This is a genomic window from Streptomyces sp. NPDC006879, from assembly GCF_042869595.1.
In the GTDB taxonomy this organism is placed as follows: Bacteria; Actinomycetota; Actinomycetes; order Streptomycetales; family Streptomycetaceae; genus Streptomyces.
Genome location: NZ_JBIAGC010000019.1, coordinates 1 through 56,789 on the forward strand (window position 1 = coordinate 1; position 56,789 = coordinate 56,789).

48 protein-coding genes (1 of these 48 running past the window's edge) are annotated in these 56,789 nt (G+C 71.7%); 19 read left to right on the top strand and 29 right to left on the bottom strand.

The features are described from left to right. Positions 1-328: 328 nt before the first annotated feature. The 9 genes from ACFYMC_RS16530 to ACFYMC_RS16570 form a co-directional block, all read right to left on the bottom strand. The gene (locus tag ACFYMC_RS16530; RefSeq protein WP_388524976.1) at positions 329-1,540 is read right to left on the bottom strand and encodes an NAD(P)/FAD-dependent oxidoreductase; all 1,212 of its coding nucleotides are present in this window, start codon (positions 1,538-1,540) and stop codon (positions 329-331) included. Positions 1,541-1,542: 2 nt separating this feature from the next. Further along, entirely contained in the window at positions 1,543-2,937 is a 1,395-nt protein-coding gene (locus ACFYMC_RS16535; RefSeq protein ID WP_388524979.1) for an FAD-dependent oxidoreductase, read from the bottom strand. Further along, positions 2,934-5,108, bottom strand: a complete 2,175-nt coding sequence (locus tag ACFYMC_RS16540; protein WP_388525216.1) for a molybdopterin oxidoreductase family protein — start codon at positions 5,106-5,108, stop codon at positions 2,934-2,936. The genes ACFYMC_RS16535 and ACFYMC_RS16540 overlap by 4 nt, the downstream gene beginning before the upstream one ends. A gap of 22 nt (positions 5,109-5,130) precedes the next feature. Beyond that, positions 5,131-6,522, bottom strand: coding sequence for an MFS transporter (locus tag ACFYMC_RS16545; protein ID WP_388524981.1), 1,392 nt, complete (start codon positions 6,520-6,522; stop codon positions 5,131-5,133). Between the two features lie 123 nt (positions 6,523-6,645). Continuing rightward, on the bottom strand, positions 6,646-8,121 hold the full coding sequence (locus tag ACFYMC_RS16550) for a lyase family protein (RefSeq protein ID WP_388524984.1): 1,476 nt from the start codon (positions 8,119-8,121) through the stop codon (positions 6,646-6,648). Next, positions 8,121-10,100 carry an FAD/NAD(P)-binding protein gene (locus ACFYMC_RS16555; RefSeq protein WP_388524986.1) on the bottom strand — a complete coding sequence of 660 codons (1,980 nt, stop codon included), beginning with the start codon at positions 10,098-10,100 and terminating at the stop codon, positions 8,121-8,123. Before ACFYMC_RS16555 ends, ACFYMC_RS16550 begins: the two co-directional genes overlap by 1 nt. 284 nt (positions 10,101-10,384) lie before the next feature. Continuing rightward, entirely contained in the window at positions 10,385-11,971 is a 1,587-nt protein-coding gene (locus ACFYMC_RS16560) for a class I adenylate-forming enzyme family protein (RefSeq protein WP_388524989.1), read from the bottom strand. A 202-nt stretch (positions 11,972-12,173) separates the two neighbouring features. Then, a complete protein-coding gene (locus ACFYMC_RS16565) occupies positions 12,174-12,731 on the bottom strand; it encodes an SRPBCC family protein (protein WP_388524992.1) in 558 nt (185 codons plus the stop codon). A gap of 130 nt (positions 12,732-12,861) precedes the next feature. Beyond that, positions 12,862-13,839 carry an NADPH:quinone reductase gene (locus ACFYMC_RS16570; RefSeq protein ID WP_388524995.1) on the bottom strand — a complete coding sequence of 326 codons (978 nt, stop codon included), beginning with the start codon at positions 13,837-13,839 and terminating at the stop codon, positions 12,862-12,864. 209 nt (positions 13,840-14,048) lie between these two features. Here ACFYMC_RS16570 and ACFYMC_RS16575 point away from each other — a divergent pair, with 209 nt between their 5' ends. From ACFYMC_RS16575 to ACFYMC_RS16590, 4 genes are all read left to right on the top strand, one after another. Further along, complete coding sequence (locus tag ACFYMC_RS16575) at positions 14,049-14,534, top strand: GNAT family N-acetyltransferase (protein WP_388524998.1); 486 nt, start codon at positions 14,049-14,051, stop codon at positions 14,532-14,534. A gap of 45 nt (positions 14,535-14,579) precedes the next feature. Further along, a complete protein-coding gene (locus ACFYMC_RS16580; RefSeq protein WP_388525000.1) occupies positions 14,580-14,942 on the top strand; it encodes a hypothetical protein in 363 nt (120 codons plus the stop codon). A gap of 5 nt (positions 14,943-14,947) precedes the next feature. Further along, the gene (locus tag ACFYMC_RS16585; protein ID WP_388525003.1) at positions 14,948-16,222 is read left to right on the top strand and encodes an NAD(P)/FAD-dependent oxidoreductase; all 1,275 of its coding nucleotides are present in this window, start codon (positions 14,948-14,950) and stop codon (positions 16,220-16,222) included. Positions 16,223-16,359: 137 nt separating this feature from the next. Continuing rightward, on the top strand, positions 16,360-17,889 hold the full coding sequence (locus ACFYMC_RS16590; RefSeq protein ID WP_388525005.1) for an FAD-binding oxidoreductase: 1,530 nt from the start codon (positions 16,360-16,362) through the stop codon (positions 17,887-17,889). 62 nt (positions 17,890-17,951) lie between these two features. Here ACFYMC_RS16590 and ACFYMC_RS16595 read toward each other — a convergent pair whose 3' ends face one another. Further along, on the bottom strand, positions 17,952-18,779 hold the full coding sequence (locus tag ACFYMC_RS16595) for a L,D-transpeptidase family protein (RefSeq protein ID WP_388525008.1): 828 nt from the start codon (positions 18,777-18,779) through the stop codon (positions 17,952-17,954). 102 nt (positions 18,780-18,881) lie between these two features. Between ACFYMC_RS16595 and ACFYMC_RS16600 the strand changes: the two genes are divergently transcribed. After that, entirely contained in the window at positions 18,882-19,361 is a 480-nt protein-coding gene (locus ACFYMC_RS16600; RefSeq protein ID WP_388525011.1) for an NUDIX hydrolase, read from the top strand. 18 nt (positions 19,362-19,379) lie between these two features. Here the strand turns inward: ACFYMC_RS16600 and ACFYMC_RS16605 are convergent, their stop codons facing one another. Further along, entirely contained in the window at positions 19,380-20,609 is a 1,230-nt protein-coding gene (locus ACFYMC_RS16605) for an amidohydrolase family protein (RefSeq protein WP_388525014.1), read from the bottom strand. Positions 20,610-20,913: 304 nt separating this feature from the next. On the opposite strand from ACFYMC_RS16605, the gene ACFYMC_RS16610 reads away from it, so the two are divergent. The 3 genes from ACFYMC_RS16610 to ACFYMC_RS16620 all read left to right on the top strand — a co-directional run bounded on the left by ACFYMC_RS16610 (position 20,914) and on the right by ACFYMC_RS16620 (position 25,415). Next, entirely contained in the window at positions 20,914-23,913 is a 3,000-nt protein-coding gene (locus ACFYMC_RS16610) for a BTAD domain-containing putative transcriptional regulator (RefSeq protein ID WP_388525017.1), read from the top strand. 249 nt (positions 23,914-24,162) lie between these two features. Beyond that, positions 24,163-24,387: a hypothetical protein gene (locus ACFYMC_RS16615; protein WP_388525020.1), complete on the top strand. Its 225-nt coding sequence runs from the start codon at positions 24,163-24,165 to the stop codon at positions 24,385-24,387. 260 nt (positions 24,388-24,647) lie between these two features. After that, on the top strand, positions 24,648-25,415 hold the full coding sequence (locus ACFYMC_RS16620; RefSeq protein WP_388525023.1) for a class I SAM-dependent methyltransferase: 768 nt from the start codon (positions 24,648-24,650) through the stop codon (positions 25,413-25,415). Here the strand turns inward: ACFYMC_RS16620 and ACFYMC_RS16625 are convergent. Next, entirely contained in the window at positions 25,384-27,009 is a 1,626-nt protein-coding gene (locus ACFYMC_RS16625) for a FadD3 family acyl-CoA ligase (protein ID WP_388525026.1), read from the bottom strand. The two genes, ACFYMC_RS16620 and ACFYMC_RS16625, sit on opposite strands and share 32 nt — an antisense overlap. 90 nt (positions 27,010-27,099) lie before the next feature. On the opposite strand from ACFYMC_RS16625, the gene ACFYMC_RS16630 reads away from it, so the two are divergent. The 3 genes from ACFYMC_RS16630 to ACFYMC_RS16640 are packed head-to-tail and all read left to right on the top strand — an operon-like array spanning position 27,100 to position 29,493. Then, positions 27,100-28,254 (top strand): lipid-transfer protein, encoded by a 1,155-nt coding sequence (locus ACFYMC_RS16630; RefSeq protein WP_388525029.1) that lies wholly within the window; start codon positions 27,100-27,102, stop codon positions 28,252-28,254. A 22-nt stretch (positions 28,255-28,276) separates the two neighbouring features. Next, a complete protein-coding gene (locus ACFYMC_RS16635; RefSeq protein ID WP_388525218.1) occupies positions 28,277-28,711 on the top strand; it encodes a Zn-ribbon domain-containing OB-fold protein in 435 nt (144 codons plus the stop codon). A gap of 5 nt (positions 28,712-28,716) precedes the next feature. Beyond that, on the top strand, positions 28,717-29,493 hold the full coding sequence (locus tag ACFYMC_RS16640; RefSeq protein WP_388525221.1) for an enoyl-CoA hydratase/isomerase family protein: 777 nt from the start codon (positions 28,717-28,719) through the stop codon (positions 29,491-29,493). Between the two features lie 62 nt (positions 29,494-29,555). Here ACFYMC_RS16640 and ACFYMC_RS16645 read toward each other — a convergent pair whose 3' ends face one another. The 4 genes from ACFYMC_RS16645 to ACFYMC_RS16660 all read right to left on the bottom strand — a co-directional run bounded on the left by ACFYMC_RS16645 (position 29,556) and on the right by ACFYMC_RS16660 (position 34,091). After that, the gene (locus ACFYMC_RS16645; protein ID WP_388525032.1) at positions 29,556-29,702 is read right to left on the bottom strand and encodes a hypothetical protein; all 147 of its coding nucleotides are present in this window, start codon (positions 29,700-29,702) and stop codon (positions 29,556-29,558) included. A 292-nt stretch (positions 29,703-29,994) separates the two neighbouring features. Next, positions 29,995-30,726, bottom strand: coding sequence for a pyridoxal 5'-phosphate synthase (locus ACFYMC_RS16650; RefSeq protein ID WP_388525035.1), 732 nt, complete (start codon positions 30,724-30,726; stop codon positions 29,995-29,997). Between the two features lie 46 nt (positions 30,727-30,772). Continuing rightward, positions 30,773-33,187 (bottom strand): serine/threonine-protein kinase, encoded by a 2,415-nt coding sequence (locus tag ACFYMC_RS16655; protein WP_388525038.1) that lies wholly within the window; start codon positions 33,185-33,187, stop codon positions 30,773-30,775. A gap of 124 nt (positions 33,188-33,311) precedes the next feature. Further along, on the bottom strand, positions 33,312-34,091 hold the full coding sequence (locus ACFYMC_RS16660) for a VOC family protein (protein ID WP_388525041.1): 780 nt from the start codon (positions 34,089-34,091) through the stop codon (positions 33,312-33,314). 332 nt (positions 34,092-34,423) lie between these two features. Between ACFYMC_RS16660 and ACFYMC_RS16665 the strand changes: the two genes are divergently transcribed. Next, on the top strand, positions 34,424-35,071 hold the full coding sequence (locus ACFYMC_RS16665) for a TetR family transcriptional regulator (RefSeq protein ID WP_388525044.1): 648 nt from the start codon (positions 34,424-34,426) through the stop codon (positions 35,069-35,071). Positions 35,072-35,267: 196 nt separating this feature from the next. On the opposite strand, the gene ACFYMC_RS16670 is transcribed toward ACFYMC_RS16665, so the two are convergent. Beyond that, on the bottom strand, positions 35,268-35,753 hold the full coding sequence (locus tag ACFYMC_RS16670; RefSeq protein WP_388525047.1) for a nitroreductase family deazaflavin-dependent oxidoreductase: 486 nt from the start codon (positions 35,751-35,753) through the stop codon (positions 35,268-35,270). Next, positions 35,750-36,976: an acyl-CoA dehydrogenase family protein gene (locus ACFYMC_RS16675; protein ID WP_388525050.1), complete on the bottom strand. Its 1,227-nt coding sequence runs from the start codon at positions 36,974-36,976 to the stop codon at positions 35,750-35,752. Before ACFYMC_RS16675 ends, ACFYMC_RS16670 begins: the two co-directional genes overlap by 4 nt. Before the next feature lie 110 nt (positions 36,977-37,086). Here ACFYMC_RS16675 and ACFYMC_RS16680 point away from each other — a divergent pair, with 110 nt between their 5' ends. Beyond that, positions 37,087-38,259 (top strand): acetyl-CoA acetyltransferase, encoded by a 1,173-nt coding sequence (locus ACFYMC_RS16680; protein WP_388525053.1) that lies wholly within the window; start codon positions 37,087-37,089, stop codon positions 38,257-38,259. 27 nt (positions 38,260-38,286) lie between these two features. On the opposite strand, the gene ACFYMC_RS16685 is transcribed toward ACFYMC_RS16680, so the two are convergent. Together ACFYMC_RS16685 and ACFYMC_RS16690 are read right to left on the bottom strand one after the other, a co-directional pair. Further along, on the bottom strand, positions 38,287-38,730 hold the full coding sequence (locus ACFYMC_RS16685; RefSeq protein WP_388525056.1) for a Zn-ribbon domain-containing OB-fold protein: 444 nt from the start codon (positions 38,728-38,730) through the stop codon (positions 38,287-38,289). Then, a complete protein-coding gene (locus ACFYMC_RS16690; RefSeq protein ID WP_388525058.1) occupies positions 38,727-39,179 on the bottom strand; it encodes a DoxX family protein in 453 nt (150 codons plus the stop codon). Before ACFYMC_RS16690 ends, ACFYMC_RS16685 begins: the two co-directional genes overlap by 4 nt. A gap of 182 nt (positions 39,180-39,361) precedes the next feature. On the opposite strand from ACFYMC_RS16690, the gene ACFYMC_RS16695 reads away from it, so the two are divergent. The 3 genes from ACFYMC_RS16695 to ACFYMC_RS16705 all read left to right on the top strand — a co-directional run bounded on the left by ACFYMC_RS16695 (position 39,362) and on the right by ACFYMC_RS16705 (position 44,124). Continuing rightward, positions 39,362-40,621 carry a flavin-containing monooxygenase gene (locus tag ACFYMC_RS16695; RefSeq protein WP_388525061.1) on the top strand — a complete coding sequence of 420 codons (1,260 nt, stop codon included), beginning with the start codon at positions 39,362-39,364 and terminating at the stop codon, positions 40,619-40,621. A gap of 354 nt (positions 40,622-40,975) precedes the next feature. Then, entirely contained in the window at positions 40,976-43,210 is a 2,235-nt protein-coding gene (locus tag ACFYMC_RS16700) for an acetate--CoA ligase family protein (RefSeq protein WP_388525064.1), read from the top strand. 80 nt (positions 43,211-43,290) lie between these two features. Next, positions 43,291-44,124, top strand: coding sequence for an enoyl-CoA hydratase/isomerase family protein (locus ACFYMC_RS16705; RefSeq protein WP_388525224.1), 834 nt, complete (start codon positions 43,291-43,293; stop codon positions 44,122-44,124). A gap of 16 nt (positions 44,125-44,140) precedes the next feature. Here the strand turns inward: ACFYMC_RS16705 and ACFYMC_RS16710 are convergent, their stop codons facing one another. After that, positions 44,141-44,752, bottom strand: coding sequence for a phosphoribosylanthranilate isomerase (locus ACFYMC_RS16710; protein WP_388525066.1), 612 nt, complete (start codon positions 44,750-44,752; stop codon positions 44,141-44,143). A gap of 220 nt (positions 44,753-44,972) precedes the next feature. Between ACFYMC_RS16710 and ACFYMC_RS16715 the strand changes: the two genes are divergently transcribed. After that, entirely contained in the window at positions 44,973-45,593 is a 621-nt protein-coding gene (locus tag ACFYMC_RS16715) for a flavin reductase family protein (protein ID WP_388525227.1), read from the top strand. Positions 45,594-45,693: 100 nt separating this feature from the next. Here ACFYMC_RS16715 and ACFYMC_RS16720 read toward each other — a convergent pair whose 3' ends face one another. Genes ACFYMC_RS16720 through ACFYMC_RS16730 form a run of 3 tightly spaced genes read right to left on the bottom strand, consistent with a single transcriptional unit; the run spans position 45,694 to position 48,931 of the window. Beyond that, positions 45,694-46,761, bottom strand: coding sequence for a zinc-binding dehydrogenase (locus tag ACFYMC_RS16720; RefSeq protein ID WP_388525068.1), 1,068 nt, complete (start codon positions 46,759-46,761; stop codon positions 45,694-45,696). Then, positions 46,758-47,987 carry an acyl-CoA dehydrogenase family protein gene (locus ACFYMC_RS16725; RefSeq protein ID WP_388525071.1) on the bottom strand — a complete coding sequence of 410 codons (1,230 nt, stop codon included), beginning with the start codon at positions 47,985-47,987 and terminating at the stop codon, positions 46,758-46,760. The genes ACFYMC_RS16720 and ACFYMC_RS16725 overlap by 4 nt, the downstream gene beginning before the upstream one ends. 5 nt (positions 47,988-47,992) lie before the next feature. Continuing rightward, positions 47,993-48,931: an SDR family NAD(P)-dependent oxidoreductase gene (locus ACFYMC_RS16730; protein ID WP_388525074.1), complete on the bottom strand. Its 939-nt coding sequence runs from the start codon at positions 48,929-48,931 to the stop codon at positions 47,993-47,995. Between the two features lie 82 nt (positions 48,932-49,013). Between ACFYMC_RS16730 and ACFYMC_RS16735 the strand changes: the two genes are divergently transcribed. Next, positions 49,014-49,940, top strand: a complete 927-nt coding sequence (locus tag ACFYMC_RS16735; RefSeq protein WP_388525230.1) for a cyclase family protein — start codon at positions 49,014-49,016, stop codon at positions 49,938-49,940. Between the two features lie 388 nt (positions 49,941-50,328). Here the strand turns inward: ACFYMC_RS16735 and ACFYMC_RS16740 are convergent, their stop codons facing one another. From ACFYMC_RS16740 to ACFYMC_RS16755, 4 genes are all read right to left on the bottom strand, one after another. After that, the gene (locus ACFYMC_RS16740) at positions 50,329-50,772 is read right to left on the bottom strand and encodes an ATP-binding protein (RefSeq protein WP_388525076.1); all 444 of its coding nucleotides are present in this window, start codon (positions 50,770-50,772) and stop codon (positions 50,329-50,331) included. Positions 50,773-51,051: 279 nt separating this feature from the next. Continuing rightward, the gene (locus ACFYMC_RS16745) at positions 51,052-51,975 is read right to left on the bottom strand and encodes an acyl-CoA dehydrogenase family protein (protein ID WP_388525233.1); all 924 of its coding nucleotides are present in this window, start codon (positions 51,973-51,975) and stop codon (positions 51,052-51,054) included. A 5-nt stretch (positions 51,976-51,980) separates the two neighbouring features. Next, a complete protein-coding gene (locus ACFYMC_RS16750) occupies positions 51,981-53,147 on the bottom strand; it encodes an acyl-CoA dehydrogenase family protein (protein ID WP_388525079.1) in 1,167 nt (388 codons plus the stop codon). Then, entirely contained in the window at positions 53,147-54,385 is a 1,239-nt protein-coding gene (locus ACFYMC_RS16755; RefSeq protein ID WP_388525082.1) for an amidohydrolase family protein, read from the bottom strand. Before ACFYMC_RS16755 ends, ACFYMC_RS16750 begins: the two co-directional genes overlap by 1 nt. A 134-nt stretch (positions 54,386-54,519) precedes the next feature. Here ACFYMC_RS16755 and ACFYMC_RS16760 point away from each other — a divergent pair, with 134 nt between their 5' ends. After that, positions 54,520-56,049: a class I adenylate-forming enzyme family protein gene (locus ACFYMC_RS16760; protein WP_388525085.1), complete on the top strand. Its 1,530-nt coding sequence runs from the start codon at positions 54,520-54,522 to the stop codon at positions 56,047-56,049. 224 nt (positions 56,050-56,273) lie between these two features. On the opposite strand, the gene ACFYMC_RS16765 is transcribed toward ACFYMC_RS16760, so the two are convergent. Beyond that, positions 56,274-56,789 carry the 3' portion of an EF-hand domain-containing protein gene (locus ACFYMC_RS16765; protein ID WP_388525088.1) on the bottom strand. 3 nt of this gene lie beyond the right edge of the window, so the window shows 516 of its 519 coding nt (coding positions 4-519); its start codon lies beyond the right edge, outside the window; it ends in the stop codon at positions 56,274-56,276.

Below are 56,789 nucleotides of genomic sequence, written 5' to 3' on the forward strand. Positions count from 1 at the left end.
CCCTCAGCGTCCCGGAAATCCGCCGGATGATCGGGCACGTTGTCGTCACGCCCCGCTGCCACAGCAACGAGCACCGTCTGCACTGGTCACACTTCCGACGCCGCAGCCAGGCCCGAGCCCGCCGATGCCACTACCAACGCCGAGGCCACGACCCCCACATGCGGTTGCAGTACTAGCCCAGGCGTCGAGTTGAACGGCGACTGTCGACCATCCGCTGAACGGTCCTTGACCGTATGACGAGGCAGGCGGGCCCGACCGCACCCGGACGGCCGGGCCCGCCTGCCGGAGGCAAACGTGTCTCCCCGGCCCCGGTGGGGCGGCGTCGGCGCTACGGGGCCAGCAGCCTCTCGGGTGGGGACGTCAGGGGGTGGCCGAGCAGCGCACGTAGGCCCGGGTAGCCGCGGGCGTCCCCGGCGAGGACGCCGCCGCGCAGGGTGCGGCCGTCGGCGTCGAGCACCAGCTTGGCGTAGGTGCCGGCCCGCGGGTCCACACGGACGAAGCTGAGGACGCCTTCGCCGGAGCCGTGCACATCACCGAAGCCCGCCACCTCCACACCGAGCAACTTCAGCCTGGCCGAGGTGTCCGCGCCCGGGAAGGGCTCGGCGGGAGCCCCGAGCAGTTGGCGAGCCACGATCTCGGCCATCCGGTAGCCGGGGGCGGCCATCCCGTGGCAGCGACCCTCGACGGCGGCGCACTCGCCGACGGCCCAGACCCGCGCATCCGCGGTACGACAGTGCGAGTCCACCAGGAATCCACCCCGCTCGCCACGGGCCAGCCCGGCCGGCTCGGCCAACTCGTCCCGAGGGCGGACCCCCGCCGAGAAAATCACCATACGGGCCTCGACGAAGCTGCCGTCGGACAGTCTCACCCCGCGCACCCGACCCTCGGCGTCCGGCAGCACCGCGGCAAGGCTCCTCCCGCAGTACGCCTCGACCCCGAGCCCGGCCACCAACCCCGCCAGTACCCGCCCGGCCCCTGCATCGATCTGCAGGGGCATCAGGTGTGGGGCGAGCTCGACCACCCGCGCCCGCATGCCGAGCGTCCTTAGGGCCTGCGCCGCTTCCAGTCCCAGCAGTCCACCGCCGATGACCACGCCGGGCGCGCCCGCCCTCGCCGCCTCCCGGATCGCGTCGAGGTCCTCGACCGTGCGGTACGTGAAGCAGCCGGGTAGTTCCCGGCCCGGCACCGGCGGCACGAACGGGCGGGATCCGGTGGCCAGTACGAGCGCGTCGTAGCTCAGCCGCGTGCCGTCGACGAGGGTGACCGCGCGGGCCGCCCGGTCGAGGTGGACGGCTGGGGTGGACAGGCGCACCTCGGGCCCCGGTCGGTCCTGTGACGTTGCGGTGCGGGACGGCAGGGTGAGCTCCGCGACGCTGGTACCGGCCACATACGAGGAGAGCGCCACCCGGTCGTAGGCGGGGCGTGGCTCCTCCGCGGCGACCACCACCCGCCAGTGCCCGGAGGTGTCACCCGCGCGGATCTCCTCGACCAGCCGGTGCCCGACCATCCCGTACCCGACGACGACCAGGGTCTTGCGCATGGTCAGGTCTTCCCTTCGGAGCGGTCCTCGGTCCATTCGGCACAGAGCCGGGCCACCACCGCCGAACAGCTGCCGCAGCCGGTGGTGACCCGGGTGGCGGCTGCCAGGGCGGGCAGGTCGCGGGCACCGGACTGCCAGGCCCCGGCCAGCGCTGCCTTGGTGACGTGGTTGCACTGGCACAGGACGGCGTCCAGCGGCAGTGCGCCGCGCCCCGCGTACTGGCTCGGTCGTCCCAGGAGCAGGGCCAACCGGTCGCTGGGCAGCGGACGGTCCTCGACATAGGCGCGGGTCAGGTCGGCCGCGGCCTTCGGCAGTCCGATCAGGACACCCCCGTGCAGACGCCCCTCCCGCAGTCGCAGGTGGGCGTGGCGGGCCGGACCGGTGAGGGTGAGGACCTCCACGTCCTCGGCCTCCCCGTGCTCGCCGCTCTCCTCCGGCACGGGCTCGCCGAGGACCGTCAGGTCGAGACCGGGGACGCGTGGCCGCAGGACCCGCCGGGCGGGGCGGGACAGCGCGCGGCGGCCGGTGAGTACGGCGGCCAGGTCCTCGGCCCGGTCCCGTGCGGGGTCCGCGGTGCAACCGCCCACCGCGTAGACGTGCGGGTCGCAGGTGCGTAGGCGGCCATCGACCCGCACTGCGCCACCCCGCAGGGCGAGCCCCGCGCGGCGGGCCAGGTCCACGTGCGCCCGGTGGCCGGCGCACACCAGGAGGAGACCGGCGGCCAGTAGCCGGCCGTCGTCGAGGACGGCCTTGCCGGGCTGGTGGGCGCTGACCCGGTGGCCGAGTTCGAGGGTGATGCCCTGCTGGCGCAGGGCGCCGGCGAGGACCGCACCGGCCCGCGCGTCGAGTTCCCGGTGGGCGGGGCGGGGCCCGGGGTGCACCAAGGTCACCTCGTGGCCGACCGCGCGCAGCGCAACGGCGGTCCCGACCCCGTGCAGTCCGCCACCCGCCACGACGACGGGGCCTTCGGCGGCGGCGACGGCCCGGTGGTCCGCGGGGGTGCGCAGGTAGCGAACGCCGGGCGGCGGCGTGGCCTCCGGGCCGGGCACTGCCTCGATACCGGGGTCCTTGGACTGGACCCCGGTGGCCAGGACCAGGGTCTGGTAGGCATGGGTCTGCCCGGAACTGGTGTGCAGCAGGCGGCGGCGCCGGTCGATGGCAAGGACCTCGGTGCCCGAGTGGACCTGTACGGCGGAGGGCAGCGGCGGCAGGTGCAACGCTTCGGGAGTCAGGCCGGCATCGAGAACGGCGGGGAGCAGGGCGGGTTCGTGGGCCGGGGTGCCGCGGGCGCCGAACACCGTCACCGGTCCGCGGTGTCCGTACCGGATCAGGGCTTCGACCAGGGTGTGCGCGATGGGCCCGTGCCCCACCACGGTGAGGGCCCGCTCGGGGGTCACGGCGCGCCCTCCCGCGGTCCCGCGCAGTCGGGCTCGGGCTCGGGGCCGAGCCTGACGGCCGCCAGTTTGAACTCGGGCATCCGGCTCACCGGGTCCAGGGCGTCACCCGTCAGCAGGTTGGCCCGGCCCTCGGCGGCGAAGTGGAAGGGGACGAACACCGTGTCGGGGCGCAGGGTCGGCAAGGTCCGCACGCGGGCGGTCATCGCACCGTGGGCCGAGACGATCCGGGCCAGGTCCCCTTCGGCGAGTCCGTACCGAGCGGCGGTGTCGGGGTGCAGTTCGACGTGTGCTTCGGGGGCTGTGTGCAGGAGCTCCGGTACCCGTCGGGTCTGGGCTCCGGACTGATAGTGGGCCAGGACCCGCCCCGTGGTCGCGTACAGGGGGTGTGCTGTGTCGGGTGTTTCGGCTGCCTGCCGGTGCTCCACGGGCACGAAACGGGCCCGCCCGTCGGGGTGTGCGAAGCGGTCCAGGAACATCCTGGGGGTGCCCGGGTGTGGGGCCTCGGACGCGGGACAGGGCCAGTACAGCTCCTCGCCGGCGTCGAGCCGCTCGTAGCTGATGCCGGCGTAGTCGGACCGGCTGCCGCTGGTGGCCAGCCGCAGTTCCTCGAAGACCTGCCGGGGCGTGTCGGGGAAGCGTTCGGCGGGTTGCCCCAGACGCAGGGCGAGCTCGCGCAGCACCGCGAGGTCGGTGCGCACCCCTTCGGGAGGGGGCAGCGCGGCGCGGCGGCGCAGGACGCGCCCCTCCAAGTTGGTGAGGGTGCCGTCCTCTTCAGCCCATTGGGCGACCGGCAGCACCACGTCGGCCAGTTGGGTGGTCTCCGAGGGTACGAAGTCGGCGACCACCAGCAGGTCCAGGGAGGCGAGCCGGTCGGCCACGTGGGCGGCGCGAGGTGCGGAGACCACCGGGTTGGAGCCGAAGACCAGCAGGGCACGGGGCCCGGTGGGGGTGCCGAGGGAGTCGAGGAGTTCGTAGGCGCTCGGTCCGGCGCCGGGGAGTTCGGCGGGGTCCACTCCCCAGACCCCGGCGACATGGGTGCGCGCCGCGGGGTCGGTGATCGTCCGGTAGCCGGGAAGCTGGTCGGACTTCTGGCCGAGTTCCCGGCCGCCCTGTCCGTTGCCCTGGCCGGTCAGGCAGCCGTAGCCGCTGCCCTCGCGACCGGGCAGTCCGAGGGCGAGGGCCACGTTGATGAAGGCGGAGACGGTGTCCGTGCCCTTGCTGTGCTGTTCGGCTCCGCGCCCGGTCAGGAGGTAGGCGCGTCCGGCTTCCGCCAGCATCCGTACCGCCTCGCGCTGCTGCGCCACGGGGACGCCCGTGACGGCCTCGACCCGCTCCGGCCACCAGGGCAGGGCACGCTGCCAGGCCTGGGCGAAGCCGGTGGTGCGGACGTCGAGGTAGTCGCGGTCCAGGTGGCCTTCGGTAACGGCGAGGTGGAGCAGGCCGAGCGCCAGGGCGAGGTCGGTGCCGGGTACTGGCTGGAGGTGGAGGGCGGCTTGTTCGGCGGTCCGGGTGCGCCGGGGGTCGATGACGATCAGACGTGCCTTGCCCAGGTGGCGCATGAGCGGCGGCATGGTCTCGGCGGGGTTGGCGCCAGCCAGCAAGACCACCTCGGCCCGGCCGAGGTCGGTGACGGGGAACGGGAGCCCCCGGTCCAGCCCGAAGGCCGCGTTGCCGGCAGCCGCGGCCGAGGACATGCAGAAGCGGCCGTTGTAGTCGATGTGGCTGGTGCCCAGCGCGAGACGGGCGAACTTGCCCAGCAGGTAGGCCTTTTCGTTGGTCAGTGCGCCGCTGCCGAAGACCGCGACGGAGTGCGGGCCGTGGGCCTGCCTCAGTCGGGAGAGCCGGGCGGCGACCAGATCGAGTGCGGTGTCCCAGTCGGCGGGCGCGAGCCTGCCGTCGGGGCCGCGCAGCAGGGGGGTGCGGAGCCGGTCGGGCGTCCGCAACAGGGTGGGCGCGGTCCAGCCCTTCTGACACAGGCCGCCCTGGTTCACGGGGAATTCGGGATCAGGGCGGACGGTGACCGGGGCAGCGCGGGTGGCGCCTGCTGACCGTTCCCGGGGGTGGCTTTGGGGCCGGGGGGTCAGCAGGGTGCCGCACTGAAGGGCGCAGTAGGCGCAGTGGGTGGCGGTTTCGGCGGGCTTCCGGGCGGTACCGGTGCCTCCCACCGGCATCGGCTGACTTCCCGTCAACTGGTCAGCGGACATGGGCGGCGGGGGTGGCGGGGCGGGTTCCGGCGCTGGCCGCCGTCGGGGCGGGCGCCTCATGACGCAGGTAGAAGTACCAGGTCACGGCCATGCACAGGGCGTAGTAACCGAGGAAGCAGAGGAAGGCGGGGGTGCCGCTGGCGGAGTCACCCTGGTAGCTGGCGCGGAAGGCCAGGTTGATGCCGACTCCACCGAGTCCGCCGATGGCGCCCGCGATGCCGATGACGGCGCCGGAGAAGCGGCGGGCCCGCGCGAAGGCCTTGCGGGCGTCGCCGCCGGCGGTGACGGCCGCTTCGGCCGCACTGGCAGCGACGGCCGGGATCAGCTTGTAGGTCGAGCCGTTGCCGAGCCCGCTGAGGACGAACACCGTGGTGAAGGCGGTGATGAACAGGGCGAAGGAGCCGGCCCGGGAGGCGAGGAGCAGCGCCAGGGCGCCCAGGGCCAGTCCGACGAAGTTCCACAGGGTGACCCGGGCGCCGCCGAATCGGTCGGCGAGCCTGCCGCCGAGTGGTCTGGAGAGGGAGCCGAGGAGGGGCCCGATGAAGGTGAACGAGGCTGCTTCCAACGGGGTGGAGCCGAACTGGTTCTGGAGCACCAGTCCGAAGGCGAAGCCGTAGCCGATGAAGGAACCGAAGGTGCCGATGTAGAGGAGCGAGATCCACCACGTGTGGGGGTTCTTGGTGGCCTCTCGTAGCGCTCCCGGTTCCGCCCGTACCGCCGCCACGTTGTCCATCCGCAGGGCCGACAACAGGGAGACGGTGACGATCAGCGGCAGGTAGACGGCGACCACGTAGGAGGGGTGGGTGTCGCCGGCGGTCGCGATGACCAGCAGGCCGAGGAGTTGGACGACGGCGACACCGAGGTTGCCGCCGCCGGCGTTGACTCCGAGGGCCCAGCCCTGCTGGCGCTGGGGGTAGAAGATGGTGATGTTGGTCATCGAGGACGCGAAGTTGGCGCCGCCGACGCCCGCGGTGGCGCCGATGATCAGGAAGACCCACAGGGGGGTACCGGGACGCTGCACGAAGACCAGGGCCAACACCGCGGGGACGAGCAGCACCGCAGTGGCGAAGATCGTCCAGTTCCGGCCGCCGAAGCGGGTGACGGCGTAGCTGTAGGGCAGCCGCAGCAGCGCCCCGACCAGGGTGGGGACCATGACGAGGAGGAACTTCTCCTCGGGTGCGAACCCGAGACCGATCTCCGGCGACATGAAGAGCACCAGCACGGACCACAGGCTCCATACGGAGAAGCCGATGTGTTCGGACAGGACGGACAGAGTCAGGTTGCGGCGGGCGGTCTTCCTTCCGGTGCGCTCCCAGAATTCCTCGTCCTCTGGGTCCCAGTCCTCGATCCACCGTCTGGAGGCGGGCGTTCGGGTCGTCATGGCTCCTCGGGCTCCTCTTGTGGTGGTGCGAAACGGGCTGGCGACGCCCGCCTGGGCTCGGTACACAGGCCGGCGCCGGGCCGGTGCACCTCGTTTCCGGCGTGCCGGGCCCGGCCGGTTTGGTCAGGGGGCGTCGGTGTCGGACAGCGCGCGGTCGACGAGGGCCTGCGCGGCTCCCGTGTAGCCGGCCGGTTCACACAGGTCGGCGATCTCCACCGCATCGAGTAGGCCGGAGAGTTCCGCCGATTCGGCGAGCACCTCGGCGAGGTGACGCCCCTGGGTGGTGGCGTCCGACGCGGCCTGCGTCAGCAGGCGTTTGGCGGGCGCCTTGCCGAGGCGGGGAGCCAGGACGGCGGCGATCCGCTCGGAGACCACCTGACTCCGGGTCAGGTCCAGGTTGGCTCGCATCCGCAGCGGCCGGACCTCCAGGCCGGCTGCGAGCTCGGCTGCGGTACGGGCGGCTCCGCCGGCCAGTCGCAGCGCTTCGCGCAGCAGCAGCCACTCCGCGTGCCAGGCTCCGCCGGAACGTTCGTCCTCACTGGTCAGACACTGGGTCAGGGCACCTGCCAGGGCGGGCACCTGGAGGGCAGCGGAACGGATCAGCGTGGAGAGCACCGGATTGCGCTTGTGCGGCATCGCGGACGAGGAGCCCCGGCCGGTCCCGCCCGGCTCGGCGAGCTCGCCGACTTCGGTGCGGGCCATCCCCTGCACGTCGACGGCGATCTTCCCGAGCGCCCCCGCGGTGTGGGCGAGGGCGGCGGCAAGATCGGCCAGGGGGGTGCGCAGGCTGTGCCAGGGCAGGGTCGGTCGGGCCAGGCCGGTTTCCGCCGCGTAGGCCGCGAGGAGGCGATCGGTATAGGCGCCGGCCTCGAACTCCTCCGCGGCGGCACCCGCCCCGTCCAGCTCCGCGTACTGGACGTAACCGGCCAGGGTGCCGGCCGCGCCACCGAGCGAGACCGGGAGCCCGCCGTCTTGGACGCGGGCCAGTCGCTGTTCGGCCTGCCGGACCAGGTGCAACCAGCCGGCGGCCTTCAGCCCGAAGGTGGTGGGGACTGCGTGCAGGGACAGGGTGCGGCCGGCGATCAGGGTGTCGCGGTGCTTGCCTGCGAGGTCGGCGAGGGCCTCGGCAGTCCGGTCCAGGTCGGAGCGGATCAGCCGCAGCGCCCGGTCGGCGACCAGCATGGCACCGGTGTCGAAGATGTCCTGGCTGGTGGAGCCGCGGTGCACGTACTCGGCGGCGGCCGGGTCGCGCTGCGCCACCAGCTGGCTGAGCGCGGCGACCAGGGCGACCACCGGGTTGGCGGTCTCCCGTGCGGCGAGGGCGAGTTGACGCGGGTCGAACCGGTCGGCCCGGGCGGCCTCGGTGATCGCCGCCGCAGCCGGCGCCGGCAGGGTGCCCAGGCCCGCCTGGGCGCGGGCCAGCGCCGATTCGGCGTCCAGCATGGCTTGCAGCCAAGCCTCGTCCGAGGTGGCGGCTTCCACCGGGGTCCCGACCCGTACGGGGGAGAGCAAACCGGTGTCCCGGGCGGTACGGGTGGGTGCCCAGCGCTGCGGGGCGCCCGGTGCCGACACCGGCGCCGGGCCGAGCCGGGCGGCCATCAGACGATGATCCCGGTCAGATCGGTGGCCGCGTCCACCGGTCGCACGCCCTGCGGGATCTTGGCGACCGGGGGCAGCCCGAGGACGGTGCGGGCGATGGCATCGGAGTCGCCGAGGGTGACGGAGTCCACGCCGGGTCGGATGCCGGCCGCGGTGACCCAGTGGACGGACTCGGTGGGCACGCCGTAGGCGAAGCGCCGGGGGTGGGCGCGCCCCCGCGGGTCCAGCAGGTGGTAGGGGCGTTCGGTGACGGCCAGGCCGCCGGTCTCGTAGCTGGTGCCGCAGGAACCGTCGATCCGGTAGGCCGCCGCCTGGTCGGTGTCGAGCAGGTGGCGCAGCAGCGGGTCGTCGGTCCGACGCAGGTCCGGCTCGGGCAGGCGGGCCTCGATCAGCGCGGTGGAGCGGATCGCTGGGCCCGGCACTGCGGCCGATTCGGCGACGAAGATCTGCGCGGTGGTGTCGATCTTCACCTGGACTCCGGGGCCGAGGACGCCGAGCACTCCGGCCTCGATCAGCGCCACCATCTCCTCGATGCGGGAGGCGGGCGGGCCGATCGAGAGGAAGGCGTTCAGTGGGGTGTACCAGCCCTCCAGGTCGTCCCGGTGGGAGTTGCCCTCCAGCCCACCGTGGTCCACCGCGAGCCGGATCTCGTTGCGCAGGTCGCGCAGCACGTCCAGGGCAGCCTTCACCGGACCGCTGACGTTGCCCTGCCGGGCGTGCTCCACGTCGGCGCGCAGGTAGTCGAGCAGCCAGCCGGTGAATTCGGCGCGGTCAGCGAACTCGCGTTCTCCGTATGGTCGGGACAGCTTCTCCCAGCTCCAGTGGTCCGGTGCGTGGATGCCGTACTCGGCGAGGAGTTGCTGCGGCTCGGTGTCGGCCGGCAGAGCCAGGTAGCGGGCGGTGAAGTCCCCCTGTTCGGCCTCTCGACCACGGGCGGCCAACAGCGTCCCGTAGTAGACGCTCTCGACCTCTCGGGAGATCAGCGGCCACAGGTCGACGCTGAAGCTGATCCGCTCGCCGTCCTCGGAGCGCTGCTGGAGCTCGGCGATCCGGGCGGCGGTGAGCAGCTGCGGGAAGTAGCGTCCGTGCGCGCCCTTCTCGTTCTCGCCGCGGGCGTGGTAAGGGATACCGCGCCGGGAGAAGGCGTACAGCTTCGGCTCCTGCCCGGACGGCCGGTACACGAGCTGTTCGCCGATGCGCTCGAAGGACCCGCCGCGGCCGATGGTGAGCAACGCCATGTGGTCGAAGAAGTTGAGGCCGAGTCCGCGCAAGAGGACGTTCTGCCCGGGCTCGATGCCGCTGAGGTCGAGATCGGCGGGGTTGGCGGGGGTGAGGTAGGTCAGGTGGTGGATGCGGGCGAGGCTGGCGGTGCGAGCCTCCCTGCTGGTGAGGCGGGCCGGTACGTGGCCCTGAGCCATCACGATGGCGTCCAACTCGTTGAGACGGACACCGTTCTCCAGGCGCACGCCCTGCGGTCCGCCGGGCACGCCGTGGGTGTCGGCCATGGCCACGGCGCGGGTGCGGTGGATGACCACCTGGACGTGGGCGGGTGCGCCCTCGACCACGCGTCGGAAGCAGTCGCCGAGGTAGCGGCCGTAGAAGGCCCGGGTCGGGTAGGTGTTGGGACCCATCCGGAGCGCTTCGGTGAGGGTTTCCTCGTCGTCGTGCTGGGGGTCTCCGAGGAGCGCCAGGCTCTGCGCCCACTCGTAGAGGGTGGGTCCCTCCTCGATGGGCCCCTCGATCTGCACGCTGTCGTCGGTGAACACGGTGATCTGTGAGGAGACCGTGTTCATCAGGAGGTGGCGGGACTGCTCGCTGCGCCACACCTGACCCGCGCCGGGTGCGGAGGGGTCGATGACGTGGACGATGACGCAGTCGTGGGAGGGCGTTTGGCGTTCGGCGGCGCACAGCCGCTCCAGGACGGACAGTCCGCGGGGGCCGGCGCCGATGATGGCGATCTCGGTCCGTGTGCTGCTCATGGGGGTGCGTTCCCTTCGGGGTGTGGGACGGGGAGCGGGCTCGGGGCGGTGGAACGACGGGCGCCCGCAGACGTGGCCGGCGACGGTCGACGCCGGGTACCGCAACGCGCAGGGCAGCGCGGCCACGGGAGGTAGTCGGGCCAGCCCACATCGCGGTGGGGTGCGGCGCGGGGTGTCACGGGCCGGGCGGGAGCTGCGAGACACGCCCGGGTGCCGTGACCGGTGGGCCCTGCCGGACATCGCGAGGCGGTGAGCCCTTCCGGCCGCGGCACCCGGGACGGGCCTCAGGAATCCGACGGGGCTCCAGTGGCCTCCTGCGCCCCCAGCAGGCGGGCGAGTTCGAGACGTTTGATCTTGGTGGTGGCGGTCTGCGGCAGGTCTTCCAGCCGCCACTGCACGGGCTCGCCCAGCGGCGGCAACCCGGTTACGGCCGCCTGCCAGGCCACCGGGTCGAGCGGCTTGTCGTCGCGGGTGGACACCACCGGAACGGGGGTGCCGTCCGGGCCGGGGATGATGATGACCTCGATCAGTTCCGGCACCCGGGTGAAGAGCTTGTCCTCGATCTCCAGGGTGGACTTGACGCCCGGGATCTCGTCGACTTCGCGGTCCAGCAGGTGCAGGCAGCCGTACTTGGTGCGGTAGCCCACGTCTCCCATCCGCCACCAGCCGTCGTTGACCTGCTTCTCCCAGCGGGCGTGTTCGCCGTGGTAAGTGATGATCCGGCCGTCGCTGCGGACCTCGATCCAGCCGGGGTTCTCCTGGCTGGGCGGGTTCCCGTCACGGCTGACCACCCGCACTCCGGTCATGCCGGGGAACGGGACGCCGACGCAGCGGCCGTTGAAGTCCGCGCCGTCCTTGAGGGAGTAGGTGCGCGCGGCGATCGGCCCGACCTCGCTCTGCCCGTAAGCCTGCGCGAACCGGCGGCCCTTGCGGGCCGAGGCCTGGAGCAGGCGGTTGACGGTGCGGGGGTGGATGGCGTCGAAGGTGCTGGAGAAGTACTTGACGTTGGCGAGCGGGCGGCGCGGATCCTCGGCGAGCACCTCCCAGCGCAGGAACGTGTTGGGGTGGGCCTCGATGAAGCCGGGCGGGACCTGACTGAAGAGGGCGCCGACGGTCTCCGGGTCGTCATCGCGCAGCACGATCAGCGGATGCCCCTGCAGGATGGCGATCGGCATGGCGGTGAACATGCGCGAGTGCACGAACGAGACGTGCACGGCGATGGGTTCGCTCTGCCTCACCGCTGCCCCCACCACTGTGGCCTGGGGACGGTAACGCGCCTGGAAGCTCGTACCGGTGTGCACGGCGAGCTTGGGGGTGCCGGTGGTGCCTGAGGTGTGGGTGATCAGCGTGGGGTGATCAGCGGGCATGCTGACCGCCCCGACCCGCTGAGCACCGGCGAGGGATTCCAGCGGGGTCGCCCCCTCGAAGTCGCCGCTGGCCAGGAGCACGCGCCGTGAGAGGGTGAGGACCTCAGCGGGCAGCGAGTCCTCCAACTTGGCCTGGTCCGTCACCAGATAGGGGCGCCCCACCCGGCGCAGCAGTTCCGCGACGGTCGCTCCGTCCAGCTTGGGGGAGAGCAACACCGGGACGGCGCCGATCCTCGCGACCGCGCAGGCCAGCAAGGAGATGTCGAAGCCGTCGCTCTTGTGGACGACCACGTGGTCCCCGGGGCGGACGTCCACCGACCACAGGCGCGACGCCAGATCGGCGATCAGCTCCGCCAGTTCGGTCAGCGTCGCCCGGCGGCCGAGGTGGGGGGCGAGGTCCAGATCGTGGTCGAGGACCACGAAGTTCCCGGGGTGCCGGGCCGCCGCCCGGTCGAAAAGGGTCCCGAGGCGGATTCCCTTGTTGCCTATGCGTTGGAGAAACATCCGTCACTCTCTTGTCCGAGGGATTGGCTTTCCGGCCGGCGCCAAGACTTTCTGTAATCCCTGGCGAATGAGCGCGGCGTCAATTGCGGTGGACCGCAGCACGGAAGGACTCTCCCGCCACGGCCCCACAAGGACACTCCGAAAGCGCTGCGGGGCGCGGCAACTTCCGTCGTGCGCCCGCCGGGGGACTACGGGAACGCCCTTAGGCCTTTTCGATGACGTCCTTGATGCGGGCGAGCGTTTCATCGAGGTCCTGCACCAGCTTCGCGGTCCAGTCGACGACGAACTTCTCCCGGGCGGGCTCGTCGAGCTCCGCCACGATGTGGTGGATCCCGGCGGTGGCCTTCCCCATTCGGAAGTGGTGGGTGAGTACCGAACCCCGGCCGTCGGCGGCCGGCGCGATGTCGAAGCCCCAGATGGATTCCTGGTCCTCCTGGGCGTGGGTGAGCATCATCCACTGGAAGGTGCGGCCGGGCTCGGCTGCCGTGACCCGCGCCTCCGTGTGCCAGGTGCCGCGGATGAGCGGTGCCCAGGCGACGACCTGCTCGCTGCGCAGGTTCTCGCCCCGGAAGATCGAGCCGACCTGCGAGGGCTCACCGGAGACCCACTCGCCGCCCATGCACTCCGGGCTCCATTCGGCGCTGCGCGGCAGGTCGCTGATCACCCCGTAGACGGCGTCCGGGGTCGCCGAGATGTTGATGTCGGCACGAAGCTCAAAGAGCGGGGACTTTTCGATGATCGTGCTTTCGGTGTTCGCCATGAGATAAATCCTTTCGATTTCCAGTAAGTTCGGTCAACCGCACGGAAACAGATCCGTCAAGTCCTGTGACCAACAATGCCGTTCTGAAGTTGCCCGATGGGCCAGCGCGACGGGGATTGGAGAAAAAGCCTCACTCGGAGACCCGGATCACAAGCTTTCCGTGCACCTTTCCCTCATCGAGGCGCCGATGGGCTTCGGCGGCCTCCCTCAACGGCACTACTTCGGTGGCGGGCGGCCGTAGCAAGCCCTCGGCCAGGAGCCGGTTGATCCCGGCCGCCGCGTCCGCCAACTCCTCGCAGCGCGCGTGCGAGATGGCGAACCCGTGCACCGACCGGTCCTGGAGGTAGAGCTCGCCGGCGGGCAGCACAGGACGGGTACGCAGCCCGGCCAGGATCACCACCCGGCCCCGCGAGGCGAGGAGCGGAACGGCGCTCTCCAAGTCATTGCGCCCGGAGGTGTCGATGTGGAGATCGACACCCTCCGGGGCGGCTGCCCGGATCGCTGCGGGCAACTGTGGGTCCCGGTAGTCGAGGACGTGGTGGGCGCCGAGACGGGACACCTGTGCGGCGTCCTTCGCGGAGGCCACGGCGATGACTCGGGCGCCAGCCTGGACGGCCATCACCACCAGGGCGCTGCCGACGTTTCCCGCGGCACCGAGGACCACCACCGTCTCCCCCGCCCGTACCCGGCCGTGGGTGAACAGCGCGAGGTGGGCGGTGGCGGCCGGGTGCGCCAGGGCGACGGCGTCCACCGGGTCCGCCCCGGCGGGCAGGTGGTAGAGCCGCTCCGCCGGTACCAGGACCTGCTCGGCCGCGGCACCCTGCCGCCCCGCGTGACCGAGGCTGTTGCACCACACCCGGTCACCGACGGCGAAGCCGGCAACGGCGCCGCCGACCGACGCGACGGTGCCGACCACGTCGCGGCCGATCACGAAGGGGAAGGTGATCGGGGTGCGCCAGGCACCGGAGCGGACGAAGGTGTCCACGTGGTTGACCGAGGTCACCGCCACGTTGACCAGGACCTCGTGGGCGCCGGGCACCGGCGCGGGCAGTTCGCCGTACCGGATGACGTCCGGCGGGCCCAGCTCTTCTATGTAGGCAGCACGCATGTCTGGGGATTCTGGTGCCGCGAGAGGCATCCGGCGCAGTACGGGCCGATCCGAGGCACTGGTCCGTCACCTCCTCGCCTCGGGTCTGTCACCTTCGACCACCGCCACGTCAAGTCCGTTGCAGGTTCGTCAAGTCGGCGGTCACCGAGCGTCAAGTCGACCCGGTTCGCGCACCGTGGGCGGGCTCAGGGCAGCCTTAGGATGCCGATATGACCGCTGTTCAAAAACAGTTGCGTACCGCCTCCGGCATGACCCTCTTCGACATCCGACCCGAGGATCCCCGGATGACCGAGGACGTCGGACCGCTCATCCGAGCACTGCGCCCCGAGCTCACCGAGGCGGGCTTCGCTCGCCTCGCCACCGAAGGTCACGAACAGGGACTGGTGTTCACGGCCGCGTACGACCCGCAGGGCCACTGTGCGGGGGTCGCCGGGCACCGGGTGCTGTCGACCAGCCGAGGCCGGATCCTTTTCGTGGACGATCTGGTGACCGATCCGACGCTCCGCTCCATCGGTCTCGGTGGCCAGTTGCTGGAGGCTCTGCGACAGCGGGCCCAAGAAGCCGACTGCGTCCGGATCGAGCTGGACTCCGGCGTCACCAACCAACGGGCCCACCGCTTCTACCACCGGCACCGACTGGCCATCAGCGCGCTGCACTTCACCCTCGACGTCCCACCGCGCGACGACGGCGCTTGACCGGTTCCTGGTCGGTCCCTGGGCGCCGGCGGCCATCCTGGGGCCATGATCATGACCACCCCGACCGTCGCCCGCCTGGAGCCGACGGCGACCGCACACGTCCGCCTGATGGCCGACGAACTGGCTCAGGACTTCACCGCTGGGCGCTGGGCGCCCAGCGCGTTGGAGATCCGCATCACCGACATCCTGTTGACGGCGACCGCCGGGGACGGCGCCCTGACCGGACCGCGGATCCGGGCCGCCCTCTGGGAGGGATCCTTCACCTTCACCGCTGAGAACGGGGGGCGTCTGGCCACACTGCTGGCCTGCGCGGTTCCGCTGGTCAGCGAACCCGAACTCAAAGACGCAGCAGTGGTGGAGACCGTCCACGAACTCCTTACCCGCGTCTGCGACCGGGCGAAGGGCTAGCCACGGTGCCTTCCCTGCATCCCGAGCCCACCGCCCAGGACGCGGCGGCCGGTCCGCGCCTGGTGGTGGTCGGCGGCGGGTTCGCCGGCGTCTGGGCGGCAGCAGCCGCGGCCCGGCTGCGGGCCCGAACCGGGGCACCGCTGACGGTGACCCTGGTCAGCCCGGGGCCGGACCTCGTCCTGCGGCCACGCCTGTACGAAGCGCAGCCGCACAAGCTGCGCCTACCACTGGCCCGGATCCTGGGGCCGGTCGGGGTGCGACTGGCAGCAGCCACGGTGACCGGCGTGGACACCGCCGCCCGCCGGCTCACCGCAACGGGCCGGGACGGCGCGGCCACCGCCTTCGGCTACGACCGGCTCGTGCTGGCCACCGGCAGCGCGCTGGCACGTCCTCCCGCTCTGCCCGGAGCAGACCTGCTGCACGATGTGGACACGATGGATTCGGCTCTGGCCCTGGACGCGCGGCTGCGGGCGCTGCCCGCGCTGCCGGCCGGCGGCGGGCGTTTCACCGCCGTCGTCGTCGGATCCGGTTTCACCGGGTTGGAGGTGGCCACCGAACTCGTGGGCAGGCTGCGGGCGCTGGCCGCCCCGCACGGTTGCGCCGAGGAGGTCAGGGTCGTGCTCGTCGAGCGGGCGGACGTCCTCGGTCCAGGTCTCGGCCCCGGTCCCCGCCCCGTGATCGAGGCGGCGCTCGGGGAACTGCGGGTCGAAACCCGGCTCGACACCTGCGTTCAAGAGGTGACCTCGACTGCGGCCGTGCTCTCGGACGGCACCCGGATCGACACCCGTTGCGTGGTGTGGACCGGCGGGGTGCGGGCCAACGCCCTCACCGAGCAGGTCCCCGCCGAGCGCGACCAGAGCGGCCGGCTGGTCACCGACGCCTGGCTGCGGGTGCCTTCGGTACCGGAGGTCTACGCGGCCGGGGACACCGCCGCTGCCGCGCTCAAGGACGGTCGGACCACCCTGCCCAGTTGCCAGCACGCCATCCCGCTCGGCAAGCACGCGGGCCACAACGCCGCCGCCGACCTGCTGGGCCAGCCGCGGGTGGCCTTCGCCCCTGGGCCCTACGTCACCTGCCTCGATCTGGGCGCCGCCGGGGCGGTGTCCACCACCGGTTGGGAGCGCACCGTACGCCTGCGCGGGGCGGCGGCGAAGGTTCAAAAGCGCCTCATCACCGAACGTTGGATCGTCCCGCCGCTGGACCATCCGGCGGAACTGCTGCGCCAGGCGGACCACCGCTGGCGCACGCGCCGCGAGGACCCCTTGTTCCCGGCCCGCTGAGCCGCGGCCCCGAGCTGGCCTCGCCTCGCGGCGGGCCGCACGGACCCGGCCGGCGGCCGGCACGTACCGCACCCCACCGCACCACCGCATGGCTCCGTCCCGCATCCGCACCTCACCTCGTATCCGGGAGTCACCACGTGATCAGCAGACGCACGCTCATCCGCTCCGGCGCGGCCACCGGCGCCGCCATCGCCTTGGCCGCCCCCGCGACCGGTCTGGTCGCCGCGGCCGACCGTTCGGACCGTCCGGTGCCCTGGGAGTCCCTGCGCTCCCGCCTGACCGGCGACCTCGTCCTCCCCTCGGACCCCGGCTACGCCGTGGCGCGCCAACTCCAGATGGCCTGGTACGACACGATCCACCCGCAGGGCATCGTCTACTGCGCCTCCGAGGCCGACGTGTCGACCGTCCTGCGCTTCGCCCAGGACCAGGAGTTGCCCACCGCGGTGCGCAGCGGTGGGCACAGCCAGGCCGGGTACTCCACCTCACCCGGCCTCGTGCTCGACGTCTCCCGGCTGAACGCGATCCGCCCCGGACCCACCGTTCACCTCGGTCCGGGCGCTCAGGGCGTGGACATCGTCAACACCTGTGGTCCGCTGGGACTCCAGCTCGGTACCGGCACCTGCCCGACCGTCGCGATGGGGGGCTGGATACAGGGCGGCGGTCTGGGGCTGACCGCCCGATCCTTCGGCATGGGGGCCGACCGGCTCGTCTCCGCCCGGGTGGTGCTGGCCGACGGCCGTACCGTGCACGCCTGCGAGCGGCGGCACTCCGACCTGTACTGGGCGCTGCGCGGTGGCGGTGGCGGCAACTTCGGGGTGGTCACGGCCATGGAGGTGCGCCCCGTCCGGGCGCCGTCGATGACCGTCTACAACCTGACCTTCGACGGCTCGGCCGCCGTCGACGTGATGCTCGCCTGGCAGCACTGGATGACTGAGGCTCCCCGGGAACTCGCCTCTGAGCTGTTGGTGATGCTCTACGAAGGTTCGCCCGCGGACTCCGATCCGGTGGTGGTGGTCAGCGGCGCCTACCTGGGCCCGCGGGCAGCCGCCGAGCGGTGGTTGGACCGGCTCGCCCTGGCCGCCGGGCGTCCGCCTGCCAGCAGGGAGTTGGAGGAGCTCCCGTACCAGAAGGCGATGATGCGGGTCTTCGGGTGCGGCGAGGCCACGGTCGAGGAGTGTCACCGCATCGGCTACTCACCGCGCGCCCGCCTACCTCGTGAGAACTACGGGACCTACCGAAACGTCTTCTTCGACCGAACCTGGCCCCGAGCGACCGCGGAGGCCGCGCTCGACGCCCTGCGCGCGGACCAGCAGCCCGAACAGTTCCGGTTCCTGGGCCTGTTCGCCTATGGCGGCCGGATCAACGACCTCTCCGCCACGGACACCGCGTTCGTGCACCGCGACACGGTCTTCGAGGCGGGCTACCAGGTGGGGCTCGCCGAGGCGGAACCGGCACGGGAGCAGCGTCGGCGGGCCCAGGCCTGGGTGGACCACGGGTTCGCGACCCTGCACCCGCTCTCCACGCGGCGTTCGTACCAGAACTACATGGACCCGGCGCTCGATGGCTGGCGGGAGGCCTACTACGGCCGCAACTATCCGCGGCTGCGTGCGGTCAAGCGGGCCTACGACCCGCACCGGTTCTTCCGTTTCGCCCAGGCGATCGACTGAGCCGGGCCGGTGCGGGCCCCTACCGCCCGGGCCCGTACCGCCCGGGTGGCCGGCCGGGTGGCTCACATGCCGGGCGGGCCCATGACGACCACCGGGTCCTGGGCCGGATCCAGCGTCTTCAGCAACTCCCTCATGGCTTCCTCGGCCACGCCGACACAGCCCCGGGTGGGACCGTCGTGGTCGACGTGCAGCCAGATGTTTCCACCGGTCTCCTCCCCGTCCGGCTGGCGCTCGTCGAGCGGGGAGGAGCCGGGTACCCGGTTGTAGTTCACCGCGATGACGTGGTCGAAGACTCCGTCGAGGGGCTCGCCGTTCACTCCCTGCCCGTAGGGGACGAAGAGGCGGTCCTGGTCGTAGGGCAGGAGCGTGCCGGTGGGCGCGGGGAGCCGGCCGCCGGCGTCGGTGAGCCGGAACACCCCTTCGGGTGAGGTGAGGTCCCCTGCTTCGCGCCGCTGCGACCAGCCTCCGGCGCCGTTGCGCGCCGGCCATCGCGGCCCTGGGCGCCAGTCCGACGATCCCGGAGCCCGCTGGTAGAGGGTGACGGTGGAGTGGGAGGACTCGGGGCCCTCGCCACGGACCAGCACCACCTGCCGGCTGTCGTCGGGGATGCGGGCGCGAGTGGTGTCGCTGATACCGGGCAGGGGGCGCGGCGTGCGGGGCTGTTCGGGTCCCGCGGCCCCCGGGGCGACCTGGCGTTTTGCTGCGGACCGGATCGGGGCCGGGGCGGTGGGCCTGCCGTCGCCGGCGGGCTCCCCGCAGGCGACGGCGGCCGAGCCGATCAGCACGAGCCAGGCGACGGCCGCTACGGACGGTCCGCGGCGGTGGGTCCGAAGACGGCGGCAACGGGCGAGGAGGCGGATCCGCCTGGGCTGTCCGGGTTCTCTGCTCACCTCACGAACCGTACACATACGACAATTCATATGTATTACTACTTGCTCCGCATAGTGGACACCCCCTCCATTGCGCCCACCCACCCGGCCTACAGTGCCTCGATGCGGATACCACGGACAGCGGCCAGGACCTTGGTCCTGACCCCCGAGCACCAGGCCTTCCTCTTTCGCTCCGACGACCGGGCCGAAGTGGGCACGCACTGGATGCCACCGGGCGGCGGGGTGGACCCGGGCGAAAGCGCCCGTGAGGGCGCGCTGCGCGAACTGCACGAGGAGACCGGCTGGCAGGACCTCTCACCCGGCCCCCTGCTGTGCACCTGGGAGCACGACTTCACCCGCGCAGGGGTTCCCGTACGCCAGTACGAGCACCTCTATCTCGCCCGGGGACCACACCGGCCGCCCACCAGCCGTTCGGCCGGCGGCAGACGCGCGGACCGGCTCCAGGAATGGCGCTGGTGGTCGGCGGCGGAACTGAGCGAGACCACCGAAACCCTCTGGCCCCCGCGGCTGCCCGAACTCCTGCACCGGCTGCGCGAACGGGGCCCCCGAGCGGGCACCCTGCACTTCGGGTTCACCGGCTGACCATCCGCACGCGGTCGTTCAGCCGGCGACCGAGCCCCGCCAGCGGCCGTCCTCGGCGAGCCCGAGCAACTCGATGGCGTTGCCCCGAACGATGCGGTCGACCACCTCCGGGTCGAGGTGGCCCATCTGGGCCTGACCCACCTCGCGGGAACGCGGCCAGGTCGAATCCGAGTGTGGGTAATCGGTCTCGTACAGGACGTTCCCCACTCCGATCGCATCCAGATTGCGCAGGCCGAAGGAGTCGTCGAAGAAGCATCCGTAGACGTGCTCGGCGAAGAGCTCGGACGGGGGGCGGGTGACCTTCTCCGCGACCCCGCCCCACCCGCGGTTCTCCCGCCAGACCACGTCGGCGCGCTCCAGGACGTACGGGATCCAGCCGATCTGACCTTCGGCGTACATGATGCGCAGCCCCGGGAACCGTTCGAACTTCCCACTCATCAACCAGTCGACCATCGAGAAGCAACAGTTCGCGAACGTGATGGCAGAGCCCACGGCGGGCGGGGCGTCGGCGGAGGTCGAGGGCATCTTCGAGGAAGAGCCGATGTGCATGGCGATGACCGTCCCGGTCTCGGCGCAGGCCGAGAGGAAGGGATCCCACGCATCGGTGTGGATGGAGGGCAGTCCCAGGTGCGGCGGAATCTCGGAGAAGGCCACCGCCCGCACCCCGCGCGCCGCGTTCCGTCGGACCTCGGCCGCGGCCAGTTCGGCGTCCCACAGCGGCACGAGGGTCAGCGGGATCAACCGACCCTGCGCCAGCGGGCCGCACCACTCCTCCACCATCCAGTCGTTGTAGGCGCGAACGCCGAGCAAGGCCAGCTCCCGGTCCTTGGCCTCGGTGAAGGTCTGGCCGCAAAAGCGCGGGAAGGTGGGGAAGCAGAGGGCCGACTGGACGTGGTTGACGTCCATGTCGGCGAGCCGGTCCGGCACGCTGTAGGAGCCGGGCCGCATCTGTTCGTAGGTGATGACTTCCAGTCGGATCTCGTCACGGTCGTAGCCGACCGCGGTGTCGAGTCGGGTGAGCGGTCGGTGCAGGTCCTCATAGACCCACCAGTCACCGATCGGCCCCTCCTCGCCCTTGACTCCCATGACGGGGGCGAACCGGCCGCCGAGGAAGGACATCTCCCGCAGGGGGGCACGGACGATGCGCGGTCCGGTGTCGCGGTACCTGGCCGGGAGGCGGTCCCGCCAGACGTGCGGGGGTTCCACCGTGTGGTCATCCACCGAGATGATCTTCGGGAAGGTCTCCATGCCTCTCAGCGTAGCGCCCATCTGACGACCCGTCAGCAATCTGTTAGGGGGTGAAATACTGAGGACGCCCATCGAAACCAAGCCACAACCTGACTTGAACTCATGCGCCGCCGAACCGATTCAGTTGCGATTCCCCCAGGTTCCGGAACGATTGACGGATGCCGGGATCCAATGCCCCCGACGAGGCGTCTGTTCAAGTCGCCGGGCTTGAAGCCTGTGCCACACATCACGCCGGGCTAACGCAACAGTCGGCAACAGGGCAGACTGACCAGTGCGACAAAGCTGGTGCAGTCAGGGGGAAGCGATGGATGGCGTAGCGCCCATTCCGCAGCAGCGGGACAGCGCCGAACCGAACGACGCACGAGGGACGCACGGCAGCACGGAGGAAGTCCCACTGGACCACGGCGTAGGAAACACGCTCCGGTTCGCCGTTCTCGGCCCCGTACGGGCCTGGCGCGGCGGCGAAGCCCTGCCGTCCGGCTCCCCCCAACAGCGGGCCCTGCTCTGCGCCCTCCTGCTCCGCGAGGGCCGGACCGCCACCGCCGCCGAACTGATCGACGGCATCTGGGGCGAGGAACCGCCTTCCCAAGCGCTGGCGACCATCCGCACCTACGCCTCCCGGCTGCGCAAGGTCCTCGACCCGGGTGTCCTCATCAGCGAGTCCGGCGGCTACGCGATCCGGATCCCCCACGACTCCCTCGACCTCGGCCAGGCCCGCAACCTGGCCGCCGCCGCCGACAAGGCGCGGGCCAGCGGCGACCGCCCCCGCGCCCGGGCGCTCCTCGGTCAGGCCCTCGGTCTGTGGACCGGCGAACCACTCGCCGGCGTCCCCGGCCCCCACGCGGACACCGAGCGCACCCGGCTGAGCGAATGGCAACTCTCCCTCCAGGAAACCCTGCTGGACCTCGACCTGGAAGTCGGCCACCACGCCGAAGCAGTCTCCGAACTGACCGCACTCACCGCCGCCCACCCCCTGCGCGAGCGCCTGCGCGAACTGCTGATGCTGGCCCTCTACCGCAGCGGCCGACAGGCCGAGGCCCTCGCCGTGTACGCGGACACCCGACGCCTCCTCGCCGACGAGCTCGGCGTCGACCCCGGCCCCGAACTGGCCAGGCTCCAACAGCGCATCCTGCAGGCCGACGCCGAACTCGCCGGCCCACCCGAGCCCACCCCCGCAGCGTCCCCGCGGCGCGTGGTGCCCGCCCAGCTCCCGGCCACCGTCGCCGACTTCACCGGCCGTGCCTCTTTCGTGGCCGAGCTGAGCGAGATCCTGGGAGACGCGGAAGGACGCGTCATGGCGGTTTCCGCCCTCGCGGGCATCGGCGGCGTGGGCAAGACCACGCTCGCCGTCCACGTGGCCCACGCCGCCCGGGCGCACTTCCCCGACGGCCAGCTCTACGTCGACCTGCGCGGCACCGACCCGCGGGCCGCCGACCCCGAGGCGGTCCTGGGCTCCTTCCTGCGCGCCCTGGGCACCGCCGACACCGCGATCCCCGACTCCCTGGCCGAACGCTCCGCCCTCTACCGTTCCGTCCTCGACGGGCGCCGGGTCCTGGTCCTGCTCGACAACGCCCGCGACGCCGCGCAGCTGCGGCCCCTGCTGCCCGGTACCTCCGGCTGCGCCGCCCTGGTCACCAGCCGGGTCCGGATGGTCGACCTGGCGGGGGCCCACCTAGTGGACCTCGACGTGATGAGCCCCGAGGAGGCCCTCGGGCTATTCACCCGCATCGTGGGCGAAGAACGGGTCGGGGCCGAGCGCCAGGCCGCCCTCAACGTCGTCGGCGCCTGCGGCTTCCTGCCGCTGGCCATCCGCATCGCCGCCTCGCGACTCGCCTCCCGGCGCACCTGGACCGTCTCCGTGCTCGCCGCCAAACTCGCCGACGAGCGCCGGCGGCTGGACGAACTCCAGGCCGGAGACCTCGCCGTGAAGGCCACCTTCGAGCTCGGCTACGGCCAGTTGGAGCCCGCGCAGTCCCGCGCCTTCCGGCTGCTGGGCCTGGCCGACGGGCCCGACATCTCGCTGGCCGCTGCCGCCGCGGTCCTGGACCTGTGCGAACACGACACCGAGGACCTGCTGGAATCACTGGTGGACACATCCCTCCTGGAGTCCGCCGCCCCCGGCCGGTACCGCTACCACGACCTGGTCCGGCTCTACGCGCGCTCCTGCGCCGAACGCGACGAGCAGCCGCCCGGCGAACGGGACGCCGCGATGTCCCGCCTGTTGGACTTCTACCTCGCCACCGCGAAGGGCGTGTACGCGCTGGAACGGCCCGGGGACCGACTCGTGGAGCACCTCGCCGAGGCCCACTACCCCGGACTGGAGTTCAGCGACGGGCACGCTGCCGTGGACTGGCTCTACTCCGAGGCCGGCTGCCTACTGGCCTGCGTCCACCAGCACGCCGCCACCGGCTCGCTGCGCCGCGCCGTGGACCTGCTCTGGGCAGCCAAGGACCTCGCCGAGTCCGGGGCGAACTCCCGGCAGTACGAGACCACCGCCGTGGCCGTGCGCGATGCCGCCCGCGCCGCCGGTGACGCCCGCGCCGAGGCCCGTGCGCGGATCGCGTTGACCACGCTGCTCCTGGTGTCCGGCCGCTTCCGGCAGGCGGACGAGGAAGCCCGGGCGGCCGGGCTGTTGGCGAAGGAGAGCGGGGACCCCATGCCCGCCGGGGTCGCGCCCAATGACCGCGGGATCATCGCCTTCTACGAGGGTCGGCACCACGACGGTGAGCAATTCCTGAGTGAGGCCATCGCCAACTACCGGGCGGACGGCAACGGTCCGGGCGAGGCCAGCGCACTGTGCAACCTCTCCCGGATCCACGTCAATATGGGTCACACCAGCAGCGCCGTAGGACTTGCGGAGCGCGGTCTGGCCATCTTCAAGGGGATGGGCCTGGCGCTGCGGGTGGCCAACGGCCATTTCGCACTCGGCATCGCGCTCACCGGAGCCGGGCGCCTCACGGACGCCCTGGCAGAGCTCGCCGAAGCCCTGCGGATATTCCAGGAGAACCGCCAACGGCTCTGGGAAGGCACCACGCACTTCCGCATCGCCGAGGCGCATCTTGCGGCCCACCGCTACGCTCTCAGCGCGCAGCACGCCGAACAGGCCCTGGCCCTGCGCTGCATCGGCGGCGAGTGGATGCGCGGCAACGTGCTGACCTGCCTCGGCCGGTCCCTGGACCGCCTCGGACAGGCCGACAGGGCCCGGGCCTGTTGGCGCGAGGCCCTTGGCATCTACGAACAGACGAACGCGGCCGAAGCCAAGCAGGTACGGGTCCTCCTGGCGGCTCCGGCAACCGCCGCCTGAGCCGCCCCAAACCGGCTGCAAGCCGATGACCTGCACTGCTGTGCACGTTCATCGATTGTTTATCGCCACCCGGCATTCTCTTACTCATCGATCCGCCGCGTCGGGGGGCACGCGGGTCGAGGGGGAACCGGCGCCACTACGGTAAACGGCCCCGGAACGCCCGCCCGGGGGTCCACGGGGGAATCACCGGGCGGGTGCTCGTACCGAGCCATTCGCGCGCCTACCGGCGCAGGTAGGGGAGTTGACACGATGAGCGACGACATCACACCCGTCACGGGGAGCACCGGAAAGCCTGCTGTGAAGCCGCTGGAGAACCACGCCGGCAGCATCGACCTGGACGCTCTGGCCGCCACGACGGGACTGCCCGGTGTGGAGCCCATGGAGAACCACGCGGGCAGCCTCCAGGAGGACACCTTGATGCCGCTGCCCAAGACTCCCCCGCCGCCGACGCCGCTGGAGAACCACGCGGGCTGAGTCCCGCCACCACAACGTCCAGGCCCGCGGGGGATCGGGGGATCCGGGCCTGGCGCCAGCACGGGGGACGGGGGAAGCACGGGGGAACGGCGGTCACGGTGGCCCGGAGGGGGAGCCACCGTGGCCGCCGCACGTGCGCCTGGCTTGCGCGTCCTGCCCACTCCCTGAAGCACGCAGGAACACCCGGCAAGGTTCAACGCGCCCCCCGGTGACATCTTTCAGGCCGCCCGCCACCACGGGCCGTCCCGTAGGCTGAAGGGGTGTTCACCACCGAGGGGCCAACCGTCCGGGAGCTCGCCGTCCAAGCGCTCAGCTCCGTGGAGCACGGCTACGATCTGCTCGCTCCGAAGTTCGACCGAACTCCTTTCCGCACCCCCGACCGCTTCCTCGACACGGTGGGCAGCGCCCTTCGCCAGTTCGGCCCGTTCGGCGCCGGCCTCGATCTGTGCTGCGGGACCGGGGCGGCCACGCCGATGCTGCGCGAACTGTGCCACGAGCGGGTCACCGGGGTGGACTTCAGTGCCGGCATGATCGCCGAGGCCCGTGCCGCCCATCCGTCCAGCGGCGCGCCGATGGTCGAGTTCGTGCGGGCGGATGCCCGCGCGCTGCCGTGGTCCACCCGCTACGACCTGACCGTCAGCTTCGGGGCCTTCGGACACTTCCTGCCCGCGGAGCGGCCGGCCCTGTTCGCCCAGGTGTACGGGGCGTTGCGGCCCGGCGGGCTGTTCGCCTTTCCGCTGGGCGCCCCACTGCCGGTGGGCTCGGTGCCGTACTGGATGTACCTGGGCTTCGACACCGCGATGCGGGTGCGCAACGCGCTGTGGCGCCCCCGCTTCGTGATGTACTACCGGACCTTCCCGCTCTCTGGGGTGCGGGCGGATCTGGAGGCCGCCGGATTCGACGTGGCCCTGCTGCCGCTGGAGGACTTCGGCTACCGGCCGGACGGCAGCCCACGCTGTCGCCTGGTGCTGGCGCGGCGCCCGCAGGTGCCGCCGATCAGTTCCGGCGGGCCCGTAGTTCCGTCTTGAGGACCTTGCCGCTGGCGTTGCGCGGCAGTTCGTCGACGAACTCCACCGTACGCGGCACCTTGTAGTTCGCCATTTCCCGCCGACACCACGAGATCACGTCCTCGGCCGTCAGCGGTGCCCCCGGGCGGCGGACCACGTAGGCACGGCCCACTTCGCCCAACCGGGCGTCCGGTTCGCCCACCACGGCCACGTCGGCGATCTCCGGATGTCCACAGAGGAGCCGTTCGATCTCCGCCGGGTAGGCGTTGAAGCCGCCCACGATGAACATGTCCTTGAGCCGGTCCGTGATCCGCAAGTTCCCCGATCCGTCCAGGACGCCCACATCCCCTGTGCGCAGCCAGCCGTCGGGAGTGACGGCCCGCGCGGTCTCCTCGGGATCCTCGTAGTAGCCGCGCATCACGTTGAACCCGCGCACCCACACCTCGCCGGCCCGGCCGGGACCGAGTGGCAGGCCCCCGCCGTCCACGACGCGCAGCTCGGTGCCCGGGATGGCCCTTCCGGAGGTGGCTGCGATGACCTCCGAGGGATCGCCCCGACGGCACATGGTGACGATGCCGCCGGCCTCGGTGAGACCGTAGGCCGTCAGTACGGTGGCGATGCCCAGTTCACCGCGCAGCCGTTCCACGAGTTGCAGGGGCACGACGGCGGCGCCGGTGACCACCAGGCGCAGCGCCGACAGGTCATGGTGGTCGCGCCCGGGGTGGTCGAGCAGGGACTGGTGCAGGGTGGGGGGGCCGGGTAGGACGGAGATCCTCTCGGTGGTGATGTTGGCGAGGACGGTCTCCACGTCGAAGACGGGCTGCGGGACCATCGTCGCCCCGCGCATCAGGGCGGCGATGACGCCCGCCTTGTAGCCGAAGGTGTGGAAGAACGGGTTCACGATCAGGTAGCGGTCACCTTCGCGCAGGCCGGCGAGTTCGGCCCAGATCTGGTAGCAGCGCAGGGTCTGGGCGTGGGTGATGACGACGCCCTTGGGACTTCCGGTGGTGCCGGAGGTGAAGACGATGTCCGAGGGCGCCCCGGGTTCGATCTGTCGGGTACGTTCTCGCACCGCACGTGGGGTCACCGTGTCCCCGCAGGCGAGGAACTCCTTCCAGGTGCGGAAGTCCTCGGGTGCGTCGTCCGAGAGGACGACGACCTCCTCCAGGTGCGGCAGTCCGGGTAGCGGCCCACGGCCGCCCTCCCCTTCGGACGCCGCCCGCCGCAGTGCGGCCACGTAGGAGGTGCCCAGGAAGGTGCCGGTGACGAAGAGCAGACGGGCTCGGCTGCGGTGCAGTACGTAGGCTGCTTCGGCGCCCTTGAAGCGGGTGTTCAGCGGGACGAGGACGGCGCCCGCGCTGACCGCCCCGAGGGCGCAGACGATCCAGTCGAGGCTGTTGGGCGCCCAGACGGCGACCCGGTCGCCGGGCGTGACCCCGGTGGCGATGCAGGCCGCGGCGGCCCGTTCGATGCGGGCGCCGAGTTCGGTGTAGTCGATGCGGGTGCGTCCGTCCACGACCGCCTCCCGTCCGGCGTACCGCTCTGCGGCCGTGCGCACCAGGTCCGCGATGCTGCGCCAGGGCAACTCGTCGTACTCGTCCTTCGCAGGGTCCATCGGAAGGCCTCCCCCACCAGTAGCTGACTATCCGTCAGATTAGTTGTACCCTTCCCGCCTGTCAGCAGCGCAGCGACCACGGAGGTGGCGATGGCCGCCGCAACCCTCAAGGACACTACAGCGATCGCCGGAATCGGCCAGACCGCGTTTTCCAGGCAACTTCCGCAAACAGAGAAGGAGTTGGCTTGCCGCGCCATCCTTGCCGCGCTCGCCGACGCCGGCATCGATCCCACCGAGGTCGACGGCTTCGCCTCCTACACGATGGAGCAGACCGACGAGGTCGAGGTCGCCAAGGCCATGGGCGCCGGTGACGTCACCTTCTTCTCCCAAGTCGGCTACGGCGGGGGCGGTTCCTGCGCCACCATCGCCCACCTGGCCGCTGCCGTGGCCACCGGGCAGGCCCACGTCGGCGTGGCCTGGCGCTCCCGCAAACGCGGCTCCGGCCCCCGGCCATGGAAGAACACCACCACCCAACTCCCCACTCCGGCTCAGTGGACGCGCCCCTTCGGCCTGCTCAGACCCGCCGACGAGATCGGCATGCTGGCCCGGCGCTACATGCACGAGTACGGCGCGACCCGCGACCACCTGTTCAACGTGGCACTGGCCTGCCGCAACCGCGCCAACCAGAACCCAGCAGCGATCATGTACGAGCGCCCCCTGACCCGCGATATGTACATGACGTCGCGCTGGATCAGCGAACCCCTGTGCCTCTTCGACAACTGCCTGGAGACCGACGGCGCCCTGGCCTGCGTCATCGTCTCCGCGGAACGCGCCCGCGACTGCCGACACAAGCCCGTCTACGTCCACTCGGTCGCCCAGGGGCTGCCCGCCCAGCACCACGGAATGGTCAACTACTGGAACGAGGACCCCCTCACCGGACCCGCCTGGACCGCCGCCCGACACCTCTGGAAACACGCCGACTTCGGGCCCGAAGACGTGGACCTCGCGCAGATCTACGACGCCTTCACCCCGCTCGTCCCCCTCTCCTTGGAGGGCTACGGCTTCTGCGCCCGCGGCGAGGGTGCCGCCTTCACCGAAGGCGGCGCACTTGAGATCGGCGGCAGGCTGCCGATCAACACCGGCGGAGGCGGACTCAGCGAGGCCTACGTACACGGCTTCAACCTGATCAACGAGGGCGTCAAGCAGTTGCGCGGCACCAGTACCGCCCAAGTCCCGGACGCAAGGACCTGCCTGGTCACCGCAGGCGAAGGCGTCCCCACCTCAGCGATCCTGCTGCGCACCTAGGGAGAGGCCCGCCGTGGACTCGATGCTGCTGCCCGTCCCGGACGAGGACGGTGAACCCTTCTGGGAATACGCCGCACGCGGTGAACTCCGCGTACAGGCCTGCGGTTCCACCAACTGCCGTCAGCTCCGCTTCCCACCGCGCCCCTGCTGTCCGCACTGCGGTTCCTTCGCCAGCAGGTGGCAGCTGATGTCCGGCCGCGGCCGGATCTGGTCGTATGTGCTGCCCCACCCCCCTCTCCTGCCCGCCTACGCCGCCGTGGCCCCGTACAACGTGATCCTGGTCGAGCTGTCCGAGGCACCGCGGATCCGCCTGGCCGGAAACCTGGTACGGGCCGCAGGCGAACCACCGAACTCCGTCGACCCCACCCGGCTGCGCATCGGCGCCCGGGTCCAGGTCGTCTTCAGCTCGGCCGGCGACGGGTTCGCGCTGCCGCAGTGGCAACTGGAGCGCCTTTGAGCACGCTGCTGGTCGAGCGCGACCCGGCCACCGGGGTGGCGGTGGTCACCCTCAACCGCCCGGCCCGGCACAACGCGATCGATCTGGACACAGCGGCGCGCCTGACCGCCTTCTGGCAAGCCCTCCGCTTCGACGAGACGGTGCGCGCAGTGGTCCTCACCGGTGCGGGAACAGCCGCCTTCTGCACCGGCGTCGACCGCGCCTGCGAAGTGCCCCAACCTCCATCCCCCTACTGCGTGGACGATCCGCTGGTACGCCTGGGCCCCAAGGCGAACGACCTGTGGAAGCCGGTGCTCGCCGCGGTCAACGGGATGGCCTGCGGGGGTGCCTTCTACCTCTTGGGCGAATGCGAGTTCATCATCGCCTCCACCGGGGCCAGCTTCTTCGACCCGCACACCAGTTACGGCATGGTCAGCGCCTACGAGGCGGTCTACATGGCCCAGCGGATGCCCTTCGGCGAGGTGGCCCGGATGTCCCTGATGGGCACGGCCGAACGGCTTTCCGCCCGCCGGGCGCACGAGATCGGGCTGGTCAGCCAGCTCGCCGAGCCGACCGACACCCTCCCCGCCGCCGTCCGCGCCGCCACGACCCTCGCCTCCTTCCCCTCCAGCGCCGTCCAGGGCACCGTGCGGGCCTTGTGGTCGGCCAAGGAGACCGCCCTGACCCAGGCCCTCAGCCGGGCTCCCCAACTGATCGCCTTGGGGAACCTCCCCCCGGCCGAACAGGCCGACTTGTTCGAGGGACGCCCCAGGCGCGCGGGCCCACCACCCGAACCAGCCTGAGGCGCCCACATGCCGCCGCCGAGGGACGGGCCGGGTGCTGTCAGGGCGCCAGCGGGCCGAGGTCATTCCGCCTGCGCGCGTCCTGCATCGAGGACAGTTGCAGCGTCGAGCAGGGCGAGCAGCAGGAGACCGACGCTGGCGATCCTCGCTGGGCCGCGCAGTTCACGCAGTTGGAAAACTCCCTGTGGTGTTCCGCCGATGGTGGTCAAGATGCCGTTCCCCCCGAAAACGATGTCGCCCCACCAAGCGTGGGCATGCCAAGGAGGTAGGCGGCGGCTCGGCCCCACGTGCGTCCGGCTCCACCGCGGCGTAGCGTCAAGGGCGAGGGCCCCGGCAAACGGCTGCTCGGTCCGGGGCCCGACAAGCGACGGCCGCCGTTCGGACCCCCTTCCGTTGGCCGGTGCGACGGCCGTCCCGGCGGGCCCCACCCGTCAGCCGGTCAGCGACAGCTCAAGACCCTCCGCCGTCCCCGCCGAACACGAACTCCCCCGGGGCCGGCCCTCAAGGCCACAGCAGCTCACGCAGCCACACCGGCTCCCCGTCGCCGCCCGCGGCGGGGCCCCCGTCCGGGCCCTGCCCGGCACCGTCCTGCCTGTGGTACCGCAAGCGCACATGCCTGCGGCGCGCGTCGCCCTGGAAGAACTCCACTTCCCGAGGGTCCAGGACGTACCGCACCCAGCTGGGAACCGGCGCCTGAGGATCCCGCTCCGCCCGCGCCCAGGCCGCGTCGGCCGCCTGGGCGAGCTCTGCCACCGAGCCGAGCGCCTCGCTCTGGTGCCCGGTGAGCGCGGCTGCCAGGGCCCCGGTGCCCCGGACCGTCAAGGTCGCCCGGCTCTCCTGGCGGTCACAGGCGTGCACCGCTCCGCGCAGACGGACCTGGCGGCCCTGGGCCGGCCAGTAGAAGTGCAGTGCCGCCTCCGGACGGGCGGCCAGTTGCCGACCCTTGGCGCTGGTGGCATGCGAAGCGAAGTGCCAGCCCCGTGCATCGGCATCGTGGAGCATCAGGGTCCGAAGGTCCGGCCTCCCCTGCGAGTCCACGGTCGCCAAGGTCATGGTGTGCGGCTCCGGCTGGCCGGCCGCCGCCGCTGCCACGAACCACGCGTGGAACAGCGGCAACGGGGACGCGGGAGCGGCTCCCGGGTCGAAGGAGGGCAGCTCGGTGTCCCAGACCCGCAACCCGTGCAGCACCTCGTGGAAGGTCGGTCCCGACCCTCCGGTCTCATGGCTCCTCATGAGGGCATGGAACCACGCCCGCCCGAGGGGGTGGCGGGTACTGCGCTCAGGACGCCGCGCGGGTCCCCGTCCCCTTGGCGGCGTCCAGGGCGTACACGCACCGGTCCTTGCTGCACGCGTACACCACGCCCGCCTTCGCCACCGGAGAACCGGTGATCTCGCCGCCGGTGGCCAGCTTCCACCGCAGTTGACCGCCCGAAGCGTCCAAGGTGTAGAGGCAGTGGTCGGCGGAGCCGAAGTGGATGCGGCCCTCCGCTACTACCGGCGCACCCACCAACTCACCGCCAGCCGCGAAGCGCCACTTGGGCGTACCGGTGACGGCATCCAAGGTGTAGAGGTGGCTGCCGGAGGCTACGTGGATGTTGCCCTCCGCTGCCAGGACCGGCTCGGCGGACTTGCGCGGCTCGGTCGCGATGCGCCAGCGGTCCTTGCCGGTGGCCGCGTCCAGCGCGTAGACCGTGCCCAGGTAGTCGGCGAGGTACACCCCGCCACCGGCCACCGAGGGGCCGGCGGCGTACGCCGGCGGCGCCAGGAAGACGGCCGGGGCCTCGAAGTGCCAGCGGACGTGGCCGGTGGCCGCCTCGATGGCAAGCACCCGGGTGCCGGCGGCGATGTAGACGCAGCCGTCCGAGGCCCCCGTCACCCGGACCGGCACTCCGCCGCAGGAGGCGGCGTCGCCGATGGGGTAGGACCAGCGTTCGGCGCCGCTCCGTGCCTCCAGGGCGCGCAGTCGCGCCTCCTGCCAGAGGTAGACCGTGCCGTCGTGGATGACGGGCGCGGCCTCGCTGGTCTCGAAGTCGCTCTGGGCTCCGGAGAGCTCCCACAGCCGCTGGCCGTTCGAGGCCTCCCAGCCCTGCACACCACCACCGCGCGTGGCGGTGACGACGGTGCCCCGGTCGGCCCGGAGCGCGTACACCCAGGCGTCGGTCTGGGCTCGCCACCGCTCGGAGCCCTCACCGGCGTCCAGGGCGTAGAGGGAGGGACCGTCTGAGGCGTGGATCCGGCCGTCGGCCACCGCCATGGACCAGGCCACGTCCCGGGTCTTGAACTGGCGGCGCCCGCTGGCCACGTCCAGTGCGTGCACTTCGAAGGAGGTCACGTACAGCAGGCCGTCGACGACGCTGGGGGTTCCCCAGACGTCATTGGACATGCGAAAGCGCCAGGGACGCCAGCGACCGCTGTCCGGCGCGGCCCCGGGCCGGGGCACGGTGGACGAGCCCGGCGCCGGTCTCGTACCCGGGCCGGGGCCGAGGGCAGCGGTGGCCGACACCCCGACCGGCGGACGTACCCAGCCGGACGCGGCCAGGGCCTCGTCGGAGCCCTGGGCGCCCGCCCCCAGCGCCGACACCAGGGGACCGGGACCGATGGCGGCCCCGGCACCGGCGAGCCGCACCGGGGCGTCCGGGTCGGCCGCCTCCTCGGCGGGCACCGCAACCCGGCCCGGCGGGTGCGGCGGCCTTGGCGGCGCCTGGTCGGTGCGCGGGTCCGCCCAGCCCGGTCGACGGGACGGGGCCGGCGGGCGTCGCCGTCCGCCCACGGGCTGGGCGGCGGGCTGGGCGGCCGTGCGACCGCCACCGCGACGCGTCTCGATCATCGCGGTCGCCCGCGGCGGGAGCCACTCGTAGGCCGTTCCGCTGTCATCACCGGCGGCGAACAGGTGGGGGGAGAGCTGGGCCTGGAGGTCGGCCGGGCTCGGGCGCAGGGCGGCGTCCATCTGCATGCAGGAGTCGATCAGCGGGCGTAGCTCCGGGGGGAGTCCCTCCAGATTGGGTCCCTCGCGCAGCAACATGAAGACGGTCTCGACCGGGTTCGCCCCGTGGAAGGGCGGATGCCCGGTGGCCGCGAAGACCAGGGTGGAGCCGAGTGAGAAGACATCGCTCGCGCCCTTGACGCTGCGGGAGTCCTTCGCCTGCTCGGGAGACATGTAGGCAGGGGTTCCGACGGCCACGTTGGTCATGGTCAGCCGGGTGTTCGAGACCCCGCTGGCGATGCCGAAGTCGATCACCCTGGGGCCGTCCTCGACCACCAGCACGTTGGAGGGCTTGAGGTCGCGGTGGACCAGACCGGCCCCGTGGATGGACTGCAGGGCCTCCGCGATGCCCGCGGCCAGCCAGCGCACCGCCTGCGCGGGCAGCGGCCCACACTCGTGGACGATCTCCTCCAGGGAGGGGGCCGGGACGTAGGCGGTCGCCAGCCAGGGGACGGCGGCCCGCGGGTCTGCGTCGACAACTGCTGCGGTGTAGAAGCCACTGACGGCCCGGGCCGCCTCCACCTCGCGGGTGAAACGGACGCGGAAGAGCTGGTCCTCGGCGAGTTCGGTGCGTACGGTCTTGATCGCCACGCGCCGGCCGGACGCCGAGCGCGCGAGATAGACCAGCCCCATGCCGCCGGCCCCGAGCCGTCCCAGCACCTCAAACGGGCCGATCCGTCTCGGGTCGTGCTGCGTCAGCTGCTCCACCACTTGCCTGCCACCTCCCCGTTACGGGCCTTGGTTGGGCCCGTGCCCTACAGCCCCGTGCAGCGTCTCACCGGTCGGCGCCTCCCGGGGCCGCCCCGGAGTGCGCACCCTAGATTCTTGCAGCCGCTCAGGCCGGAGCTGCCAGCAGCGCGAACGCGGCGCCCTGATTGTCCGAGACGACCGCGATCCGCCCGTACGGGCTGTCGAACGGATCGGCGCTGACCCGTCCGCCGAGACGGCGGACGGTGGAGACCGCCGCATCGCAGTCGGTCACGGCGAAGTAGACCAGGAAATGGGCGGGCATCTCGACAGGAAAGGCCGCGGTGATCACGCTGCGACCGAGGACCGCGCTGTCCGGCCCGGGTTCGGTGTCGGCCGGGGACCAGGCCCGGTAGTCGATGCCGGCGTCCTCGCGGTCTTGCGGCACATAGCCGAAGACCTCCTCGTAGAACTCGTCGACCTTGTCTCTCTCCCGGGTGTAGACCTCGCTCCAGCAGTAGGAGGACGGCTTGCCCCGGAGGGCGAACCCTCGGTGGGTGCCCGGCTGCCAGAGCCCGAAGACGGCTCCGCCGGGATCGGCGACGGTGGCTCCGACCCCGAACGGGCCGACCTCCATGGGTTGCATGACCAGTTGCCCGCCGGCCTTCTGGACCCGGGCGGCGGTGGCCCAGATGTCGGGGGTGGCGAGGTGGACGTTCCACACTGTGGGCATCCGACCGTCGGGTTTGGGGGCGAGGGCGGCGACGTTGCTCCCGTCGAGGTAGGCATGGGTGTAGTGGCCGTACTCGGCTCCCGCGCTCCCTGCGAAGGTCCAGCCGAAGAGTTCCCCGTAGAAGCGCTTGCCCGCCTCGACGTCCGGTAGCGAGGCATCCACCCAGCAGGGGGTGCCCTCTGCGAATACGGCCATGGCGGTACGGATCCTTCCGTTGGGGAGTTTCTATGGCTTCTTGGGATTTTGTCGCTTTCCTTGCCCATTCTCCCCTCGATGGGCGTGCGGGCACCCGCACCGGGCCGCCGGGGGCTCCGAACAACGCATCAGCGCTCCAGGCCGGTGGATGTCCACAGGCTGTTGAGAACCCCTGCCCGCCGGCGGGGCCGGGCTGCGCCCACCGATCGGTACCGGCCAGAGGGGTGGACGCCGACCACGGCCAGAAGGCGCCCTGCGGCGCGACGAGCGCCCGTAACCCCATTTGCAGGCGGTCGAATCGCGCCAGGATCGCCCGTCGGTAAGCTGACGGCATGACAGGACAAGTACGCACCGTCGACGGCCGCGTGGCCGGTCGGCGCGGTCAGGCGACGCGGCAGAAGCTGCTCGACTGCCTCAGCGAGATGCTCAGCTCCTCGCCGTACCGGGACGTCAAGGTGATCGACGTCGCTCGGAAGGCAGGCACCTCCCCCGCGACCTTCTATCAGTACTTCCCCGACGTGGAAGGCGCGGTCCTTGAGATCGCAGAGCAAATGGCCACGGAGGGCGCCCAGTTGACCGCGCTCGTCGAGGGGCGCTCATGGGTCGGCAAGGCGGGGTGGCAAGCAGCCGAGGAACTCGTCGACGGCTTCTTGGACTTCTGGCGGCGCAACGACGCGATCTTGCGCGTGGTCGACCTGGGCGCCGCCGAGGGCGACAAGCGCTTCTACAAGATCCGCATGAAGATCCTGAACTCCGTCACCAACTCCCTCACCGAAGCCGTCCGCGAGCTCCAGGCCCGCAACAAGGTCGACAAGGAAGTCAACCCGGCGGCGATGGCCGGATCGCTGGTGGCCATGCTCGCCGCGGTCGCCTCGCACCAGAAGGGCTTCCAGACCTGGGGCGTGAAGCAGGCCGAGCTGAAACCGAACCTGGCCCTGCTGGTCCACCTGGGCATCACGGGCCGGAAGCCGACCCGGTAGCCCACTTCCGGCATCAGCACCCGGCCGGATCGGCGGGCCGGCGAGACCGCCGGCCGCGCCATCGCCCCGGTCGGCGGGCCCGGCGCCTACCGATCTGCGCGCCGGTACCCCCTTCGCTCTTGCACGCGTCCTGTCTGCGCGGCGGCACCCCTGCTTCCGGTGCCCCCGCAACACACGCCGAGCGGGGCGACGGCCCTCAACGACGTTCGAGCCTGAAGAGCCTGATCTCCCGGTCGATCCGGGCCTGATAGGTGGCGTACGGGGGCCAGAACCGCAGCGCGTCCGCCCAGGCCCGCGCACGCTCCTCCCCCTCCAACAAGCGGGCGCGTACGGCGATGTCACGCCCCTTCCAGTTCACCTCCGCCTCAGGGTGCTGCAACAGGTTCGCCGTCCAGGCGGGATGGCCGGGCCTGCCGAAATTGGAACCGATGAGTACCCAGGTGCCGCTCGTCTCCTCCGGCATGCACGCGAGCGGCGTGGTGCGCGGCAGACCGCTCCTCGCACCCCGCGCGGTGAGCACCACCCCGGGCAGCATCCGGGCGCTGGGCAACAACCGTCCACGGGTGAGCCGGTGCACGGCGCGGTCCAACGCGGGGATGACGTGCGGGGCGACGCGGGCGAAGGCGCGGGTGGCGGAGAGCCGCTGCACCAGGCGCCGCCCGAGGGCTCCGGTGGCCTTCATGCGCCCACTCCCGCCGCCGGGGAGCTCGGGGAGCCCGCCTGGGCGAACAGCCCGGCCTGTTCGGCCGCGTGGGCCCGCAACCGGTGCACGGGGCCGAAGAGGAGCTCGTCGGCCGCCGCCCGCTTGAGGTACAGGTGCGCTTCATGCTCCCAGGTACAGCCGATCCCTCCGTGTAGCTGGACGGCCTCCCCCGCCACCGCCCTCAGCGCCTCCAACCCCTGGGCGAGCGCGAGCGGCCCCTGCGAGGGGTCCCAGGCGGCGTAGTAGGCGGCGGACCGGGCCGCCTGCAACTGTACGTACGCGTCGGCGAGCCGGTGCTTGACCGCCTGGAAGGAGCCGATGGCCCGTCCGAACTGCTCCCGGGTGCGGGCATGGGCGACCGTGGTCGCCAGTGCGTGGTCGGCGGCCCCCACTGCCTCGGCAGCGAGCGCGGCGGCTGCCTGGTGGCCGACTCCGGCCAGGGCGGCCGTCATCCGCGGGCCCCCGACGCCGTCCTCCGCCCCGCCCAGCAGCTCGGCTGGAGCATCCCTGAACTGCACGCGGCCCTGCGGACGGGTCTCGTCAAGAGCCGTCTGGCGTGCCCGGACGACCCCGGGGGAAGCCGCCGGCGCAAGGAAGAGCAGGGTGCGGCTGCGGGCGAAGCCACCGGCGTGCGCGGCGACTAGGAGCAGGTCCGCGCTGTGGCCGTCGAGGACCTGGACGGCCTCTCCGTACAGGCGCCAGGGTCCGTGCGCGGGGTCTGGCGCCCGGCGGGCCTGGATGCCGCCAGCGCGCCCACCGCCCGCCCAGCGTCCGCTCGGGTCCTCGGCGGTGAGCCCGAGGGCGGTGGGCAGGGCGGGGCCGGGAACCACGAGGGCGGCGGTGAGCGTGCCCGCGGCGATGCGGGGCAGGTGGGCGGCGCGCTGCTCCTCGGTACCCAGGGCGGAGATCAGGGGGGTCGACAGGACTGCGGTGGCGAGCAGTGGGGAGGGCAGCACGACCCGGCCGGTCTCCTCGCAGGCGAGGGCGAGGTCGGTGAAGGCGCAGCCCAGGCCGCCGTGGGCGGTGGGGACGGCGAGTGCGGGTAGTCCGAGGTCGCCGGCGAGCTGTTGCCAGAGGTCACTGTCGTGGCCCGCGTCGGTGCGCACGGCGGCCCGGACTTCGGGTGGGCCGCAGCGCTTGGCCAGCAGTTGGCGCAGGGTGCGGCGCATCTCGTCCTGCTCCGCGGTGAAGGCGGCGTCCATCGGCGGGACTCCCTCCATGACTGACGGGTCGTCATATTAGGTGTGCGTGGCGCACTTTCACAGAGCAGAGGCGCTGCCGAGGGCGCCTTATCTGATGTACCGTCAGCTCCATGCCAGCATCCGACAGAAGGGTCGCGATCGTCGGCGTCGCCCTCTCCGACTGCGGCCGGATCGACGAGGCCACCCCCTACGCACTGCACGCCCAAGCAGCCCGGCGGGCACTCGCCGACAGCGGCCTGGACCGCTCGGTAATCGACGGCTTCGCCTCCGCGGGCCTGGGCCCGCTGGCCCCGATCGAAGTGGCCGAGTACCTGGGCCTTAGCCCCAGCTGGGTGGACTCCACCTCCGTGGGCGGCGCCACCTGGGAGGTCATGGCCGCACACGCCGCAGACGCGATCGCGGCAGGCCACGCCAGGGCTGTACTCCTGGTGTACGGCTCCACCGCCCGCGCGGACGTCAAGGCCCGCCGGCGCACCGCCAACCTCTCCTTCGGAGGACGCGGCCCCCTCCAGTTCGAAGTGCCCTACGGACACACCCTGGTGGCCAAGTACGCCATGGCCGCCCGTCGCCATATGCACCAGTACGGCACCACCCTGGAGCAGCTCGCCTCCATCGCCGTCCAGGCCCGCGCGAACGCCGCCTCCAACGAGGACGCGATGTTCCGCGAGCCCCTGACCGTCGACGAGGTGCTGTCCGCCGAGATGATCGCGGACCCCTTCACCAAACTGCACTGCTGCATCCGCTCCGACGGCGGATGCGCGGTGCTGCTGGCAGCCCCGGAGTTGGTGCCCGACACCGTGAAGGCACCCGTGTGGGTCCTGGGCGCGGGCACGGCCGTCTCCCACGCCAGCATGAGCGAATGGGAGGACTTCACCGTCTCCCCCGCGGCCCGCTCGGGCCGTCAGGCCTTCGAACGGGCCGGCCTGCGCCCCGCCGAGGTCGATCTCGCCCAGATCTACGACGCCTTCACGTACATGACCTTGGTGACCTTGGAAGATCTCGGCTTCTGCGCCAAGGGCGAGGGGGGTGCCTTCGTCGAGAAGGGCCGGCTGCTGTGCGGCGGAGATCTGCCGGTGAACACCGATGGCGGCGGACTGTCCGCCTGCCACCCCGGGATGCGCGGGCTGTTCCTGCTGGTCGAGGCCGTACGTCAGCTGCGTGGCGAGGTCGACCGGGCCCGTCAGGTCCGCAGGGCGGACGGGCATCTGCCGTCCGTGGCGCTGGCCTCGGGCACCGGCGGCTGGTTCTGCTCGTCCGGCACCCTGCTGCTGGGTCGCGACTGAACCTCGGCGAGGCGCCGACCGACGCGCTCAGCGTTTCGCGGTCCGAAAGACCGGGACCGCCATTACCCCTCCCTCGACGCGGAAGTCCAGCCACAGGTCCATGCCGATGCACAGCTCCTCGCCCGCCTCGCGCAGGACTTCCGTCATCATCCGCGGCCCCTCTTCGAGGTCGACCACCGCCGCCACGTACGGGACCCGCGAACCGAACGGCGGCAGGTCGTTGCGGTACACCACGGACCAGGTGTAGAGGGTGGCGCGACCACGGGCCTCCTCCCAGAGCACGCGCTCGCTCCAACAGTGGGGGCAGAACTCCCGGGGGTAGTGGTGGGCCCGCCCGCATGCGGCGCAGCGGCGCAGTAGCAGGGTGCCGCGGGCGGCCGCGTCCCAGTAGGGGCGGGTGAAGTCGTCCACCTCGGGCCCGTCGAAGCGGGGTGGTGCGGGAGCGGGCCGCCCGGTCCCGGCGGCGCTCACAGGAACAACCCGAACGCCCGGTCCAGGGACCAGGTCTGCCAGCTCATGGCGAAGAACCCGACCAGGCAGATGAGGGCCATCATCGCGTTCTGCCCCTGTTCCGCCCAGTCGTGGATCATCAGCAGGAAGTAGACGAGGTTGAGCAACAGTGCGGCGACCAGGGCGATCGGGGTGAGGAATCCGAGCACCAGGCCGAGACCGAGGGCGAGTTCGGCACCCAGTACGAGATAGGCCATCAACCGGGGCCATGGCTGCACCACCCGTTGGAAGCCTGTCTTCACCCACGGCCAGCGGTGGCGCTCGGCGATGTCGGCGGCCCAGGAGATTCCGGTGCCCCGCTCCAACCAGGCGCGCTTGTCCTTGTGCCGCCAGCTCTCCAACCACCACAAGCCGAGCCCGATCCGCATCACGGCGAGCCACTCGGCACCGCTGAGCCACAGGGCGTGCATCGATCGGCCTCCTCCGACGAGCCCATTAACTGACGGTACGTCAGTTCAGCTGATACCGGCGCCCTCCACAAGGGGCGTGACGACTGCGTTCACGCACCGGCTACCGCACCGTGATGAATTCGCAACCGATTTCCGACTTGACCGAGACCCAACAACACGCTGCGTGGATACGCTCACACCTCATGGCCGCCTCTCCCCACGACCCCGCTCCCGAACCACCGGTGTACGTCATAGGCGCCGGACCCGGCGGCCTCGCCGCCGCCGCCGCACTGCGCGCACGGGGCATAAGGGCCGTGGTCATCGAGAAGTCGGAGGGCGTGGGCACTTCCTGGCGGCACCACTACGACCGCCTGCACCTGCACACCACTCGCCGCCTCTCCGCCCTGCCGGGACTTCCCATCCCCCGCTCCTTCGGGCGTTGGGTGGCCCGCGACCAGGTGGTGCGGTACCTGGAGAAGTACGCGGACCACCACCAGCTCGACATCGTGACCGGCGTAGAGGTCACCCGGATCGAAGTGGCCAGCCACAGCGGCGGCGAGGGCGAACCAGCCGGCTGGGTGCTGCACGCCACCGGCGGTCGGGAGCTCGCCGCCCGGGCCGTTGTCGTCGCCACCGGCTACAACCACACACCCCACTTGCCACGGTGGCCCGGCTCCGAGACGTACTCCGGCAATCTGGTGCACGCGGCCGACTACCGCAACGCCAAGCCGTACCACGGCCAGGACGTCCTGGTCGTGGGCACCGGCAACACCGGCACCGAGATCGCGGTGGACCTCGCCGAGGGTGGCGCGGCACGGGTGCGGCTGGCCGTACGCACCGCCCCGCACATCGTGCGCCGCTCCACCGCGGGCTGGCCGGCCCAGCGCACCGGGATCCTGGTACGACACCTGCCGGTGCCCGTCGTGGACCGGCTGGGCCGGCTGGTCGCCCGAGCATCGGTCCCCGATCTCTCGCCCCACGGGCTCCCCCGCCCCGAGACCGGCCTGTACAGCCGAGTACGACAGGGGGCCATCCCGGTCCAGGACGTGGGGCTGATCGACGCGATCCGCCAAGGAAGGGTGCAGCCAGTACCGGCGGTCGACTCCTTCGACGGCGAGGAAGTGGTCCTCACCGACGGCAGCCGGCTGAGCCCGCACACCGTGATAGCCGCCACCGGCTACCGCCGCGCCCTGGAGGGCCTGGTCGGTCACCTGGGCGTACTGGACGCGCACGGTCGGCCGCGAACCCGCGGCGCCCATACGTCGCCGTCCGCTCCCGGCCTCTACTTCACCGGCTTCACCAACCCCATCAGCGGCATGCTCCGCGAAATGGCCCTCGACGCCGACCGGATCGCCCGCGCGTTGGCCCGGCAGGGCCGACGCGCGCGGGCCGGAGTCCGTGCGACCCGGGCCGGGCGAGGCCCCGACCCGGCACGGCTGGGCCGCGTGGACCTGCCCCGCTGATCGCCCCCCGCCCGCCCGGAGCCGATCCCACCGGGCCGGGCACTCGCCCGCACCACCCACCGACGGCCACTGGGGCGGGCGGCGCAGTCGGCACCACACTCGGCGTCCCTGCCGTCAGTGTCGGGCGATGTACACACGGGCCGGCGCGCAACTGTGCGCGCCGCAAAACCGCCTTCTACGGCACCGGCGCTTCGTCGGACAATGGTCGGGCGGCACCTCCACTCCGGAGCGCCCACCCGTGCGCCGGGCGCTTCCGTCGGATTCCCCTGCGCAACAGTGTTCCTGACAACTCGTCAATTCAGTAATCTGACTATGCGTCAGCTATGGAGTCAACGAGCAGGAGCGGGCGGAACGATGCTTGGATCTACTCACGGCACCCTCACCACCGACCTCCGCGCCCGAGTGTCAGCCTGCGGCGAACCGTCCCGTCAGGCTGTCCACTCCACGGCCGCACCCTCAGCCGCGGACGGTGACGCCCTCGACGTCAGCGGACGCCCGCTGCACGCGGCCACCCCCGACCTGGATCGCCTCTTCAGGCCGGAGACGGTGGCCGTCATCGGCGCATCCGATGCCGAAGGCAGGCCCAACTCGGGCATCACGAGGCAGCTGATGGCCTGGGCCGAACGCGTCGGCGCCCGACTCCACCCCGTACACCCCAGTCGTGACACCGTCTTCGGCCGACGCTGCTTCCCGACCGTCGACGCCATTGCGGAACAGATCGACCTCGCCGTGTTGCTGGTCGCCGACCCGCTCCCCCTGATCGAGGAACTCGATCGGGCCAAGGTCAAGTTCGCGGTGGCCTTCGCCTCCGGCTTCGCGGAGACCGGCACGGAAGGCGCCGCCGCCCAACTCCGCCTGAGCGCGGCCGTTCGGCGCAGCGGCCTGCGCCTCCTGGGGCCCAATACCAACCTCAACGCCTTCGAACCCTTCCGCCAGGACCTCGCCGGTCCGGCGATCGCCCTGATCACCCAGTCCGGACACCAGGGCCGCCCGCTCTACGCCCTCCAGGAGCTGGGGATCCGCCTCTCGCACTGGGCGCCCACCGGAAACGAAGCGGACCTGGAGGCCTCGGACTTCATCTCCTACTTCGCCAGGCGGCCGGAAGTCGGCGCGATAGCCGCCTACATCGAGGGGATCAAGGACGGGCGGTCCTTCCTCCTCGCCTCCGATCGAGCCGCCCGCAACGGCGTCCCCGTGGTCGCCGTCAAGGTCGGCCGCACCGAGGCCGGCGCCCGTACCGCCGCCTCGCACACCGGCAAGCTCACCGGAGCGGACACCGTGGTCGACGCGGCCATGCGGCAGTTCGGCGTGATCAGGGTGGACGGGCTCGACCAGCTCCAGGACACCGCGACCCTGCTGGCCCGGGCCAAACCCCCCACCGCCGAAGGGGTAGTGGTCTACTCGATCTCGGGCGGCACCGGAGCACACTTCTGCGATCTGGCCACCGCGGCCGGGCTGCGCTTGCCCACCCTCAGCACGGCCAAACAAGCAGAGCTCCACCAATGGATACCCGAGTACCTGGACGTGGCCAATCCGGTTGACAACGGAGGGCACCCGGTCGGTGACTGGCGAGGCCGAAAGATCATCGACGCCCTGTTGGCCGACCCGTCCGTGGGCGTGCTGATCTGCCCCATCACCGGCCCCTTCCCACCGATGAGTGACCGACTCGCCCAGGACCTGGTGGACGCCGCCGAGGCCAGCGAGAAACTGGTCTGCGTGGTGTGGGGGTCACCGGTGGGCACCGAGGACGCCTACCGCCGGGTCCTCCTCGGCTCCTCCCGGGTAGCCACCTTCCGCACGTTCGGCAACTGCATCAACGCCGTGCACGCCTACCTGGAGCACCACCGCTTCACCGCCGGCTACCGCTCCCCCTTCGAGGAAGCACCACGCACCCCGTCCCCCTCCTTCCGCAAGGCCCAAGCCCTGATCCGACCGGGGCAGCAACTCAGCGAGCACGCGGCGAAGCAACTCCTGCGCGCCTACGGGATCCGGGTCCCCCGCGAGCAGTTGGTCACCAGCGCGGCGGCGGCGGTCCGGGCCGCCGGGCAGGTCGGCTACCCGGTGGTCATGAAGGCATCGGCGCCGCAACTCGCCCACAAGACGGAGCTCGGCCTGGTCAAGGTGGGCCTGACCTCCGCCAGCCAGATCCGCGACACCTACCGGGAGCTGACCGACATCGCCCGCTTCGAAGGCATCGAAATGGACGGGATCCTGGTCTGCCAGATGATCGAGCGCGGCGTGGAGATGATGGTCGGAGTCACCCAGGATCCGCTCTTCGGCCCCACCGTGACCGTGGGGCTGGGTGGAGTGCTGGTGGAGGTGCTGCGCGACACCACCGTGCGGGTGCCGCCCTTCGGTGAGGAGGAGACCCGAAGGATGCTCGGCGAACTGCGCGGCCACGCCCTGCTGGAGGGGGTACGCGGTACCCCACCGGCCGATGTGGACGCTCTGGTCGAGGTGGTTCTGCGGACCCAGCGGATGGCACTGGAGCTGGGCGAGGACCTCGCCGAACTCGACGTCAACCCACTGATGGTGCTACCCCGCGGCCAGGGCGCCGTCGCCCTGGACGCCCTGGCCCGCTGCCGCTGACCGGGCCGGTACACCGAACCCATGACCCCCCGTCGAACGGGAGCACCCCCGAGATGCCAGACGCCCCCCTCGCCCCGCAGATGCCCTCCCCCGAGCCCGCGGCAGCACCTCCCGTACGGCACACCATCCGCAACGGGGTCTGCTGGATCACCCTGAACCGTCCTGAGGCGATGAACGCCCTCACCCGGGAGCAGCGCGAGCGCGTCATCGCGCTGCTCGGCGCAGCCGACACCGACCCCACCGTCCGGGCCGTCGTGATCACGGCCACCGGTAGGGGATTCTGCGCCGGCGCGGACCTGCGCGGCTCCAGCGCGCCCGGTCCGGGGAGTGCGACGGAGGACGGCAAGCCGGCGGCCGGAGACATCACGCGTCTGATCCGGCACGGTGCGCAGCGGCTCATCGGGGCGGTCCTGGACTGTGAGAAGCCGGTGGTCGCAGCCGTCAACGGAACGGCCGCCGGCATCGGCGCACATCTGGCCCTCGCCTGTGACCTGGTGCTTGCCGCGGAAGGCGCGCGCTTCATCGAGGTGTTCGTACGCCGCGGCCTGGTACCAGACGGCGGGGGCGCCTACCTGCTTCCCCGCCTGATCGGCCCGCAGCGCGCCAAGGAGCTGATGTTCTTCGGCGACGCGCTGTCCGCCGTCGAGGCCGAACGGCTGGGCCTGGTCAACCGGGTGGTCCCCGCGGAGGACCTCCAGCCCACCGCGCGCGCCTGGGCCGAACGCCTGGCCCAGGGCCCCACTCGCACCCTGGCCCTGACCAAACAACTGGTCAACGCCTCCCTGGACGTCGACCGCACAGCCGCCTTCGCCGCCGAGGCCGCGGCGGTGGAGTTGGCCATGGCCACCGCCGACGCCGCCGAGGGCGTGGCGAGCTTCCGCGAGCGAAGGCAGCCCACCTACCGCGGGATCTGACAGCGACGCGGCTGCCTCACTGCTCCGCCCGGGCCGCCCGGAGGAAGGCGGTGATCAACTCCGGGCTCTTGACCCCGCGCCTGATCTCGATGCCGCTGGAGACGTCGAGGCCCCACGGGCGGGCCGCCTGCACCGCGTGGGCCACGTTGTCCGGGGTCAGGCCGCCGGCGAGCAGCCAACGGCTACCGGCGGGCGGAAGCCTCTTGCCCTCCCAGTCCCAGAGCTCCCCCGCACCGGGAACCGGGGCGTCCAGCAGCAGGATGTCCTCGCCGCGTTCACCGTGGGCCGGCACCTCGTCGCGCACCGAGGCGCCCCGGATGAGCGGGAGACCGGTGGGGCGCAGCGCTTCGTAGAAGGCGAGGTCCTCCGCACCGTGGAGTTGTGCGGCGCGCACGGCGCTCGCTTCGAGGAGTTCACGTACCTCTTCGAGGGGCTGGTTGCGGAAGACGCCGACCGTCATGATCCCTTCGGGCACCCGCCGGGCGAGTGCGCGTGCGGTGGCCGCGTCGACCTGCCGGGGGCTCTCGGCGAAGACGAAGCCGATGGCGTCCGCGCCCGCCGCCACCGCCGTCTCCACGTCCCTCTCGGTCCGCAGTCCGCAGACCTTGATGAACAAAGGCGTACTCACTGCGCTGCTCCTCGCTCGCTGGACCGCGTCCCCGGCCCCTCGTCCCACCTGCCACGCTACCGCGCATCGGTCTCCCGGGGCCGCACGAGAGGGAAGGACGTCCAGCCGTGCGGTGCGGCCGGCCCGGCCGTGCCGCCGCTCTTGTGGTGGCGCGGCGGCACGGGACTTCACATCTGACGAACCGTCAGCTTGAATGAGTCCTGTGATGGGACACGAAGGAATGGCCGCCACCGTCGTCCGCTACCTCAGAGCCGCCGGAGAACACCCGGCGGCCGGCGCCGCACCGCGCCCGACCGTGCCGCTGGACACCACGCCGCCGCGGCTGAGAGCGGTCACCGACGACGAGCGGGTGCCGGTGGGAGCCGAGGAGTTCCGGTCGGTCCTCGGAAACTTCGCAAGCGGCGTCACGGTCATCACCGCGCCCGGCGCCGAAGGCGCGGGCGGGCCGGCCGGCTTCGCCTGCCAGTCCTTCGCCTCCCTGTCCCTGGACCCGCCGCTGGTGACCTTCATGGTCGGGCGCGGCTCCACCTCCTGGCCGCGGATCGCCCGCGCCGGAGTCTTCTGCGTCAACGTGCTCAGCGCCGACCAGGGCCAGCTGTGCCGCACCTTCGCCGTCAGTGGCGCGGACAAGTTCGCGGGCGTCGCGTACGAGCCCGCCCCAGTGACCGGCTCCCCGCAGTTGGCCGCCGTCCAGGCCTGGATCGACTGCCGCATCCACGCCGTGCACACCGGCGGAGACCACCTCATCGTGGTGGGCCACGTACTCGCGCTCGGCGCCACGGAAGGCAGTTCCCCACTGCTCTTCCACCGCGGAGGTTTCGGCCGCCTCGCACCGCTGTAGGGCTCCCGGCTACAAGGGCACTGGGTCGAGCGCGGTCGCGCGTCATGCGAGACGCACCGCGGCGCGGGCCGCGGCGCGTCGCCCGGGGGTCTGCGGTGCCCTAGAAGGTCAGGACCCCACGCGCCACCCGACCGTCCCGGGCGTCCCTGGCCGCCTGCGCGAAGTCCTCCACCGGATAGGTCCGGGTGACGAGTTCGTCGAGTAGCAGTCGGCCGGTGCCGTAGAGCTCGGCGTACAGCGCGATATCGCGCTGAGGCCGCGAGGAGCCGTACCGGCAGCCGAGGACGGACTTGTCCAGGTACAGGGTGGACACCTGGAAGGATGCTTCAGCAGCGGAGTCCGGTACGCCGAGCAGGACGGCCTGCCCGTGCCGGTCCAGCAGGTCGACCGCCTGCCGGATCAGACGGGTGCTGCCCACGCATTCGAAGACGTGGTCGGCACCGCAGGGCAGCACTTCACGCACGGCGGCGACGGTGTCCGAGACGGCCGAGGCGTCCACGAAGTGGGTGGCCCCGAACCGCCGGGCGAGGGCTTCCTTCTCCGGGTTCGCGTCCACGGCGACGATCCGGGTGGCGCCGGCCAGCCCAGCCCCTTGGACGACGTTGAGCCCGACCCCGCCGGCGCCGATGACCACCACCGAGTCCCCGCGGTCCACCCGGGCCCGGTTGAGGACGGCGCCCACTCCGGTCAGGACCGCGCACCCGATCAGTGCGGCCGAGGTCAGCGGCAGGTCCTTGGGGACGGGCACCGCCTGTACCGCGGTGACGATCGTCCGCTGCGCGAAGGCCGAGTTGGCGGCGAACTGGAACAGGGGCCGACCACCCCGCGAGAAGGGCTGCGCGGGCATCCCGATGGACCTGCGGCACATGGTGGGGCGCCCCCGGTCGCACTGTGCACACGCACCGCAGTTGGCGAGGGTCGACAGGGCCACGTGGTCCCCGGGACCGACGTGGCAGACGCCGGGGCCCACGGCGGCCACCACTCCCGCACCTTCGTGGCCGAGTACCACGGGCACCGGGAAGGGGATGGTGCCGTCCACCACGGACAGGTCGCTGTGGCAGAGCCCGGCCGCCGCGATCTCGACGAGCACCTCCCCCGGCCCCACGTCCCGGATCTCCAGGTCGTCCACGACCCGGGGCTGTTTCCCGTCGAAGATGACGCCTCTCACCTGGGCTCCTTAGGGAGGCCGAGCACCCGCTCGGCGATGATGTTGCGCTGGATCTCGTCCGATCCGCCGTAGATCGTGTCGGCCCGGGCGAAGAGGAACATCCGCTGCGCCGCATCGAGCACGTAAGGATGTTCCGGGGTCCATTCCTGGGGGCCGACGGTCGATGCCGCGCCGCGCACCGCCACGGCCAGCTCGCCGAGCCGCCGGTGCCACCCGCCCCAGAGCAGTTTGGCCACACTGGACTCGCCGCCGGACCGGGACGGTGGGCCCGCCAGGGTACGCAGCGCGTTCCAGCGCATCGCGTGCAGCTCCGCCCACAAGGTGACCAGGCGGTCCCGGAGCACCGGGTCCCGGGCGGCGCCCGAGGCCAGCGCGCTGCGGACCACCTCGTCGAGCTCGGCGGCGAACCCGATCTGTTGGACCAGGGTGGACACTCCTCGCTCCGCGGCCAGCAGCCCCATGGCCACGTGCCAACCGTTGCCCGCGCCACCGACCACCTCCCGGCACTCCGCCCCGTCGAAGAAGACCTCGTTGAACTCGCTCGTCCCGGTCAGCTGCTGGATCGGTCGGACCACTATCCGCCCCGGCTGGTCCATCGGCACCAACAGGAACGAGAGCCCTCGGTGGCGCGTCGAACCGGCCTCGGTGCGGGCCAGCACGAAACACCAGTCGGCGTCGTGGGCCAGCGAGGTCCAGATCTTCTGCCCGCTGACCCGATAGACGGTGCCCCGAGCTCCGACCTCCGATGCGGCGACGGTGCGGATGCCTGCCAGATCGGAACCGGCGTCCGGCTCGCTGTAGCCCTGGCACCACAGTTCCTCGCCGCGGGCGACGGCCGGCAGGAAGCGGGCCCGCTGGGCGGCGCTTCCGTGGGCGAGGAGAGTGGGGCCCAGGAGGTTCTCGCCGATGTGCCCCACCCGGGCAGGGGCACGGGAGCGGGCGTACTCCTCGGCCCAGACCACCTGCTGCACCAGGGTGGCGCGCCGGTTCCCGTAGCTTCCGTACGGCCCGCCGCTCGGGTCCGAGGGCTGCTCCCAGCCCAAGCCGATCCATCCGCCGGCGCCCAACTCCCGCTCCCAGGCTCGCCGCAGGACCACCTGTTCGTGCTCGCTACCGGGGCCACCGAGCCCGACCGCGGTGGCGTACTCCCCCACCAGGTGACTGGCCAGCCACTGCCTGGCCCGCATCCGAAAGCCCTCGTCCTCGGGCCCGACGGCGAAGTCCATGCGTCTCACCCCCTGCCCGTCCGCGGAGCATTGGGGCGGTCCTGGGTGGCGGCGGCCCTGGCCATCTCCGCCACGCGGGCGAGCATCGGCATCGGATCGGTTCCCACCGTGCCGGGCAGGAAGTCGGCGATGCGCTGAGGGGTCCAGGGGCCCTCGGCGTATCCGGCGCGCAGCTCACGCGGCTGCGCCCAAACGGCGATCTTGGGTCCGGCGACGGTGTACACCTGTCCGGTGATCGGCTGCCCCCCTTCGTCCCGGGCCCGGTCGCTGAGCAGGTAGACCACGAGGGCGGCGACGTCCTCGGGCTCTCCGATCTCCTTGAGTTCGACGGGCACGCTGGCGGACATGCGGGTGCGGGCCACCGGTGCGACCGCGTTCGCCGTCACGCCGTACTTGTGCAGGCCGAGGGCGGCGGACCGGACCAGTGAGATGATCCCGCCCTTGGCCGCCGCGTAGTTGGCCTGCGAGACGCTGCCCTGGTGGTTGCCGCTGGTGAACCCGATGAGGGTGCCGGCGCGCTGGTTGCGCATCGCGGCGGAGGCCGCGCGGAAGACGGTGAACGTCCCCTTGAGGTGCGTGGCCAGGACCGGGTCCCACTCCTCCTCGGCCATGTTGAACAGCATCCTTTCGCGCAGGATCCCGGCGACGCACACGACTCCGTCGATGCGGCCGTACTCGGCGAGGGCGGTGTCGACGATCCGCTGTCCACCGGCCATCGTGGAGATGTCGTCGGCCACGGAGACGGCCGTCCCGCCGGCTGCGGTGATCTCCTTGACCACTGCCTCGGCCACCTCGCTGCTGGGCTCGGCGCCGGCCACCGAGACGCCGTAGTCGTTGACGACGAGCCGGGCGCCCTCGGAGGCGGCGGCGAGCGCCACGGCCCGTCCGATGCCCCGGCCCGCGCCGGTGACGGCGATGACCTTGTCGGCCAAGAAGTTCCCCACGTCGGCCCCTTCCCGCGATATCTGACGACCCGTTAGATTCTTGGCCAGCCGGACGCTGGAGCACAAGCCCCCGGAGGAAGCGATGGCACTGCCCGCCGAGTTCCACGAGATCGCCAAGCAGGTGAACAACTGGGGACGTTGGGGAGCCGCCGATGAGATCGGCACGCTCAACCTGATCACCCGCGAGACCGTGCGGCAGGCCGCCGACTGCGTACGCGCCGGCCTGCGGGTGCCCCTGGCGCTCCCGCTACGGGAGGACGGCGTGCAGACCGGGGCCATACCCGGCCGCATCAACCCCTTCCACACCATGGTCCAGGTCAATCAGGAACTCTTCGGGCCGGGCACGGTGGCCTGTAGCGACGACGCGGTCACCATGGGGCTACAGGCGGGCACCCACTGGGACGCCCTCACCCACGCCTCGCACTCCGGCCGGATCTACAACGGCCGCCCCGCCAACACCGTGACCGCCCACGCCGGCGCCCGGTTCAGCGGGATCGACAAGGCCGCCCCGGTGGTCTCCCGGGGCGTCCTACTGGATGTGGCCGGCGCCAAAGGGCTCGACCGGCTGCCGGGCGGATACGCCGTCACACCCGAGGACCTGACCGAGGCCGAGGAACACGCGGGCGTCACCGTGCGCAGCGGCGACATCGTCCTCGTCCGCACCGGACAGATCCGCCTGTACCTGGAGGGCGACCGGCACGCCTACGCCTTCCCCTCCCCCGGGCTTTCCGTACGCACCCCGCAGTGGTTCCACTCCCGCGAGGTGGCAGCCGTCGCCAACGACACGCTCACCTTCGAGATCTTCCCGCCTGAGATCGAGGAACTGTGGATGCCGGTGCATGCCCTACACCTCGTCGAGATGGGCATGCACCAGGGCCAGAACTGGAATCTCGAACCGCTGTCCACAGCCTGTGCACAAGAAGGGCGCTACGCCTTCTTGATCGCCGCAATGCCGGAACCCTTCGCCGGCGCCACCGGGTCGCCGGTGGCGCCCGTCGCCGTGCTGTGACGCCCTCCCCGACAACCCGAAGGGCGCCGGACACAAGCGGAGGAAGGCGGTGAGCCTACCCGCGGACCGGCCGGCGGCCAGGTCTTGCGGGTGGCGGCGAGCAGGCGTGTTCGCCCCGAGCGCGACACGACGGGCCGCCACCCCACGACCCGCACTCGCCGAGGAAGGCTGAAAGCCTCGGCGTCCCCTCGCAACGAATCGCCTCCTCAAGAGTGATCAACGGGAAAGGAAGCGTCAACACCTCGTTAGGGGGCATTTGGAGCATCCGTACAGGCGGTCGAAGCACGGCGGGGAGCAGGTTCCACCGGCCGTTCCACCCGGCCGACCGAGCCGCGCCGCGGGCCCCCGCCCTCCGCCACCACGCAGGACGGGGGGCCCGCACACGAACTCACAGAGCGAGTTGCCCGCCGATCTGGGACCGGCCGGAGAGGGGGGCACCCCGATCGATCTCGCACCAGATGCGCTTGCCGGCACCCTCCGGCTGCCACCCCCAACGGTCGGCGAGCCCGTCGACCAGCTCAAGGCCGCGACCGTGGGTGTCCTCGTTCTCAGCGTGCCGCTGTGCGGGCGGATGGCAGCTGACGTCGGTCACCTCCACCCGTACGGTGCCCGTCGGCCCCGAGTCGCCGAACAGCATCCGCAGCACCGCCGGGCAGCCGGTGTGCACCACGGCGTTGGTCACCAACTCTGAGATCAACAGGATCAAGGTCTCGGCAACCGGCTCGTCCAGCCGTATCCCGTAACCGGCCAGCCGTGACCGCGCCCACCTGCGCGCCCTTCCCACCTCGGCGGGGTCCGCACCGACTTGTAGCTGAACCTGCAGCACCTGCACCGCTCACACCGTCCGAACCGGCAAATACTTCGCCATACGTCCGAGCGGGTTCACCGAACGTGATCCCGCGATCCCCCTGCGGAGCAGCATGGTTGGCACACCGTCACCTCAACAAGCGCTTCGGGCATATTCACACGCGAAAGCGTGGGCGTGGTGCATACTGCGCGGCGCGTGCGCCGCCGGACCGTTCGCATCCGCATCCGGGGAGCGTACCCGAGCAGGTCGGCCCCGTTCCGACGCCGCGAGCCCCTGCGAGGACACAAACCTATATCGAAGCTTTCACCCGGCTCCGGCGGCCGCCTCCAGGTCCGCGGCGAGCCGCTCCTCGCACTCCGTCGCCGTCAACCACAGCCCGGCCCGCAGCCAGGCCCGCTTCAGGTGCAGGTGAACGTCCGCCTCCCAGGTGAACCCCATCCCACCGTGCACCTGAAGGCAGTCCCGGGCCCCCCGCACCGCTGCCCGGTCGGCCAACAGCTTGGCACCCGCGACCTCGGCCGGGTCCATGGTCACCGCCGCCGCGTAGAGTGCCGTGCGCGCCAGTTCGGTACGGACCAGCATCCCGGCGCACAGGTGTTTCACGGCCTGGAATGCCCCGATCGGCTTCCCGAACTGCTGACGCTGCTTCGCATGCTCGACCGCCATCTCGGTGGTCCGCAGCGCGCTGCCCACCTGCAACGCAGCCGTCAACAGCGCCCCCTGCGCCCGGTACGCCGCCGGGGGCGCCGCTCCCGCCACCCGGTGCAGCGGTGTCAGCGGATCCACCGACCGTACGGGCACCGGCCGCAGCACCGGGCCCCCCGCGACCTCCTCACCGGGCCGGCCCAGCAAGGCGTCGGAGTGCGACAGGTGGGCGACCAGAGCCTCCGCTTCAGGCACCGTCACCACCACCTCGCCCTCCGCGGCGCCCTTCACCAGCCCCGCCGCCAGGTGGCTGGCCACCAACGGCCCGGGCAGCAGGACGCGGCCGGCCTCCTCGAAGACCAGGACGGCTTCGGCGGCCCCGAGCCCCACCCCGCCCTCGGATTCCGCGAGCCGCAGCGCGAAGAACCCGGCCGCACCCAGCTCCCGCCACAGGCCACGGTCCACCACCGGCCCGCCACCGTCCACGGCCGCCCGTAGCGCATCGCGCCCGTACCGTGCGGCCAGTAGCTCCCGCATACCGGCTCGTAGCGCGCGCTGATCGCCGGACAACTGGAAGTCCACTGCGCTCACCGGCCCTTCGGAAGGCCGAGGAGCCGCTCAGCCACGATGTCCCGCTGGATCTGCGAGGTGCCGGCCGCGATGGTGTAGGACAGGGAGCTCAGCCGGTCCCGTACCCATTCGTGGTCCAGGTCCAGCGCGTCCGCGGCACCCAGCACCTCGGCCGCGGTGTCGTAGAGCTCCTGGCGGGCTTGCGAGTAACGCAGTTTGAAGACGGAACCGCCGACACCGGGAACCCCGCCGGTGCGCTGGGCCTCGCTCACGTTCCACTGGGTCAGCCGCCAGAGCGCGAGGAACTCCCCGTGCAGCCGACCCAGCCTGCGCCGCAGGCCGGGATCGTCCCAGCGGCCGTTCGCGCGGGCGGCGCGGGCGAGGGCGGTGAGGGTGCGGCGGCACGCCACGACCTCGCCGACGAAGGCGGTACCCCGCTCGAAGGACAGGGTCACCATCGTCACCCGCCAGCCGTCGTCCTGCGCCCCGACCCGGTTGGCCACCGGCACTCGCACCTCGTCCAGGAACATCTCGGCGAACTCCGTCGAACCGGCCAGGGTACGCAACGGCCGAACGGTGATCCCGGGTGTGTCCATGGGGAGGGCGAGCCAGCTGATCCCGGCGTGCTTGGACGCGTCCGGTCCGATCGGGCGGGTGCGCACCAGCAGTTCGCACCAGTCGGCGACCTCCGCGTGCGAGGTCCAGATCTTCGAGCCGCTCACCACGTAGTGGTTCCCGTCCCGCTCGGCGCGGGTGCGGAGCGCGGCCAGGTCGGAGCCGGCGCCGGGCTCGGAGAAGCCCTGGCACCAGACCTCTTCCCCGCGCAGCACCGGCGGTAGCCAGCGCGCCCGCTGTTCGGGCGTTCCCTCGGCCGCGATGGTCGGGCCGGCATGCAGCAGGCCGACGAAGTTGGCACCCACATAGGGGGCGCCGGCCCGCTCGGTCTCTTCCAGGAAGATCAGGTGCTGGGTGGGGGTGGCACCCCGACCGCCGGCGTCCCGGGGCCAGTGCAGCCCCGCGTAGCCGGCGTCGTAGAGCCGGCGCTGCCAGCCGAGGTCGTAGGCCCGGCGGGCCGGCCAGTCATCGGGGGAGGGACGGGGCGGCAGCGTGGGCAAGGTGGCTGCGAGCCACCGGCGCAGGCCCTCCCGGAACTCCTCCTCCGCCGGGGTGTACCCGAGGTCCACTAGCGCTCCCCGGCCTGGTCGGGCGCGGGGCGGGCGGCGACCTTCCGATCGGCGTCCAGTGGCAGCCCCAGCATGCGGATGGCGTTGCCCCGCATGAGTTTGTAGACGGTGTCCTCGTCCAGCCCCTCGACGTGGTCGAGAGCGACCTGTTTGGTGTTCGGGAAGGTGGAGTCCACGTGGGGGTAGTCGGTCTCGAAGGTGGCGTTCTCCCGTCCGACCACGTCGAGGGAGGCGATGCCGTGCTTGTCCCGGAAGAAGCAGCAGAAGATCTGCCGGTAGTAGTAGACCGAGGGGGGCTCCGGGACCACCTCGCGCACCCCACCCCAGGCCCGGTGCTCCCGCCACACGTCGTCGGCGCGCTCCAAGGCGTAGGGAATCCAGCCCATCTGGCCTTCGCTGTAGGCCAGTTTCAGACGCGGGAACTTCACCAACACGCCGCTGAAGAGGAAGTCCATCATCGAGGCCATGGCGTTGTTGAAGCTCAGCGCTGCCTGAACGGCGGGGGGCGCGTCCGGGGACGCGGCTGGCATCTGGGAGCTGGACCCGATGTGCATGTTGACGACGGTGCCGGTGTCCTCGCAGGCGGCGAAGAAGGGGTCCCAGTAGCCGGAGTGGATCGAGGGCAGGCCGAGGTGGGTGGGGATCTCGGAGAAGGTCACCGCCCTTACGCCCCGGGCCGCGTTGCGTTGGACCTCGGCCACCGCGAGGTCGATGTCCCAGAGGGGGATGAGGCAGAGCGGGACGAGTCGTCCGCCGCTGGAACCGCACCACTCCTCGACCATCCAGTCGTTGTAGGCGTGCACGCACGCCAGTGCGACCTCCTTGTCCTTCGCCTCGGCGAAGGTCTGACCGCAAAACCGCGGGAAGGTCGGGAAACAGAGGGAGGCCTCGACGTGGTTGAGGTCCATGTCCCGCAGTCGCTCGGCGGGGTCCCAGCAGCCGGGCCGCATCTGCGCCCGGGTTATCCCCTCCAGGGTCATCTCGTCCCGGTCGAAGCCGACCGCGGCGATGTTGCGCTTGTACGGGAACTTCAGGTCTTCGTAGACCCACCAGTCGGTCGGGGGGCCGTCCGGATCCATGGAGATGACGTACTTGCCCCCGATGTAGACGAGTTCCCCGATTCCGGCGGTGAGCGGCTGTGGTCCGCGATCCCGGTACCTGCGCGGGAGCCAGGTCCGAAAGAGGTGGGCGGGCTCGATCACGTGGTCGTCGACGCTGATGATCCGAGGCAGTTCCATGGAGATCCCCTCACCCATTTCTGATGACCCGTCAGAAACAAACTAGCCCCGCGCCCCCTGTACCGACAAGCGCCGCCACCCCTACCCTCGACCCGATCTGACTATCCATCAGTTCACCTCGGATGGAGGGGACCATGTCGCTGCACGAATCGCCCACCCTCTGGGAGCTGGTCCGCCGCCGCGCCGTGCGGACCCCCGACGCACCCGCACTGATCGAGGCCGCACCCGACCCGGCCCACGACCGGTCGATCACCTTCCGTGAGCTCCACGACCGCGCCGAACGGGTCGCCGCGGGCCTACGGGCCCAGGGCATCGGCCCCGGGACCGTCGTCGCCTGGCAACTGCCCACCCGTATCCAAACGGTGCTGCTCTCCTTGGCCCTGGCCCGGCTCGGAGCCGTCCAGTCACCGATCATCCCGTTCTACCGCGACCGCGAAACGGGCTTCGCGCTGCGCGAGTCCAAAGCGGAGTTCTTCGCCGTCCCCGGCACCTGGCGGGGCTTCGACCACACCGCGATGGCAGTGCGCCTCGGCGCCCGCGGCATCATCCCCACCCACACGGGCCTGCCCGAAGCCGATACCGACGACCTTCGCCCCCCTCCCACCGACGGCACCCGCGTCCGCTGGATCTACTGGACCTCGGGCACCACTTCCGACCCCAAAGGGGTCCTGCACACCGACCGCAGCCTGATCGCCGGCGGCAGCTGCCTGGCCGACGCCCTCCACCTGGACGCGACCGACGTGGGCTCGATCGCCTTCCCCTACGCCCACATCGGAGGCCCGGACTACCTGGTGATGCTGCTCCTCCTCGGCATCCCGGCGGTCCTGTTCGAGAACTTCGCGCTGCCCCGGTCCCTCGACGGCTACCGCCGCCACCGGGTCACCGTGGCCGGCGGCTCCACCGCCTTCTACTCGATGTTCCTCGCCGAACAGCGCAAGGACCCCTCCCGCCCACTGATCCCCAGCCTGCGGCTGCTGGCGGGCGGCGGGGCACCCAAACCCGCGGAGCTCCACCACGCAGTGGTGCGCGAACTGGGCTGCGAACTCGCGCACGGCTACGGCATGACCGAAGCACCCATGATCACCATGAACTCCCCCGACGACAGCAGCGAGCACCTCGCCCACACCGAGGGCCGCCCGCCTTCCGGCATGGAGATCCGCATCACCGACCCCCAGGGCGATGCGCTCCCGCCGGAGATCGACGGGGAGGTGCGGCTCAGGGGCGAAGCCGTCTGCCGGGGCTACCTCGGCGAGGCGCACGACGACGCCTTCGACTGCGAGGGATTCCTCCGCACGGGCGACCTCGGCCACCTCAGGACCAGTGGGCACCTGGTCCTCACCGGCCGCCTGAAGGACGTGATCATCCGCAAGGGCGAGAACATCTCGGCCAAGGAGGTCGAAGAGCTCCTGCACACCCATCCCTCCGTGAGGGACGCGGCGGTCATCGGCCTCCCGGACCCGGACCGCGGTGAACGGGTGTGTGCCGTGCTCGAACAAGAGGCCGGCACCGCGCCGCTCACCCTCGCGGAGGTCACCGCTCACCTCGGCGCGGCCGGACTCGCCCCCCACAAGCTCCCGGAGCAGGTGGAGGTCCTCGACACCCTCCCCCGCAACGGGGCGTTGCGCAAGGTGCTCAAGTACCGGCTGCGCGAACGTTTCAGCTGACGCGCCGGGGATCCGCCGGCAACCAGTTCCGCGGCCGGCGGCGTTCGGCCCGCGGCGGCGCGTCGGGCACGGCGCACCACGAGACCCAGCGGCTCCCGACCACCGGAGGAGACCGCGTGCTCCGACCACGAGACGAACCGCCCCGCCACGTGCCGGCCCTGCCAAGAGCCCGCAACCGAACGCCCCCTGACCAAAGGTCCGGAGGCCCGAGGTGGCGACACCCCTCAGGCGTCGGGTGCCTGCACTCCGCAGTAGCCGGCGAAGGCCGCCAGGATCACGTCCTCGGAAATCCGGCCGGCGGCATCGGCGGGAAGGCCGGCGGTGACCTGGACGGCCACCTCCTCGGGGGTGCCGAGGACCCGCATCACCCGCTGGGCGCCCTGCGCGGTCGCACCCCGGCCGTCCTCGTCCGCCACCGAGATCACCGCGTGCAGGAAGGGCCGGGCGATCTCGGCGAAGCGCTCGGGGTTGTCACGCAGCCGCTTGGCGGCGCCCGTCACGAACTCCTCACGGGTCACCCGCTGGTCACCGTCCACATCGGCGATTCCAGCCATCCCCTGCCAGAAGGCCTCCGCACCGGCGAAGAGCGCCTGGCCCCGGTCGGAACGCGCGGTGACACCGAATTCGGCCAGCACGCTCCGCGCCGCCACACTGAAGTCCTCCCGGTCGATATAGCCGTTGCCGTCCTGGTCGAACGTGGCGAATCGGGCGGCGATCTTGCGCTCGTACTCTGCGCTGTC

Excerpts from the sequence above, each read along its gene's own strand:
- ACFYMC_RS16530 (WP_388524976.1), bottom strand. The coding sequence starts at position 1,540 with ATGCGCAAGACCCTGGTCGTCGTCGGGTACGGGATGGTCGGGCACCGG.
- ACFYMC_RS16540 (WP_388525216.1), bottom strand. The coding sequence starts at position 5,108 with ATGCCGGTGGGAGGCACCGGTACCGCCCGGAAGCCCGCCGAAACCGCC.
- ACFYMC_RS16545 (WP_388524981.1), bottom strand. The coding sequence starts at position 6,522 with ATGACGACCCGAACGCCCGCCTCCAGACGGTGGATCGAGGACTGGGAC.
- ACFYMC_RS16550 (WP_388524984.1), bottom strand. The coding sequence starts at position 8,121 with ATGGCCGCCCGGCTCGGCCCGGCGCCGGTGTCGGCACCGGGCGCCCCG.
- ACFYMC_RS16555 (WP_388524986.1), bottom strand. The coding sequence starts at position 10,100 with ATGAGCAGCACACGGACCGAGATCGCCATCATCGGCGCCGGCCCCCGC.
- ACFYMC_RS16560 (WP_388524989.1), bottom strand. The coding sequence starts at position 11,971 with ATGTTTCTCCAACGCATAGGCAACAAGGGAATCCGCCTCGGGACCCTT.
- ACFYMC_RS16565 (WP_388524992.1), bottom strand. The coding sequence starts at position 12,731 with ATGGCGAACACCGAAAGCACGATCATCGAAAAGTCCCCGCTCTTTGAG.
- ACFYMC_RS16570 (WP_388524995.1), bottom strand. The coding sequence starts at position 13,839 with ATGCGTGCTGCCTACATAGAAGAGCTGGGCCCGCCGGACGTCATCCGG.
- ACFYMC_RS16575 (WP_388524998.1), top strand. The coding sequence starts at position 14,049 with ATGACCGCTGTTCAAAAACAGTTGCGTACCGCCTCCGGCATGACCCTC.
- ACFYMC_RS16580 (WP_388525000.1), top strand. The coding sequence starts at position 14,580 with ATGATCATGACCACCCCGACCGTCGCCCGCCTGGAGCCGACGGCGACC.
- ACFYMC_RS16600 (WP_388525011.1), top strand. The coding sequence starts at position 18,882 with ATGCGGATACCACGGACAGCGGCCAGGACCTTGGTCCTGACCCCCGAG.
- ACFYMC_RS16605 (WP_388525014.1), bottom strand. The coding sequence starts at position 20,609 with ATGGAGACCTTCCCGAAGATCATCTCGGTGGATGACCACACGGTGGAA.
- ACFYMC_RS16610 (WP_388525017.1), top strand. The coding sequence starts at position 20,914 with ATGGATGGCGTAGCGCCCATTCCGCAGCAGCGGGACAGCGCCGAACCG.
- ACFYMC_RS16615 (WP_388525020.1), top strand. The coding sequence starts at position 24,163 with ATGAGCGACGACATCACACCCGTCACGGGGAGCACCGGAAAGCCTGCT.
- ACFYMC_RS16625 (WP_388525026.1), bottom strand. The coding sequence starts at position 27,009 with ATGGACCCTGCGAAGGACGAGTACGACGAGTTGCCCTGGCGCAGCATC.
- ACFYMC_RS16630 (WP_388525029.1), top strand. The coding sequence starts at position 27,100 with ATGGCCGCCGCAACCCTCAAGGACACTACAGCGATCGCCGGAATCGGC.
- ACFYMC_RS16635 (WP_388525218.1), top strand. The coding sequence starts at position 28,277 with ATGCTGCTGCCCGTCCCGGACGAGGACGGTGAACCCTTCTGGGAATAC.
- ACFYMC_RS16650 (WP_388525035.1), bottom strand. The coding sequence starts at position 30,726 with ATGAGGAGCCATGAGACCGGAGGGTCGGGACCGACCTTCCACGAGGTG.
- ACFYMC_RS16660 (WP_388525041.1), bottom strand. The coding sequence starts at position 34,091 with ATGGCCGTATTCGCAGAGGGCACCCCCTGCTGGGTGGATGCCTCGCTA.
- ACFYMC_RS16665 (WP_388525044.1), top strand. The coding sequence starts at position 34,424 with ATGACAGGACAAGTACGCACCGTCGACGGCCGCGTGGCCGGTCGGCGC.
- ACFYMC_RS16670 (WP_388525047.1), bottom strand. The coding sequence starts at position 35,753 with ATGAAGGCCACCGGAGCCCTCGGGCGGCGCCTGGTGCAGCGGCTCTCC.
- ACFYMC_RS16675 (WP_388525050.1), bottom strand. The coding sequence starts at position 36,976 with ATGGACGCCGCCTTCACCGCGGAGCAGGACGAGATGCGCCGCACCCTG.
- ACFYMC_RS16680 (WP_388525053.1), top strand. The coding sequence starts at position 37,087 with ATGCCAGCATCCGACAGAAGGGTCGCGATCGTCGGCGTCGCCCTCTCC.
- ACFYMC_RS16690 (WP_388525058.1), bottom strand. The coding sequence starts at position 39,179 with ATGCACGCCCTGTGGCTCAGCGGTGCCGAGTGGCTCGCCGTGATGCGG.
- ACFYMC_RS16695 (WP_388525061.1), top strand. The coding sequence starts at position 39,362 with ATGGCCGCCTCTCCCCACGACCCCGCTCCCGAACCACCGGTGTACGTC.
- ACFYMC_RS16700 (WP_388525064.1), top strand. The coding sequence starts at position 40,976 with ATGCTTGGATCTACTCACGGCACCCTCACCACCGACCTCCGCGCCCGA.
- ACFYMC_RS16705 (WP_388525224.1), top strand. The coding sequence starts at position 43,291 with ATGCCCTCCCCCGAGCCCGCGGCAGCACCTCCCGTACGGCACACCATC.
- ACFYMC_RS16715 (WP_388525227.1), top strand. The coding sequence starts at position 44,973 with ATGGCCGCCACCGTCGTCCGCTACCTCAGAGCCGCCGGAGAACACCCG.
- ACFYMC_RS16725 (WP_388525071.1), bottom strand. The coding sequence starts at position 47,987 with ATGGACTTCGCCGTCGGGCCCGAGGACGAGGGCTTTCGGATGCGGGCC.
- ACFYMC_RS16735 (WP_388525230.1), top strand. The coding sequence starts at position 49,014 with ATGGCACTGCCCGCCGAGTTCCACGAGATCGCCAAGCAGGTGAACAAC.
- ACFYMC_RS16755 (WP_388525082.1), bottom strand. The coding sequence starts at position 54,385 with ATGGAACTGCCTCGGATCATCAGCGTCGACGACCACGTGATCGAGCCC.
- ACFYMC_RS16760 (WP_388525085.1), top strand. The coding sequence starts at position 54,520 with ATGTCGCTGCACGAATCGCCCACCCTCTGGGAGCTGGTCCGCCGCCGC.